Origin of the sequence: Psychrobacter cryohalolentis K5 (genome assembly GCF_000013905.1) — a bacterium.
GTDB lineage: Bacteria > Pseudomonadota > Gammaproteobacteria > Pseudomonadales > Moraxellaceae > Psychrobacter > Psychrobacter cryohalolentis.
This window is the reverse complement of the sequence record NC_007968.1, coordinates 1-41,221: the sequence shown is the minus strand read 5'-3', so window position 1 is coordinate 41,221 and position 41,221 is coordinate 1. Positions and strand designations below refer to the sequence as shown.

Sequence of the window (41,221 nt, the reverse complement as noted above, 5' to 3'; positions counted from 1 at the left end):
TTTATAGTGCCATGTGAAGAATTGGAAATGGCTTTCCCATATCACCCAATGGCGATTGTACTATGACTTTAAATCTTAGGTGTTCATAAGAACCATATGTTCTTTAAAAAAATATATGGCACACAAGCTAACAAACTCTTACCTTTCACCACGTGAAAACATTAAATTTGTCTGTTAGGTTTAACTTGTTAGTTGAGAGTTATTTTGGTTTCATAAAAGAATGACAGCAATAAATAATAAAAAGAGTAAATGGTCTGCGTTAGTACTTAAATTGGCTCAGCTCAATGACTGTATGATGGTTTCCTAGAGTTTTTTTAAATATTTCGATCTTAATTATAATAAGGATATTAAAATGAAAACATCAGTACCTACTAAGTCGCTTCAAAATAAATTATGGATAGTGTTTTTAGTGAGTTTCTTTGGTCTCAGCGCTTGCAGCAGTGAAACAGAAGAGCCAGCTCCTAATACAGAATCTAGCGAAATGACACCTGTGCAAACAGCAACCGAGGCTGAAGATCAAATCCCTGCTTCCACAGAGGATGTAGAAGGTGCGGGAGGTACAGCGTACTATTCTAGTAATGGCAGTGTAGAAAATGACCAAAAGGCTGATGATACGGTTACTGTCAATGAAAATAACTCGAACTTAGATCAAACACCAGCAGATGGAGTGCAGTAAGTATCAGAAAGCGCGCAATCCATTAAAGATTAAAGGGTTTCTGTAAGGTTGTGATCAGCTTGAATCGCTCTGACTATATCGGTGGTTGATTTACTTGAGACAGACAGCTATGCCTAATAGGTTAAGATCATCATATCTTTACAACTAGATCACTTCATTGTTGAGTGTAGCATCACTCAATATCGTTTACTAACTAAGACTTAGTGACTTAAACAGAAGTTCTATCCAGAGCTTTAACTAGAAAGTGATTACTCAGGGTTCAGAACACTCTCAGAAAAGGTTCAATAATGATATCTTTAATATCAGAAAATCAGCCATTGTTCGCCTTAGGTTTTCTGATTTTTCTGGTGGTCACTGTTTTATTGATATTGCAGTACGCGGTTATTCGTTATGGTCAGCAGCTTTTCACTCAAGCAATCCGCTGTTGGGTGAGGACAAAACGGAGTCTTGCAAAAAACAAACGTATCATTCTATTCAGAGGTAAGTATCCCAAGCTGGATGTGATAATGTCTCGGCGGTTTGATTTACGGGATTTTTATGGGCTGTCACTGACATTTCTATGGGTAGTGATAGGTTGCATGCTGGTGTTATTCATTGCATTGGCTGAAGCTGTGGCTACGTTGAATTCTATTGTTTCCATCGATTATTTTATATCGGCACAGATGAGCTTACTACGTGATTCCGACGTTGTTGGTTTTTTCGTCCTGATAACCAGCTTTGCGTCTACGCCTATTGCCGTTTTGGTGGTTTTGTTTGTTGCTGTGAATTGCTGGGTAAAGCAGCAACGCTATATAATAGTAGGGTTACTGATTGCTACTTTAGGCAGCACTGCATTTACTTCTTTGTTGAAATATTTATTTCAGCGTGAAAGGCCTGCTAATAGCTTATTAGTTGTGCAAACTTATTCGTTTCCAAGTGGTCATGCGACGACCGCTATGGCGTTATATGGATTTATCGCTTACCTACTGATTCGATTCAACCAAGATTTTGCTCAAAAAATTCGTATATTTACAATAGCGATTCTTTTTATCCTCTTGATCGGATTGAGCAGAGTTGTATTGAACCAGCATTATCTAAGCGATGTACTGGGCGGTTATCTAGTAGGTGCATTTTGGTTGACACTTGGCATTAGTATTACAAAGTGGCTAAGCGTAAAAAGTAAAATCATATGGAAAGTCGAGTGGTCAACTTCTCATGCATACATGATCTGGCTGAGCGGGTTAGGCGTATTTATTAGCACGTTGATTTACGCAAAAATCTATCAATTTCCAATGTTATCCTAAGCATCGCAGTAAGCCACTACGAAGTATCAATAGTAAACAGCTAAAGGATCAAGTCCTAACTAAACTGACTAAAAAAGCCCGTGACCATAGTTACGGGCTTTTTACATTTTCAGGGTATGATTATTGAAGATATAATAATCAATATTTATTTTGATTACGCCACTCATCTACATCTCGTTCAGCATCTTCTTGTGAATGACCATATCGCTCTTGGATACGGCCAACCAATTTGTCACGGTCACCTTCGATATGGGTTAGATCGTCATCTGTTAAATCTGCCCACTTTTGTTTTACTGAACCTTTGAGTTGGTTCCATTCGCCTTTTAGTGTTTGGTTATTCATATCATTATCCATTTTTTGATTGTTTTTATACTGTTCATCCATACTTTTTTCGTTCACATTTTGATTGTCCATTATGGCTTTCCTTTTCCATTTATGAGTTTTTGAGGCAACGCATCTATACCAATACCAAGCTCATTCATCTTTTATTTTTTTTATTGATGAATGGGCTATCAGCAGTTATTAAGCTTCAAGCTGACATATCTAATATAGAGAGACACAATTGGGCTGTCTGTACAACGAATGTTTAAAGTGTTGCTGAGCTATTGTTAAGTCCGCTGATTTGTTACGACGGTATAAGTTATGATTTGAATTAGACCGTTAATCATAAGAAAAGTCTTTAGGGACTGTATAGAATTCAAATCAGCGGCATCTAAATAAAAACACAAGCTAGTATGATCGCAGCCCCGTAACTGTCTTTAAGCTTATCATAACCTGAATTCGGGACTAGCGCTTAAGTTGTTGATACTATTTGCATAATTATTATCTGACCTTATAAAGTTATGCTTTTGACAGTAGTTTATATAGAAGCCTGTCTTCAAAGACTTAGCTGGTCTTCAAGAGTAATAGAAAATATCAATACTATCAGCAGCTTAATGAATCACTTATTCCGAACTGGGGTTATAACTATCATTTTGACTCCTCTTTTACCATCGCTCTAAATCTATCGGAAAAGCCAGGTAAAACGGAACGCACTGTAATCCACGGAGAGAGGGATGCAACACCCATTGGATCCTCACAAAATTCAGCTGCAGCTTCTTTGATAGCCTCTTCAAAAGCTTCGACTACACTTATCTCATTTTGGCGGTTATACTCAAGGGCATTTATCTTACTGAGTGCACTGTACTTTGAAATCTCAATACGCGACTGCTGGTAATATGAAGCAAGGAGTGTTTTAAAAGAGGCTTCTGAAAAAACCACTCCCTCTTGAGCTAAAATTCTAAAAAGAGTTTTAGCTATATCGTTTGCCATCTTGTAAATGCCATCACCTTCACTTTTTGAGCCTAAGTCTTGATGTTTATGCTCATAAGTCTTCATGATTTCTGTTTGACAGATGCGACGGCTTGAGGTGTTGTTATAAACTTCTGAGAGTGTTGAAACCTCAAGCCCCCAAGTAGGAGAAATCGCAATACCACGACCAAGAGAGCGGATAAATGCGAACTCTCCAGAGAGGGCATAACGAAAATTCTGCATATACTCCAAGTAGTGGTTTGAGCCAAAAGTAATCTTGAGTGCTTTTATGAGTGGTGTATAAAAAAGACGGGTCACACGACCGTGGAGCTTGTTTGTAACGCGAGAGTAATAGCCTTTATTAAACTCAAAATCAAGTCCTGGGTGTACTATGGGGTAAAAAAGCCGTGCAACAAGCGCTCGTGAGTAGTTTACTATGTCACAATCATGCAAGGCAAAAGCATAGTTATCTTGATCTGTGAGACCATAACCTATCATCGTCCAGACATTACGACCTTTTCCTGGAGTGTCTAAACCAGGAAAACCCTCATCTATAAGCTCTTTATATATCTTTTTCATGTTTGGAGCATCATTCCAAAGTACCTCAACACTACACTCCAAAATGCTCATACGCTTCTTTACTTCTAAAAACTGCTCCTCAGTTGCACAGTCGAGTCCAAGTATAATTTTATAGAGATACTTCACGTTTTTAAGCTCATCAATAATAGTCTGCATCGCTGGCGTTTCAAACTCTGAGTAGAGAGCGGGAAGCAAAAGCACCATATTTCTGCGTTTTGAAAAGTGCAATAATTCTTCTTCTATGCTTTCTAAGGAGCGATTTCCCACATTTTGTAGTGTTGTTATAACGCCGTTTTGAAAAAAATCTGACATCTTATTCTCCCTTTTGATGTTATCTCATATAACTAGACTGCCATGATTTTTCAAAACCTCGCAGTGACAGCAAGTGTCATTGCGAGCGAAGCGCGGCACTCTAACCTTCACGGTTACCTTTTATTATTATCGCTACATCTATCATATTTGTGCCACTACAGTCTTATGTTTAGAGGGGTTACCATATTTCTTGCTATCTACACTTAAAATATTTTCTTTAAGCTAGCCATATTTTGAGACGAATTTTTTTAGCAAAGACGCCTCAAGTGCATCGGCAAATATCTCTCTTGCAAGCACTTTAGAGTCCATCAAATATCTCCAGTATAGAGCTATTCCAACCTTTTGGTCCTGGGTAGTCTGCTCTTTTTATATCTGCGTTTCCTATGGCACTAAAAGAGCCATCATAGAGGGGAACTAAAACACCAATATCTGCTTTTTTTATCATAGTAAAGTCATTTGCACTATCACCAAGGGCTATCTTGGTGCACTTTTGGTTGTAATACTCTTCATACATGTGAGCAAGTGTCAGCATGGCATTTGCTTTGTCTTGTAGGAGTGAGACAAGGTGATAAAATCTTCCCCCTTTTACTATATCAAAGCCCTCTTCATTTGCCTCTTTTTTAAGAGCCTCAAGCTCTCTTTCGTCTTGCATCAAAAAAGGCTCACTAAAGTCACGTTTCATGGCATTTAGGCTCTCTTCTCTTGGCAAACCTGTATGCTGTATTACTTCATCAACACTCATATCTCCAAAACCTTTTATAGAGTAGCTCCGTTTCATGTGTGTGAAAAAAAGTCTCAGTTCTGTGTAGGAGTGCGCCTTAGAGAATTTTATCCACTCCTCTTTAAATGCCATCTCTCTTGCAAGTACACTCTCTGAGGGCACAAATATCCCAGCACCATTCTCAACAATAAAAGGCTGCCGCATGCCTAACTCTTTTTGAAGCACTACTACTTCACTAAAGGTTTTGCTCGTAGCAATAATGAGAGGAATTGAGCGATATTTTAAAAGTGCTAAGGCCTCTTTTGCAGGAGCGAAACTATAATCCTGGTGATTGAGTAGTGTTCCATCTAAATCGGTAAATACAAGATATCTCTTCTTCATAGCAGTAGAATACAAAACAATTATTTGTTATGGTCAACTTATTTCAGACCACTTCTTAGCGGTTTTTATTGAAATAAACGCAGTCGAAAATGCCATGGAATCTCTCATGACATTCAGCACTTTAGAACAACCCCTTGAGCAATTACTTTATGGACTAATAACTTGGGTTTATTACAACTTAGATTGGGGGCAATATAGAATTCAAATCAAAGGCAACCAAATAAAAACACAAGCTAGTATGATCGCAGCCCCGTAACTGTCTTTAAGCTTATCATAACAAGTGGCGATGCCTCTAAAATGCTTCAACCTAGCAAAAGCATTTTCTACCAAATAGCGGCAGCGATATAAATATCAATCCAAGGTATCGTTATTGCTTTTAAAGTTAGACTTAACCGGTATGACCGACTCAGCACACTGCTTAAAGTCACACGCTCTAATGTCGCTACTATCATAGCCTCTGCCTGCTACTACCGTCTGAGTCTGTTTCTTAGTCGTGCTTTTAATTAATATATTGACTACCTTAGAGTCATGTACCTGTTCGCCTGTCAGCTGAACATAGATAGGGTTACCGCAAACATCAACCACTAAGTGCAGCTTGCTGCTATGATCGGCCACGCTCCTACTATAGCTTCATCACGACAACTGGCTGCACCTGTACTATGCTGATAGGCTTTGACCATACTGCCACCTATAAATAACCATTCGCTATCATAGTCTACTGTTACGATTGCCATAAGTTTTTGCCACTTACCTGTTTTACGTCAATAGCGGTATTGGTGATAAACGCTAGACCAATTGCCAAAACAGGGCAGTAAGTCACGCCATGGACAGCTCAATCGTATGCGATATAACATCGCTTCAACGGTGAGTCTTAGATTGGGCTTGGTATATATGTTGATTTGTCGCAATATATTAGACAGCTTGTGCCAGTACTCATTAGTGAGCGTAGGGCGAGCCATAAGTGACGCCTTTTTTCTTTGCTGTGGTAAACAAGAGGGTAAGGCGTTGCTTATTTTTTTCAATTAGTGAATTCTATACAGTCCCTAATTAAAAAAGACTATAAAACATGCTGAGTGACATTAATTTGAATTGAATTATAACTATAGTTGTTAGTCCAATAATTAAAATAAAGACTGCTACTGCCCGTATGATGAGTCTTTTATCTCTCATAGATTACCCCTCATGCTTTCATATAACTATAACCTTAAAATCCTTCTTTTATTAGCCTTTACTTCTTTTTATCGTTTGTCATTAAGTTATAAAAATAGATGAAGGCACTTACTATTTAATATCGCAAACATATAATCAATTTAGTGAACACTAGTTTATCAAGAGAAATCTACTTTTGGGGCTTAGATAACTCTAAACGTCTTTATACTGAAGGTATCACCATTTTATGTTCAAAATTACACTTCTATAGACCTCTTGCAAAAGTAGCAGAGGATTTTACAATAACTAATACATTCACAACTGGCTAAGAACTATGCCAAACATAGATAAGCTACTCGAACAAAATAACGCAGGCTTCAAACGCTATACAGGTATTCATAAAGCGACTTTTTATGAAATGCTTGAGGCCATGCAGCAGCAGCATGAAACCCAAAAGACCAAACCAGGTAGACCAAGCGTGCTTAGTCTTGAGGCGCAAATATTACTGGCCCTTACTTATTGGCGTGAATACCGGACGCTGTACCACATCAGTATGGACTTTGGTATTCATGAGTCTTCTGCTAGCCGTATTATTCGTAAAGTAGAATATGTTCTTATCAATTCAGGCAAGTTTGAATTACCTAAAAAGCTGCCTAGTAGAGTCGATGACGACATCAATTGGTCAGTCGTCATTGTCGATGCAACCGAAACCCCTATTGAGCGTCCAAAAAAAACCAAAGAGACTACTATAGCGGCAAGAAGAAACAACACACCTTAAAAGCGCAAGTGATCGTCCACTGGAAAACAGGCTTAATATTAGATGTTCAAATGTCCAAAGGCTCTATTCACGATTTTAAGCTGTATAAAGACACTTGTCCTTATTGGCTTCCTGACAATGCTAAATTACTAGCAGATAGTGGCTATCAGGGCATTGCAAAGTTACATGAACAGAGCTTCACCCCCTTTAAAAAGCCACATGGGGGTCAATTGTTAGAGCTCTGCAAACAAGCCAATCAGTATCTCGCTAAGTTTCGCATTATGGTTGAACACAAAATAGGCTTAATCAAACGGTTCAAAATCGTGGCTCATAAATATCGTAACCGTCGTCAGCGCTACGATCTTAGAATGAAGCTATTCGCCAGTATTGTTAATTTCGAGCTTGGCTTATGACTTTTGCAAGAGGTCTTATGTACACTGAGCTGCTATAAATAATTTTGGCTACTAACACCAATAGCATACAGCCTAATGTTCAAGTCCTCACTAGGGAGCTATACTTACTGTCATAAGAGATGCTATGTTAAATCATTTTAGACCGGTTTTATCCCAGTGAATTCACGAAGAAAAAGCCCCCAGCTGGGGGCTTTTTTTGTCTTAATTTCAGGCAAATGAAGTCACTTCACTATCTAGAACACCTCATACGAGCCTATTTTTTTAGCATTCATAATGGTGGTAGGTATATCAGAGTAGTTTTGTATAGAAAGGTGAGCTGTTTTAGTAACATCTAAAACGTTAATAGCAAAAAATACGATGAATAGTGCGTATGCATCTGAATTGACGATGTAGAGTTTACAGCAAATTTCGATAGCACCTCTACCTGAACAGTATCATCTAACCCGCGCTGTATCTGATGGTCATAATGTTAGCAAGATATCAAGAGAAAGCTTAAAACTGAGTTTTTGATTTTGTTAAATACATATGAACCTGACAACTATAAGAAGAGAAGAATGACATTATATGATCTTGCTATGCTACTAATAAACTTCAGCATGCTAATATTGACCTTCTGTATATTCTTGCATACGATCTGATCAACTATGCTAAATAGGACTGCACCGTCTGCGAACGGTGCTAAGCTCCATTTTGTCCTAGTTGTTTCAGCTTTTCACGTTGTTTACGTACTACTTTACGCTGTTTACGTTTTTTCCATTCAGGATTGCCTTTTTGATAAACCTTAAGGTCATCCACGTAGCTTATTTTGTTCAGCCATATTAGCTCTATAGTATAAGTTGGTAGCATTCCTATCATAAATAACCAGAGCGGATACTTTAAGAAACCACTCCCCAGCAAAAAGACAAAATTTACTACAGCTACTACTATTAAAGCAATAAACCAGTTTTGAGCTATTTGTAGCTCATACAGATAATGACGCATATCAAGACGGTACTTCTTAATCCTGATAAGTTCCTTCAGTCTAGATCCCTTTTGATATTTTCCAAAAAGCGTGAACACCTCCTGCACAGGTAGTTTTTCATACAGTTTACCAATAATAAGGGCTACGACAGCGCTAAGTATCATCGGATATAGTTGGTTTAGGTTAATATCCATATTCCTCCATAGTAAAACTTACATAAAGGTGTAATTATTTCATAATCTTACGTAATATTTCTACTTTGAGTATTGGTGGGGGTTTTGAAAATTCTAAATGTAACTGATACAGCTTATATAACCAATATTTTATAACTACTAGGGGTAGAGGCTTTCCAGCTTCAACCCCTAGTAATTATAGAAGAACTGTCGAAAAGTGTTAGTATACCTGCCTATTATAAATTATACGTAAGGCTATGCCTGCGTATCACCTGATGATCAGTAAATGGATCTAATATGCTCCAACAGTTAGACACTGCAGATAGTGTGCGCCTTAAATTAGCGCGTCGTACCACGCAAAAACATAAAGCTGAGCTGGGGCAGTTTATGACGCCTTCAAGTGTAGCTCGATTTATGGCATCTCTTTTTCCACCTAGCAATATTAAAACCTGTCGCTTATTAGACGCAGGCGCAGGAATAGGTACTTTAACCTGCGCGTTCCTTGATCGTTGGAAGGCCAATGGGTTTGGGTTTAATGATGTTGATGTAACCGCTTTCGAAATCGATAAGAAACTGACGAACTATCTTAGTCAGCATCTAAACTCATACGATCATGTGACAACTCGTATTTTCTCTGACGATTACATCAAACTGGCAACAGACAAAGGTCTGCAGGATCAAGGTTACACTCACGTAATTCTGAATCCACCTTATAAAAAAATCAATAGTAAATCAGCGCACCGATTAGCTTTAAGTAGTGTTGGTATTGAAACAGTTAATTTATATTCCGCTTTTATAGCATTAGCGCTGGGAGAGATGGCTCCAGGTGGCCAAATGGTAGCTATTATTCCACGCAGTTTCTGCAATGGCCCTTATTATCGCCCTTTCCGCGACTTCATTCTTGAACGGGCAGCGATACATCAGATGCATTTGTTTGAATCGCGCAGCAAAGCTTTTAGCGATGATCAGGTACTACAAGAGAATATCATTATTTGCTTAGAACGTGATGGAAAGCAAGGACCTGTTACTATCTCAACCTCTACTGACGATAGTTTTTCTGACCTAACTAACTGTGAAATTCCTTTTGAGCGCATAGTATTTCCAGATGATCCAGAACGGTTTATTCACGTGCAGACTACGACCGAGAAAAGTGCCATCGAATTATCATCTGCTGTGCGTTATTCAATGGCTGACATTGGTATAAAGCTATCAACTGGCCCAGTAGTTGATTTCCGATTGAAAGAGTATTTACGAGATAGGCCTGAAGAAGGGGCTGTGCCATTGATTTATCCAGCCCACTTAAAGGCATATAAAACCACTTGGCCTATACCTAACTTTAAAAAATCTAATGCAATCGTAGCCAATAACGATACAGAGAAATGGCTTTACCCTAACGGATTTTACTGTGTAGTGAAACGTTTTTCGTCGAAGGAGGAAAAACGTCGTATGGTTGCAAACTTGATAAACCCTACTGATTTTAGCGAATACACGATGCTGGGGTTTGAAAACCACTTAAACGTATTCCACGACAATAAAAACGGCTTGCCTGAGGCATTAGCAAGTGGACTTATGGTATACCTGAACACTACCGCAGTAGATGAGCATTTTAGGCGGTTTAGTGGTCATACTCAGGTCAATGCAACAGATCTTAAGCAGATGAAGTACCCTAGCCGTGAAAATTTATTTAAGCTTGGTGAGTGGGCTTTAGAACAAAAAAATATCACACAAGAGAGCATTGATGCTCAATTTAGAGATTTAATTTAATGAATACACAAGATGATCACATTGAGGCAGCTCTACAAATTATAGCTTGCTTAGGTCTACCTACTGCACAATATAATGAACGCTCAGCCTTAACTTTATTAGCTCTTCTAGACCTTTCTCCAGGTAAGAGCTGGACACAAGTAAAAAGCCCGTTAATGGGAATTACACCTATCATGAATTGGGCCCGTGAGCATTACAGTAAAGATTATGCTCCTAACACACGGGAAACAGTTCGTCGCCAAACAATGCATCAGTTTTGTGATGCAGGTATAGCTCTTTATAATCCAGATAAGCCAGACCGACCCGTCAATAGTCCAAAGGCCGTTTATCAAATCGAACCTCACGTATTGACCCTGCTTCGCACTTATGGGACTACATCATGGCACAGCCACCTAGAACGCTATTTAGCTGATCGTACATCGCTTGTTGAGCGTTATGCTAAAGAGCGAGAGCAAAATCGTATTCCTGTAAGAATTGCAGATGGTAAAGAAATTACATTGAGTCCTGGTATTCATAGCGAGCTTATCAAAGATATTATTGAAGATTTTGCAGAACGTTTTGCACCAAATAGTATCTTGATTTATGCCGGTGACACAGAGAAAAAGTGGGGGTATTTTGACAAAGAGCTACTGAAAGAACTGAATGTGGATGTAGGTTCACACGGTAAAATGCCTGACGTCGTATTGCACTACACTGAAAAAAACTGGCTGTTATTAGTTGAGTCTGTCACTAGCCATGGACCTGTTGACGGAAAAAGATATGAAGAGCTTTCTAAGTTGTTTTCAGAATCAACTGCTGGGCTAGTTTATGTGACAGCTTTTCCGAATAGAGCTCTAATGGGTCGTTATCTTAGTGAAATTGCATGGGAAACAGAAGTTTGGGTAGCGGATGCTCCTTCTCATCTCATTCATTTTAATGGAGTAAGGTTTCTTGGTCCTTACTCCCCATAGATTTGAAAAGATAGCTACTGTTTTAGATAGAGACCATTAGCTGCCGCACTGTTAACAAGATTATGGAATGTTTCGATCAAATACAATAAATCATCTTCTATTTCATTATATGTATTTCTCAAGCCATCAGCATTCAACATCTCTCCATGAACCACAGCATTTCTATTTTTTAGCAAAACTGTGTCTATCAACGTACTCTTCAACTCAAATTCATTACTCGGAAGGCCCAATTGCGAGAGTATATTTAAAAGAACCTCAGAGTTTAAATTCGACTTAGTGTCTATTGTTTTATTCTCTACAACTTTGAACGTAACATCAGACAAACGAGAAAAGTAATCATGGATGGCCTTTTGATTCTTTGTAGATTTCATTGAAAGATTTACATCAAAATAAGAGCTTAGATTTAGTTGTATAAAGTTATCTGCTATCTGATCACAGTGAAGACCCAAGCTATTTAGATAACTCAAATAAACTAAAGAGCAATGTTTAACATGTCCTTCCCAATGTGAATACAATAAGGCTATAGCAGCTCTGTGTAATATATTTTTCTTATGGATAGCGCTATTTTCCTGAATCATGAACTTCAATGTAGTCAGCTCTCGTCTACGCCAAGTTAAGTCGCTAACCATCGATTTTTCCAGTTGTTCAAGATTTCTAATCCTCACAAAACAAACTCCGACCTATACCAATCATTATCTTAGTTCTGTCTATAGGTCTAATCCGAGTAGCATAAGAGTTTGTAAAATCATTATTATCTATAAGCTCTTTTGTCTTAGCTGCTATAACTACAACTATAGCATCCTCATTATAATCATCGCTTTCTACTAGGAACGATATGCCTGTAGATATAGCCTCAAACACAGGTAAGCTAAAAGCCCCCTCATATCTATCTTTTTGAGGGTTGTATTTTTTAAACGCATCATCTCCTAGGGCAAGAGCTATACGCTCAAAAGTATTTTTGAACACCTCTCTTTCTTTGTTGTATTCAAAATCTGAGTTAATATCAAATAATCGGATTGTTTCATTGTTAAGATAAGGATGTACATCACTATGCTTTGATCGTATTTCATCAGATGCATGTCTGTTAATAAAGAACCTCAATACGAGTTCATAATAATATGCTTGATCTTCCTTCGCCTCTGTAACAAGGACTGTTTTTTGAAATGATTCATCTTTAGTTAAAGCCTGAATAAAATCAAAAGCCTGATTGTTTAACATTATCAATAAACAGTTTCTGACCTCTTGTGGAGATAAAGCAGATCCTCCCGTGTTTAACCGCTGAAATAGCTCGAACTTAGCATCATCGTCACTTTCACGTTCTATAATATTTACAGCTATCTTTTGTCTTTTGAACAAGAGTTTGAGATTGTTCGATAGTAAGTCGGCAGAGTCTAAATCTTCTGTTCCCCACTTTCTTCCTTTAAGAGATGGTAGATACTTAGTTGCCTCAGGAGTGAATGGGTCTCTAATACTTCCTTCTTCATCCTTCAGTTTATTCATAAAAGAGAAAATGGTTGATAATCTTTGAAGGCCGTCCACTAAATCCCAAACGCCATCTTGGCGCTGAGAAACAAATATAGAAGGGATTGGAATACCTAAGAATATAGATTCTATAAAATTACTCTTTTGCTCATCACTCCATCGAAAAACTCTTTGAAAAGCCGGATGTATTTCTAGTTCATTATCTTCGTACATACTAGCGAGTTCGCCTATAGACATAGAATAGCTATCTGTTCGAACATTGTGTCTTGCTTTATCAATTTCTTTATTTAAGTCTGTCATTAGAGGTCCTTTATAGCGATCTTAGTTGCCAAATAATTAAATCTAGAGTTCTGTTTCCTTGTTAGTTCTACCTATTCTTACCTCTTGCAATTTTTGGCGTTGCTGCTCTCTCATTATTGCAGCTTCCTCTTAACCATACACTTTTTCATCATTTAAGACTTAGTATTCAAGATACTCTCTAATTGGACGTTTCTTAAATTGAGAAATGTCTTTCTTAAGGCGATTAATCATCTCTAATTCCCACATATTCATATCTTGACCAGCTGGGCTAGTCGAACTAACTAAATCATTATAGTCTGCTATAAAACTAGGATTGCGAGCAATACGCCCTAACTGCTTATCGTTTAGCCCTTCAATGGTAGACCTGTCGACGTTATCAGCTTCAACTTTGGCAGCAATTTTCACTTTGTTTTTCTTCACTTTAAATTTAAATGTAAAGCCTGCAATTGCACGTCCATCTTTATACTGATCATACTCAGCTTGAATATCTGTATGTTCATTTATTTGATTAATAGCATGGTCTAGAACTCGTGCCTTGAAGTTATTCATTTTCTTATATTGCTTGGGCTCAACACCTAATTTCCTACGTAGATCGTCAACTGATATCTTGTTAGTTTTACCAACTGCCTTCCATTGCATCATTAACTCATAAAGCCTGATTGAGTATTCGCTTTGCAATTCGCTAACCTGTTTTAACTCATATTCTGTGTATTGCTCGCTAAGTCTTGTTATTAGCGGAATAACTGCATCTGTAAATTGCAGCTCAACCATACCAGCGTCATCAATGTAGCTTATTTTTTGTACCCATCTAATGACATGGCGAGCCTGTTTTCCTGTTTTTTCATGAATATCTTCATACTCAAAATGAGCATCAAATAAACCACTTGTAGCACTTTTCAATGCATCGTATGAAGTATGTTTTTCTACCTTAAATTGTTCTTGATAGCTCTTTGCTCTAATGTTCAGAACACCTTTAGCATCAATCAATTGTTTTTGTTCTCTTGCTTCAATAATTGCTAAGAAAATAAGACGCTGTTCGGGTATACCAAGAGAGTAGCTAGCACCGATTAACTTATTGTCTTTAGCAATTAACTGCTTATTACTCATTTTATACTCTCTATAGTAAACAATATAAGTACTATACTCTATAAAGCTACACAAATAAAATAATTGTAGCTTTATGGGTCGATAGACGTAGCTTTATGGGTCGATAGACGTAGCTTTATGGGTCGATAGACGTAGCTTTATGGGTCGATAGACGTAGCTTTATGGGTCGATAGACGTAGCTTTATCAACATTAAAGGCCTTTCATACCAATTGATTCAGAGCACCTAAAAGCTTTTAAAAGTATTTAAAAACATTAAAAACCTTTTTGGTTATTAATAATTAGAGTGACAAAAAAAGGCCAGTAAAAATAATAATGAATCCAATATCAGTAATTTCAAATAATTTAAAAAGAGAGATCAAAGCACTAGTCAAAGATAGCTAATAACATCGTATTAAGCTCCCTATAAGGTTCTAAGTATCGTTTGGTAAGTTACTAGGTAAAAAAATTTTAACCTCCTTAGACGGCTTATATGAGCTTGCACAGTTCCATGATTGTTTATATCAACTAAAATCTTCGGAAGATCGTTAGAATTCCAGTGATTCTTATGACTACGCTATCAAGGATCAATCTCTTATTATCAAATAGCTTTTCAAAAAAAGCCCTTGTATCAGCTGATACAAGGGCAATATACATTTAATTGTTAATCCAAACTATTGTATGCTTTTATTCCTGCTTTATCGACCAATCTTTGAGCATTGGAAACCTTATTAGGGGCTGCTACCTCTCTTAATATCAATAACGATTCTAGCACTATCGGCATCAAAGCCTTCATCATCTCATTCTGATTTGATGTGCTCTCTACTGCCTTTGATCCTTTATCGTCTGACTGCAATAAGTGCAGAATCTCACTAATATCTCCTTTCATAAACTGAAGATCTTCAAGAAAGTTATTGGTATCTGACTCCAATTTTTTCTTCAAGTAGCCACCAGGCGTTTGCCCTGCTTCTGCGGCTATCGCTTCTAGTTTTAGGTAGATTTCTGGCTTTAATCTAAATGATACGATAGGGGTGCTCATGATTATCCTTGTTTACAGATTGTAGACAGAAATATATCATAAAAATCAGTTACTTAAGTCTATTTTGTAAACATTTTGTGTACAGAAAAGAGCGTCTTAAATCAGGTAAGTTGCTGATTTAAGACGATTTTTTTCATCCCGAGAGGGTGCGTAAGGTGTAGTCATTAAATTGGATAATTTAATGACCAAAAATCAGGTAGAAAAATCGGTTATTTTCTACCTGTGGTAAGCCTTTTTGGCTAAAAAGGCTTATAAGAGCGTTACACAAGCAAAAACTAAGCAAACTACGAGCATTTCACTAGCAAATTATGAGCAAATATAATAAGAAAGCTGTATTATGAGCAAAATACAAGCAAAAACTAAGCAAACTGCGAGCATTTCGCTAGCAAATTATGAGCAAACTATAAATAGCACCTTGTACTCATATTAGTGACCGCTAAAAACCAAATAGAGAGTAATTTATGGCTAAGAGAACAAAGTTTTCCAAATTTCGTGATCTTTATGAGGTGATCGAAGAGCTGGCTGTTTCATATACCTATGAAGGTGTGGTTGAGATATTAGCTGAGCGCCATGACCTCATTCTAACGACTGGCACACTGACCAATTATCTTTACCGCTATAGAAAAGAATCAAAGGATTTATCTGTAGCAACAGATAATTCTAGTAGTGATATTGAGGTTAAGCCTGAGGTGAGAAAACAAGTTTTTGTTGACTTATATTCTAATGACCCAATCCAAGACAGTAATACAGAACCTAATGATGAGTCCTATGTACAGCCCACACATGAAGAATTAGATACGGCTATGAAGAGATTCGAAGCGAAGCTAGCAAATAAAAGAAATAGATCTCTTCTTGATAGGTAAGTTATTGATAATAGATAAATAAAAATTTCATAAAGGGACATTTTCCTAGTGTAAAAAGGAGCAATCTATGAGTATTCGAGGTGTATCAGTAGCAAGTAACCATTTCATGATGTTTGAAGAGGCACAACGAGAATACTACCGTCAAATGGGGCGTCTTAACACCTTTGGTTTAGAAAACGAAGCCCATAGCGATAGCATACGTAAAAAGATGTTTGAGCTAAAAGATGAGGAAAGTATGCTAAGAGAATGTAGCGCGAGCGAACTCTACGTCATACAAAAACAGCTAAAACAGAGAATTGATAATTTTCTGCATGAATTGAATGAGTAGCATATTATTATTGTTCGTAAAAAACCAAAGCCCTAAAATTATTGAATTGACGTTACTTATCGCTTATATTGACGGTACATAAATAAGCGATAAGTAATGCTATGAGCACAACCAATTATAATATCCGTCTCGATCAAGAATTAAAAGACAAGGCGTTTTCGGTGCTTGAAGGCTATGGTTTAACGCCTTCTCAGGCGATTAAGTTATTTTTGCATCAGGTAGCAGAAACCAATAGCATACCGCTGTCTTTTGATTACCAGACAATGCCTAGTACCAATACGCTTGAAGACGGTGATCAATGATTGAATTTGAATGGGATGAACAGAAAAATAGCAGTAATCAACGCAAACATGGCTTATGCTTTGAAGAAGCAGCTCGGGTATTTTTTGATCCTTTGTGTTTGCGTCAACAAGACCGATATGAAAACGGTGAAGAGCGGTAGCAAGCGCTTAGTGCGGTGAAATAATTATTAAAAGTCCCTAAAACAATATTTTTTTGAGGACTGTTTTCTCGCTTCATTTGCTGTTTTCTCGCTTCATTTACTGTTTTCTCGCTTCATTTACTGTTTTTTCAAGCACTTTGTTGCTCATACTCAAAGAGATGGTGAGGGTGGTGAGGTTATTCGTATCATATCAGCACGACCTGCCACTAAGGTTGAAAGGAGGTTTTATGAACAAGGTTAGCTATAAAGCAAATGAGTTACCGTCTTTAAGCGCTGCGCAAGAAGCAAACTTGCAACGATTGGCGGTACTTTTAGATCATGATATTGATTTGTCTGATATGCCTGAAGTGACGGACTGGTCGAGTGCGACCCGTGGCAGCGTAGTGCCAAGTGATTCTATGGTCGGTGCCAGTAGCGTGAGTCCTAGTATCATTGCTAGATTCCAGGATAGGGCTAAAAAGACCGGCGGAAACTACCAAGATATGATTAACGATGCGCTAGAAGAGTATTTGTTAGATCATTAGTCAAATATGAATAGTCGATAGTATCCTGAAATCCATGTAGGTGTACACTCAGCCTAGACACTCACTTATAAAATGCTTAGGAAGCTCCCAAAAAGACGCCTCAAAGTTCAAAAAACGTCCTATCAAAGACTATTTACAGTATGAGTAACTTGATACTTATCATTTAATATTTTTAATGGCTGAGAGTATGAACTTATGGACTTCATCTTCAAGATCTACTTGACGCATATGACAGTAAGTATCAAAGCTAAAGGAGTCATTAAACCGAGTCTTTACTTGATTAACCCTGTCTTTTATTTCATTTCCAGTTACATTCTTATTGATATTCTTTATCTCGTGTTTCATTAGCTGAGATAAATTTATTTTATGTATTTTTTTGATTAAGTCAAAAAGAACATGACCTGATATAAACCTATAAGCATTATCCCTATTAATTCCTATATCATTTAAGAAATATTCTGATTTTATTATATCGTCTTCGTAGATGCATTTATCATCGAAGAATAAGTCCATTTTCTTCTCTATTTTTTCAATACCGGATTTGCTGATTAGTAAGTTCTCATCAACCATGTTTTCATCAAGAAGATGGAAACATGAATTGAATTCGCTATCATATATATTGCTGTAATCAATTCTATTGAGAATAACAATATATTTAGCCAGTCCTTTAAAAGCTATTTCAGAGAAATCATTTAAGAAGCTTGATAAGTTAACGGTGTTAGGGATAGTTAACCTACATAGCTTGAAAAAATGATCTAAACTATCTTTTTCAATCTGGACACTCTCTCTACTAAATCCATGAGTATGGATAACATATTTATTATGATTGAATATGTGGTCTTCTTGTACCTTAGAAGCAATGTAGTCATAGTCACTATCAACTGCGATTATTATCTTTTCATTAGCATCTTTATATATTTTCTCTAAAAACCTCTTGCCAGTTACTGTTTTACCTTCTTTTGAAGAAGGGCGGCACATATATTCATTTGGGTAATGATAGCCAATAAACCCTTCCCAAAATGAGTAATCAGAGGCATCTTCAACATAAATAATCCCTTTATTTTTATCTTTAATATCTCCAGATGAAAAAACGTTATAAGCGCCAATAAAATTTTTACTAGTAAAGAAGTCATGAAACTCTGACATGTCGCTCACCACACTTCTTCTGTTATGGTTTTTATGTCTATGAAGTTGTCTAGCCAACCGTCCATAACTAGAGCTGGGCTATGAGTTACTATTATCATCTGGCTTGAGCTATTAGCATTTGTGATCTCTGTTAATAGTTTTTCTTGCCATGAAAGATGTAATGATATTTCTGGTTCATCCATTAATATCAATGAGTTATCAACGCCGCCATTTATTATTTTTAGGAATATAAATATTAACTGCCTTTCTCCAGAAGATAAGTTGCGATAGTCTATTCTCTTTCCACTAATTAGTAGTATTTCTATCTTATCGTCTACAAACTCTACTTTTTTGTTGGTTTCTTCAAAAAAATTGTTTAACGAACTCATAAACTTTTCTTGTAGTTCATCTTTGTTTCTATGATCCTTATTTAGTCTTTCTACTTCCTTATCAATCTCTACGTCTAAAAAAGTTGTCTTATTTCCGTCACTCTCAATAACGTTATTTACTGAGTTCGCACTCATATTTATCGTAGATATAAACTCTACAGGCATCTTTTTTTTAGGTTTAAAAACTTGATTATCTCTTTTGATATTTAATTTCTTATCATTATCCTCTATTTCATAGTTAGTTGCATTTTTATTTATTTTTTTGAACAAATCTGTCGTTAATTCTTTTAGTTCATCATTGCTTAATCTTTTATATTTTACATAATGGCTATCTGAATTTTTATCTTTCCTAGAATTTTTTTCAAACCTTGATAGCTCCTCTATAACTAATTTTAACATCTCAATATCTATTAAATTATTTTTTTTCGAAGTGTATTTTTCTTCATCTTTCATTACTACGCTTACTTCTTCACATAAATTTAAGTCTTCAACTTGTTTTAAAGTGACGGCAGCATTTATCAACCTAAGAATAGTAGATTTACCCAATCCATTCTTACCAACTAAGACATTAATTTTTTTTAGTTCCCAACTAACGTCTTTTTCATCAAACAATCTTTTTATTCTAATACTTTTTATTAAATTGCTCATAAATACTCTAATCTAGTCAAAGATGTATATTAGGTATGTCGACATACATGGATATAATAAGAAACATGATTCTAACAGGTAAAAATAATGATTAAATTTCTATATCTTTATCAGATATATCAATTTTTACTGCTAGCCGTTGTAACGTCAACTGCTCTTGGCGCTGCTCTCTTAGAGAAACCATCCTGAACTCTGTGTAACTGCCATTTAGATAAATACATACACAAAATCAAACAGTGGCTCGCGACATATTTTATTCATCGTTCAACTATTTTTTCATCGATCATATCAGTTAATAGCTGAGTCACTGTCTTACGGTTATTGAGTGCATATTGTTTTAACAATATGTACTTTTCTTCATCTAGATTGAAGTTAACTCTTACTGTCTTTTTCGGAGCATTAGTCACATCTGATAAATCTAAGGTGTTTTTGGCGTCTCTACTTGGTCTACCTGCTTTCATGTCTATACCTCATTATTCATCGAAAAATGTTTTAACTTCATTGACCAAAGCCGTCATTTCTTGTACAGCATTGCTATTAGCTGACTCTGTATCGAATACCGTTTTACCTAATGAGGCACTATTTGGGTAACTCACACGCTGCATTATCCGAGTGTCCAGAACAGGCAAACCATAATCTAATAAAACAGTTGCCACTTCTTTGCCGATATTGGTATTTTGGATTGCCCTAGATACCACAAAAGCGGCCTTCAATTTACCATCAGTCATCTCGATGCGCTGTTTAACTAGATCTACTAGATCGCTAGTAGCCCAGACATCATAAGGACTTGGTTGTACTGGTATCAGTATAAAATCAGCAGCCTTAATTGCAGATATAGCAAGAGTGGTTGCTTGCGGAGAACCGTCAATAACTACAAATTCTTTATCAGATACGTTTTTTAAATCTTTATCCAAAGTTGGTCTATCTAATCCAATAACTGGCACAGGGTTATCTTCATCAACTGCTCTCCAATCACGCGCACTACCTTGTTGGTCGCTATCAACTAACAACACACTATGCCCTTGCAGCTGTAGACCTCGGGCTAATTGAGTAGCGATTGTCGTTTTGCCGCTTCCGCCCTTTTGATTTAATACCGCTATTACTTTCATGAAAATGATTCCGTATTTGAGTATATACTCATATAAGTTTTTACTCAAATGAGTATATACTCATATGTTCACATGAGTAAATGAGTAATTGCATAGATGGTAACATTTGCTTTGATGCTAGCAATTATTATTCTTTAGAAGATAGAAATACCCTTTGTGATCCTGGCCTGAATAAGAAGTTCACCTACGAATTTTAATGGGCAGTTAGTCTAACAACTTTCAGCCATATCAGACTCTGGATAATTTTGAAATAAGATTTCAAACACTTCATCATGTTCTGATTTATAGGCAAGGGCAGCTCTTTGAACCAGCACAACTTGAGCATAGAATGCTTTTGCGGCCTTCTGAGTATCCGTTAATCTATGGATTTTACCTTTCTCTTTTATTTTCTTTAAGTGTGCCTTAGCGTCTATTAAATTATGTTCTGTGAGATCTTCGAAAGAAAGGTTTAGTGCTTCTAGTTTTTCGTAAAAGTCATAACATTGAAACTGAGCGTTCAGATCATAAGGTATTTTAAGCTCATCAAGAGTATCTGTCAGTTCTTCAAAATAGTCATAGGCAGAGTGTCTACTAGGGTCTCTGTTAAACAGTATTCTGATTTTATGAGGCGGTACGCCCATGTTGACTAATATTTTGATCGTTCCAATACTATCTGCGATTAATTTGGGTGATGAATCAACCACTGGCACCAGGAAAAAATCATAATCTTCATGACATCCCATCATTTGATCCATCCGATCAATAGTACGCTCAAATTCAGATATCTCCACTTCAACAATAACGGATGTACCCATCATTAGCTCAACATGTACATCTCTAAGTTTGTCTACAGTCGCAAAAATCTCATCTCCACTAATGTTTCTATCATTGAATCCAATTCTATAATATTTTGGATCTTGGAGGCGCGGTTTAACTAACCATCTGCCACTAATAGTCTTACCGGAATTTCCGGACGAATTGATAATGCATACTGTTAACTGAGGTTTAGCGTTAGGTGTTTGATAGGTAGCTTGAGTCATTTGATCACATCCTTGTAATCTTATTAGTGTTGAGGGTTACTGTACGTCAAATAAGACCTAATATACATGATTATGTGAACAAGATTTCCCAGATCCTTGGAGACTGTTGCGACTAGCTAATGCTAAAACTGAGCAATTTTTTGAACGTCTGAGTAACTGTAGATTGATTTTGAAAGTCTGGCGCTAGAACCAATGCTAATGAAACCGAATCCTTCTATCCAACGTCATTTTTTATAACGTCTGTTATGGAAGCAACGAGGGTTTCCTTATACGGAACCATCATAATTACTTACAGTAATTAACCCGACTCTCAACTTCGAAAGTGATTGAAAAAAGAAGAGCACCTCACTAATCTATTGTTTTCGACCAAGAATACAATGGAGTTGTGAGATGCCCATAGACGAATTTATCATCAATATCTATTTAATGGTAGAGCAATATTACAAAATAGTCGTCACCAAACCCTTGCGAAGTGCAGGTTACGCGCCAAAGCTAAGTGATCCTGAGGTTATTTGCATGGAGATGGTCGGTGAATTTTTACACCTAGATCAAGAAAAACAAATTTGGCAATACTTTACCCAGCATTGGCAAGACTGGTTTCCAGCCATCGGCTCATACCCTAACTTCGCAAAGCACTGCGCCAATCTGTGGCAAGTCAAACAGCAGATACAAGATAAAGTCAGTCAAATTGAAGGCCGTGACAACATTCATTTTATGGATGGCTTTCCGATACCCGTCTGTCATTATGGACGCGCTTATCGGCATAAGAATTATCAAGACTTAGCAGCTTTTAGCTACTGTGCCGCTAAGCAAGAGAGGTACTATGGCTTTGAAGGCCATTTGCTTGTTAACTTATCGGGCATGATTAAAGGCTTTACCTTTGCTCCTGCCAATGTTGATGAAAGAGCGGTTGCCCCAGAAATCACCACTCATATTCATGGGCTGCTTGGCGCTGATAAAGGGTATATCAGCCCTAGTCTGACATCGTACTACGACGCTCAAGGCGTGGATTTACAAACGCCACTCAGAGCCAACATGAAAGAGGATAGACCCAAACCTGTGGTAAGGCGGCTAATGAAAGCCCGCCGTATCGTTGAAACAGTCATTGGTCAGCTATCAGAACGATTTAATATACAAAGGGTACGAGCAAGAGATTTATGGCATTTGTCTCATCGATTGATTCGTAAGATTCTTTCACACAATCTGTGCTTTGTACTCAACAAAAAACTTGGTAATCCGCCTCTTCAGTTTGATTTGCTTATTTCAAGTTGAGAGTGGGGTAGTAATTAACAAAAAAGAGCCCCGACTAAAGGGCTCTTTTTTAGATCAGCGTATATAAAAACTAACGCTCCAGACAGTCTTATTAAAGCCCAATTATGCCATGTAATATAACGTAGGTATAACTTTTGCGCCCCTTAAGTGGCGTGGCTTTACGAGGATTTTACAATTGACGAAAGTGCGATGAGAGCGTAAACTCATGTGCTAGAAACGACTAACCCCCAGAGACGGCAATCTCTGGGGGTTAGATGAATTTTAATCTGTGTCAGCAGATATAAAACCCATTTTTCGATACGGACATTTTATATCAGCAGGCGCACCAATACAAGTGTGCGTGATGTTATTACTACCGGAAATATACGAAACACTCCCCTACAAGCCCTATTGCACCGATGGTTTAGGTAATCTTGTCATTCGTCCTAGGCAAACTGCCGTCAAAATGCGGTACATCCAGCACAACCCCCCTTGCATGACTCATTTTATCTGCTTAGACATTGATCATGAGCATGGCGCTATGCGATGGGCAGAAGAATACCTACCACCGCCACGGTGGACAAGCCAAAACCCCTCAAACGGACACGCCCATATCGTCTATGAGCTAAAAACGCCTGTTTGTACCAGTGAGCATGGCAGTCGTAAAGCCTTAGATTATCTCGCTAAGATACAAGCAGGGCTTGTCAGAGCAAGTCGCGCAGACGTTGGTTATACCAATTTCATCACCAAAAACCCCCTGCACGAACATTGGCGTACCGAAGTATGGACGAAAGAAGCCTATGAGCTAAATTATCTTGCGGAGTTCGTAGATCTCAGACCTTTAACGTCTAACGAGAAAGAATATGGGCTTGGAAGGAACTGCTCCCTGTTCGATACCGTTCGCCATTGGGCTTATTCTGCCATTAGAGAGCATCGAGGCAAGACTTGGGATCAATGGTACAGTTCAGTACTTAAGCACGCTCAAAGCGTGAATATGATGTTTTCAGAGCCGTTACCGTACTCAGAAATCAAGGCTACTGCAAAAAGCATTGCTAAATACTGTTGGAAGCGTGATGCTTATCACTATAATGAGTTTATTTATCGGCAGGCACTTAAGGGTAGTAAAGGCGGTAAGGTATCTAAACGTAAGCCTATAGCTACGTCAGAGCAATCTATGAAGCCTTGGGAAGACTTAGGTATTTCGAGAAGAACTTATTATAATCATAAGAAACTAGGTAAGCTTTAAAAAGTTGCACTGGATAAGCCTAAATCAGATAACAGCCGTTTGGGGTATTCTTCCGGCATCTTTTTATTAGAGCCTTTCCTAAATTTCGTGTAAGTACTTCTACAATCTAAATGATAGTTACACACTTTTTAGGAAAGGCTCTATACCCCCCCTTATTACGTCAAGTAGTAGGGGGGCATTTTTTATATGTTCTAAATTCCCTAGAGAAACAATAGTTTTTTAATGAGATTATGAAGCTTTCATTGTAGACGAGCAGAGTGACGGATTCATTTACTGATTTAATATAACTAAGCTGTTGATTCAAAAATGATCTGTATTTAAAGCCTTCTCGATATCTTCTTTAGACTCAGCACCGACCTCTCTAAAAATATCAACCATATCATTGAGTGAAAACTGACCACCTGACACAAGCTGCCATAATTCGTCACCTACTAACAGATCTTGGCGGTCATAAAAGTTGCCCCAACGCTTATAATTATTATCCGTTCTCGACTCAGGTTTATAAGGAATGGCGATGTAGGTTTGAATTTTATTAGTGTCCTAAATTAGTTGACCACTACAATTTTTTACTTACAACACGCAACCTTTTTAACACACGTTGATTATAAATCTTGTTTTTCAAGGTGCTAATATAATTGAGTAATACTTAACTTAGATAACATAAACCACTGATTCTAATAACTTTCATCTTGTATTATCACAGATTATTGTTTATCGAGATTTTGCAATCTTTGCTTAATTGGAGAAATTATGCGTGCTTTAACTTACCACGGTGCTAAAGATGTGCGAGTGGACAATGTCCCAGAGCCTAAACTGCAAGAAAAAGATGATGTTATTTTACGTGTGACTGCGACTGCAATTTGTGGCTCAGATTTACACCTGTATCGTGGCAAAATGCCTGCAACCGAGGAAGGCGATATCTTCGGTCATGAGTTTATGGGCGTGGTTGAAGAAGTAGGCTCTGAAGTCACTGCTGTTAAAAAAGGCGATAGAGTTGTTATTCCTTTTGTTATTGCATGTGGTAACTGCTTTTTCTGTCAGCATGACCTAATGTCCGCTTGTGAGACTACAAATACAGGCCCAGGCGCTGCTATTAATAAAAAAATAATTCCGCCACCGGCTGCTTTATTTGGTTTTAGCCATTTATATGGTGGGATTCCTGGTGGACAAGCAGAATTTGTACGGGTTCCTAAAGGTAATTTTAATCCGTTCAAAGTAAATGGCTCACTGTCAGATGAGAAGGTTTTATTTTTATCAGATATTTTACCGACTGCTTGGCAGGCGGTGACTAATGCCAATATTACTAAAGGTTCAACCGTAGCTATTTATGGTGCGGGTCCTGTGGGGTTGTTATCAGCAGCTTGTGCCAAAATGTTAGGCGCTGAGCAGATCTTCGTGGTAGATCATAATGACTACCGTTTGCAGTACGCGAAAGATACCTACGGTGCTATTCCGGTTAATTTCGATAAGGTAGATGCTGCTGAATTTATTATTGAACAGACCAAAGGGCATCGCGGCGTTGACAGCGTTATCGATGCGATTGGCTTTGAAGCCAAAGGCAGCATGCTAGAAACAATAATGACCAATTTAAAAATTGAAGGGTCAAGTGGTGCAGCTTTACGTCAATGTATTGCAGCTGTGCGTCGTGGCGGGGTCGTTAGTGTTCCGGGTGTGTATGCAGGACCCATTCATGGTTTCTTATTTGGTGATGCTTTTGATAAAGGGCTTACTTTCAAAATGGGCCAAACCCATGTACACAAGTATCTACCACAATTATTAGAGTATATTGAAAATGGTGATTTATCACCTGAAGCTATTATTACTCACCGTATGAATTTGTCTGACGCTGCTAAAGGTTATGAAATTTTCGAAAAGCGTGAAGAAGAATGTCGTAAAGTCATTTTAACTCCTTAATTTTTCAAATTTACCCTTAACTTTTAACATTTAAAGGTTAGGTCATAGCTGCTTTAACGAGATTATCTTAAATAATGGTTATCGCTAAAGCAGCTAGTAAAAAAAATCTTTGACTTGCTTTTCTCTGCACACGGCAAAAAAATCACCCCCCAACCGATTTTCATGGGTTTAGGGATTAAAAAACTAACTAACTGTCTTAGATGGTCTTAAAGCTTAGAAGTGTAAAGCACAATAAATTTTCTTATATTTATCAGGATCATCTTTATTAGCTACAAACCCTTTGCTAACCAACTTTACCGAGTTAAATGTTTCACCTTCATCATTAGTTATCATAACAATCAAGTTTTGATCCTCAAAACTTTGGAGTTCTTTAATCAGCTCTTTAATTGTCTTAGTTCTATCTTCCCATTGCACTATAATCTATTGTAAGTATGCCTATGACAAACCAATTTCACTGGTTCGGTTCCCTAGTGAGGACTTGAATCTTCGGCTGTAAGCTAATGGTATCAATGGTTTTGCGCACTTAAATAGTCACAGTGTACTTCGTAGTGTACCTAACATATTCTGTTTGTGATCGGTGCGCTATACAGGTATCGAATTGCTAGTGTTAGATATGAGTTTAATAACTATAAAATCTCTAGATGAGGTATTTTTCCATCTTACCTTCTGCTCTACTCGTTTCTGTTGTTTGTACAGAAAAAATCTTGAAGAACAAGACTGCACTTATCGAAAAAATAAGCTTAGACTACCTGCCCTTCATCTAGTACGGATAGTCCAGTGCCTAAACTTCTTAAAAAAATAGGTATCATTCTCAGCATAGTCATCGTTATTGGTGGCACACTCACTTTTGTCATGACCTGGAAAAGTATAGAGTTTAATGAGAGGTTTTTAGCGTCTTGGATAAGCTCTTTTGCGCTATGCGTGGTTTTCATTGCACCCATTGGTGGCATTATTGCCATGCTGATTCATAAAGCTTTAGCGGCAATATTGCCCAATATCTCAAAAGTTAAAATGAACGTTATTTTTGGCTTATGTATGGCAGTGACAATGGAATCCATTATGGCAGTGATTACTACCATTAACACCAATGGTTTCTCTGATTGGAACTCTCTTGCTGCTGTTTGGGCTACCACTTTACTGGCAGCCTTACCGATCGGCATCGTGTTTTCAGTTATTGTGTCACTTATTATTAAACCCAAGCTAGAAGTAATGTTAGCTGAATAATTTATCTATAGTGCTTCTACATAGGTCATAAGAGTAAAAGCTAAATGAAGTTCATTTTTGGGAGGTTATGCTATGCCGTCACACTCATCTTTTTTATTAATAGGGGCGTTAGCAGCGCAAGCTAACACCACCAAAGATACGGTTCGCCATTACTATGAAATGGGATTATTGAAATCTCGCAAATGCCAAGCAGGCTCAAGACTGTACACTGAATTTCATCCAGAATGTGTTGAGCGTATTGAAATGATTAAGAGTGCGCAAGCCATCGGGTTTAATCTGAATGAATTTAAAGAATTCCTGAATGATTATTACGATGGCACGATTGATGTTGATAAACAATTGAGTGTTATTACCCAAAAGCTCGCTGAAACAAAGCGTCAGCAAAATAATATTATCAATATGATTAACCACCTTGATGCTCATCATAAGGTTTTAAAAGATATAAAGATGCAAAATACAGGTCGTCTTTCTAAAACTGAATGGGAAGAAAGAATAGCGGAGCAACTGCTAAAAAATGATAAATCTTAGTCAGTTCTTAAAAGTATACCCCAAGGGAACCAGTTATTTCGGCCTTCAAACCTATTAACAGACCACTTAAAACAGACTGGTATAATGGAACCACTTATAACAGACTATTTTAGGTGTTTATGTTTATCAGAGCGTATCTACGAGCGTCTACCAAAGAACAAGATGCTAAACGTGCCAAAAGCGAACTCATAGCATTTGCCAACGATCATGGCCACAAAATTGCTGCCTTCTATGTCTAAAACGAATCAGGCGCTACCTTGGTGCGACCCACGCTTATGCAGCTGATTGAAGATGCTCATAAGGCCGATGTTATCTTGGTTGAGCAGATTGATCGCTTGGCGCGTTTGAACCAAGCTGATTGGGATACGCTCAAAAGAATGCTATCAGAAAAAAAGCTCTCTATCGTATCAAAAGAGCTGCCGATCTCTTGTATGACGCCTCAATCTGAGAGTAGCATTGAATTTATGATCAGCATATTACAGACCATTAATTCGATTATGCTTGATATGCTCGCTGCTATTGTTAAAAAGGACTATGAGGATGGACTTAACCGTCAGATGCAATGTATTGCTTGTACTAAGGTAAATACTCAAATACTCAAATACTCAAATACTCAAATACTCAAATACTCAAATACTCAAATACTCAAATACTCAAATACTCAAATACTCAAATACTCAAAATTATTTTAATTATATATATTCATGCTTGTCAAATCAAAATAGCCTCCTATCAGTATTTCATTAAATTAAATAGGCTCAAGAAAAATACTAATTACGCTTTAGGCTACGGTATGTTAGCCGAATCTTTTATAAACGAATCATTATTGCAACGATGATACTGATACTAGCTTGAGCTTGATTATCAAGGCAGACTTTCCTGCGTATAGCAGGGTTTGTTCTAACTATTCAAACCATCTGCTTCATCTTTAAAAGTTTCTACAACGACAGAGAAAATATCGTCCCAAACCTCATTATTTGCCAAAAACGGATAATCCTTCAGTAGCTTATTACTTTTAACACCCTTATTTTGTAGCATGCTGCGAATGATTCTATCGGCATAGCTGTTGGGCATCTCAACAATCTCTTTTATCGCCAGTCGTGCATGGTCATGCTTTCTTAGGTACTGCGACTCGTTATGCATCTCTTTTTCAATAACATGAGCAATCAATCCTGATAAGTACTGAACGTGAGGCGTTAAGTCCATAAAGCGCCATGCCGGTTGAATAAGGTGAGTGTTTTCAAAATTTAAGTTTGAGCGAATACCATCAGGGTAAGTAATCACCTGTTTATTAAAGCTGTAATGATCACGGATTTGCTCCATAAGTGGCACGGATACACGGTCTAAAATTTTATCATAGGCATGACGGTCTGAGGGATGCTCAGCAATGGCTTGTGATATAGGTAGGATAATCGGCTCATGAATGACCTGGTCTCGCCTGAGGACGTCATTAATTAAGAAGCGATGTACACGGCCATTGCCATCCGCCAGCGGATGAATATATACAAAAGCAAAGGAAGCAACCGCACTACGTATCAGTGCCGATTGCCCCTCGGTCTTTTCCATAAATGCCTGTAACCCTTTGAGCTTTTCAGCAATGTCATCAGCAGGTGGCGCGATATAGTGCACAATCTCTTTAAAGCCATTGACCTGAGTATGCGACACAAAAACTGGTGATTGACGGATGCCGTACTGCTGAATAATAGTTTTACTACCCAATATCTCTTGTTGCAACTCTGCTAGCGACTCAGGATCAAGCGGAATATCGCCCTTGCCTGTGCGCCGTGCCATTACATCGGCGAAACGTTCAATACGTTTTAACTCTTTCCCTTCACCTTCTATGGTAAAGCTGGCTTTACTCTCTCGTAATGTCATCCATACGGAGGCACGCATCAGTAAGTCTTGCCCAAATTCATCGTTAAGTTTGTCAACCATCATGGCAATATCGAGTGCAGCTGCTTGCGTAAAGGCCTCTGTTTTCACCAGTATCGGACAGAAATGACGGGTTCCTGCTAGATTGTCATTGATACGCCAACGAGCATTCTTGATGACATGCGCAGGGCTTGAAGTAACCTGCTTCTTAGCATCTAAAGCGTCCACATAGTTACCGCCTAAATTACTCGGTACTGCTAACTGCTGACCCATGAGCCATTCATACAAGAAAGCCATTCTACGGGCATAGCTGCCTGTGGGCTCAGCGTTTACCCATGCTTGTACATCATCAGCCCCTATCTGCTCAAACAGACGAGTCAGTAACTCTAAACTCAGTACTTCATGACGCATGTGAAATTGTAAGTGCGCAATGATTGTGTCCAGTGGACGCGCGGTTTCCTGATAAGCGTTATGAATGACGTCACCGTCTTTATAGGTTTGTCTGCGCCCACCGATACTGCTGCTGACATATAAAGGGGAAACCAGCTCGATGCTTGCATGACGGATAAGCCATGCTGCGCCAATAGGGTCTGAGGTAGGGGTATTCATTATGAGTGGCTCAAGCGATTATAGATAAGCCATTTTGCGTAAAAACAATTATGAATGCAATATAATGATTATAATGAAGCATTATTGCATTAAATCGATTTTTATATGACGTTGTGATGCCTTTAGATAAAGCCCAAAGATCACGTTGAGTCGATATTTAAAACACCTCAGCTATTAACCTGCTTTAAGACACGATAAACGGTAGCTACGCCAACACCAACCGCCTTAGCGATCTCTTCTTTTGTCATATTGTTTTGACTGGCCAATGCTCTAATACGATTGTGTTTCACTGTATTGGCTTTCTTACCAGTGGGTTTATAGCCACTGTTGGCCAATCCTTGTTTAATGCGCTCTCTACGCTTGTCATTATCAAGCTTTGCCATGGTCGCTAATAAATCGATCAGCATATCGTTAATCACTTTTAGGATCTCACCTGTCATACCGTCACTCATCGTATGTGTGGTTGGTAGATCAGCCACCACCAATCGTAAGCCCTTATCTTTAATACGCTGCTTTAGAATCGAAAAATCATCTTGAGATAATCGGCTTAATCTATCCACGCTTTCAACCAGCAGAATATCGCCTTCTTCAGCGTCACTGAGTAATAGAGTAAGTGCGGGTCTATCAAGTTTCGTACCACTGAAATGTTCAACGTACTCCACATGGTTATCATCATAGCTTTGGCTAAAGTTAATCAAGTCAGACAAGGCTCTCTTAGCGTCTTGATCCTTAGTGCTTGCTCTCACATAAATACGAACGGTCATAACGCTACCTCTATTACTTAGACTCAATAATTAATGTTCATTGATAATAGCAAGATATTACTATCGTTTAATTACTAATATAAGTCAAATGATAGCTAAATTATCGTTTAGAGGTTTTATGTTTTGGGTATAGGTTAACGATAGAAAATATGGTCGCCACTAAGCATAGGCTGTTAAGAGCTGCTCACTATAATTGCAGACTGTCTCGATTAGCTGTATAATATAGACTATAATCTATATATTGGTTTTTATATGTGGACTGTCATCACAACAGAGCTGTTCAACCAATGGTTTGATCAGCAAGACGAATCAACGCAAGAAAAAGTACTGGCAGCTTTGGTGGTTTTAGAACAGCAAGGTCCAAGCTTGGGTCGCCCTTTAGTAGATACGGTGTATGATTCAAAGTTTACCAACATGAAAGAGTTGCGTATTCAGCACAGAGGCAAGCCACTCAGAGCCTTTTTTGCCTTTGACCCAAAGCGGCAAGCGATTGTGCTTTGTATTGGTGATAAGGGTAATAGAAAGCGTTTTTATAAAGAAATGCTAGCCACTGCAGACCAACAGTATGAGTGTCACCTCAGAACTTTAGGAGATCCATAACATGACTAAGACATTACAAGAGATGTTAGCTGAGCGCTCTTTGGATAGCCAAGCGCGTATTAAACAACTGGCAGAGCAACTGCTTTTAGAAAACCAGCTGTCTCGTATCCGTGAAGAGTTAGAGATCTCTCAAAAAGAGCTGGCTCAAACCATGGGTATTAAACAGCCTTCATTGTCTGCTATAGAAAATCGCGGCAATGATCTTAAAATATCGACCATGAAAAAATATGTTGAAGCTATGGGTGGTAAGCTTCGTATCGATGTTGAGCTGCCAACAGGGAAGCACATAGGCTTTAATGTGTAATAATGAATTCGAGTGATTCAAACGCTAATAAGCCACCCTCTTATGGTTGGCTTTTTTTTATTAAAAATATGCTAATAATAGTACGCTTGAAGTGGTTTTACTGCTTTAGTCCATTTTAAATGGTCTATCAATGGGTTTGAAGGGTGAGTTAGCCGGTTCCGCTCGGGTATACCCCAACTGAACCAGTAATTTAATTCCAGATTGAAAAGCTTTTCCTAAAAATTGTGCAACTGCTTATAATTCAATAACAGGAGAATAAGCAATGACTACTCAATCTGATATTAAAAAACTGGCTGAGCAAATGGCCAGCATCATGAGCAGCTTAAAAAATTTTAGAAAAAGGTGTGTTATTTAAAGTCTTATCTACTACAGCTCCATAGCTATACTGGAAGTTATTTAACCTGCCCTGTTTCTAATAAACTGCCATCTTTATCGAATAAGCAGTCGACGATAATGAGCGGGGCCGCATCCAAGCTATCTTCAGCGTAGTAATGTGTTATGACTTCAAAGTTACCATTATTTAATCGTCTGTAGTCTGTGTTTTTTCGTTTAATGTCCATAGATTTAAAACCTTTAAGCATGGGCTGTACTGCTTTCTGGCACTTCGTTAGCAATGCAATCTTTGATGTTTTTTGAGCTTGTTCGAGTTCAGTGTTTCTTTTTTTATCAGATGGGTTACTGCCATTTTGAATCCAAATATAAAATGCTGCAAATGTAATAATAGACAGTCCTGTCAGTGTCTCTTTTTTCATAATATGACTCATTTAGCGAAAATATAATAAGATATTTACCAACATACAAGCATAGCTCAGTTATTCTTAAGGAGTATGTTAAAACAATAATTAACCGTTGAAAGCAATGGGTAAATGTTACTCCCGTTCTGGTTAAAACAGCTTAGTATTATAAAATAGGGCTTAATGAAACATGGATACCTTAAATATCGTGTATCTCGTAGGAGCAGTATTAATTTTCGCCAGTATCATGGCAAGTACGTTATCGGCGCGTTTGGGTGTTCCACTTTTGCTATTGTTTTTAGTCGTCGGGATGCTCGCTGGTGAAGAAGGTATCTTGGGTATTGAATTTTCTCAATATGCGATAGCCAATTTTGTCGGACAAGCAGCCCTAGCCTGTATTTTGTTAGATGGTGGGTTGCGCACCTCTGTTAAATCATTCCGAGTTGGCTTAAAACCAGCCATCACACTGGCCACTTGGGGCGTACTTGCGACAGTCATGATACTGGGTGTATTCGTCACATGGCTGCTGGATGTCGATTGGCGCTTTGGGCTATTGCTAGCGGCAATCGTTGGCTCTACCGATGCGGCAGCGGTATTTTCACTGCTGCGTAATGGCGGTGTTAAGCTTAACGACCGCGTCCAAGCAACTTTGGAGCTTGAGTCTGGCGCCAACGACCCTTTAGCGATTTTGTTAGTCACAGGATTAATTGCTTTAAATGTTGATCCTGCCGGACAGACAGCGCTAGGCTTCTTAGGCCTACTATTACAACAGCTTAGTTTTGGTTTAGGAATGGGCTTGTTCTTTGGTTATTTCCTATCTCGATTATTACCCAAGATACATTTGGCAGAAGGTATGTATGCCATTTTAATAATGTCGGCGGGTTTAGCAGTGTTTTCTGCCACTAACTTACTGGGCGGTAGTGGGTTTCTCGCGGTCTTTATCGCTGGTATTATGATTGGCAACCATAAGGTACGCTCAACTGAGCATGTCATGCGCGTGATGGACAGCTTTGCGTGGTTGTCGCAAGCGGTGTTATTCGTGGTATTGGGCCTATTGGTCACGCCATCGAACGTTCTTGAAGTTTGGCCTTATTCAGTGGCCATTGCTGCCTTTATGATTTTAGTGGCTCGTCCTATTGCAGTCTATACCAGTGTTTTACCGTTTAAATTTAAAAACAAAGAGATCGGCTTTATCTCTTGGGTTGGCTTACGCGGTGCGGTACCCATCACCCTTGCCATGTTGCCAGTGATTGCAGGGGTAGATAATGCCTTTATGCTATTTGATATTGCTTTTGGTGTGGTAGTTTTATCATTAGTATTACAAGGGACGACCATTCCTTTTATGGCCAATCTGTTTAAGGTGCGTATTCCTAACAATAAGGGCCCAAAAGAAGAGCATGAAGTGTGGGTGTCAGATAGAGCAAGCATTACGTTGTATGAATTTGAAGTAAAGTTAGGTGCGTTTGCAATTGGTCGTCATCCGAGGGATATATCTGCGCGAATCAGCCCTGAAGGAATCCATGTTTTTGCCTTAGTGCGTGGTCAGCAAATCTTGGCAATTAATGAAGAGACTAAGCTCAAATTTGGCGATAGCGTTTGGTATGCCATGAGTGGCGATTATGCCGATCAGATTGCGAATGTTTTTAATGACACGACGTTAGACCGTAGAGCCATCGATGATTTTTATGGCGATTGGATGCTATCGCCGAGTGTCAAACTTAAAGATGTGCCTTTCTTTACCGATAGGATGAAATTCGAATCTCTAGAAGATACCCTGAACACGAAAAATATGTGGGAACAAACGGTTGCTGAATACATTAAGGATAGCTTAAAGATGGCACCCGTAGCAGGCGATACGGTTGCGATTAATGAGGAATGGTTGTTGGTCATTAAAGAAGTTGATGACCAAGGAAGACTGAGAACGATTGGCCTAAAACAACTAGAGGGGCCAGCGGTGGCATAGTTTCTATCATTATTAGACATAACATGGGCTAGTAGCCAAAAGGCAACCATTTAAGATAATTAATAGTCCTGTTAACATTGTTCATTCTAGGTAACTCATTAGCTCAAATTATGGTTTGTTTTACTGGTATCGCTAGGGTATACCCAAAATAGCAAAATTTTATTTGTGAGTGGAATTCGCATTTTTCTAAGTAATGCTAATACAGAAGCTAAACTACGCAGCATAACTCTATTTGATCAGTATCTTATACTTAGAATTATTATTAAAATATAAGGTGTTTTTAATCGCCAAAGCATAAAAAATACAGTGACAATTCTGCATAGAATATTTTAAAAAAATACTTTATATTCTATTAAAAATCACATAGGGAAGTGGCTCACGATAGCCACTTTTTTTATGCCTCATACTTTTAGTAGATACACTTAGCTTTACGCAACCAGACAGGATGTGTCATGAGACATTTTTATTTAGACTTCATCTTTACCGCCATTGCATTAGCGATCGCGGCATGGTGGGGATATTCACATGGCGGGATGGGTGGTTTGATCGCAACCTTATCTATTACCGCGATTTTGGCCGTCATGGAAATCTCATTATCATTCGATAATGCGGTGGTCAATGCCTCAGTTCTTAAAGGCTGGGATGAGTTTTGGAAAAAGATATTTTTAACCGTCGGTATTTTAATCGCCGTCTTCGGTATGCGTTTGGTATTCCCTATTGTCATCGTCGCGGTTACCGCTGATCTTGGTATGATGCAAGTTATAGATTTGGCATTGAACGATCCTAAAGAATACTCGGCAAGACTAATGGCACACCATGCTGAAATCTCAGCCTTTGGTGGTATCTTCTTACTATTGGTGTTCTTGAACTTTATCTTTGATGATAAAGAAGTACATTGGTTTGATTGGCTCGAGAGCCGCTTGGCAAAACTGGGTAAAGTCGATGCCATGAGCGTGTTTGTGGCGCTTATCGTGTTGATGATTGCGGTATCATTTGCTAACCCTGAGCAGTCAGCAGCGGTATTGATTGCGGGTATTTGGGGTATCTTGGTATACCTTGGCGTACAAGTGGTTTCTGGTATGCTTGAAGGTGATCTTGAAGAAGAACTAGACGCTCAAGGTAATAGTACTGGTGCTGCAACTAGCGCCATTATGAAAGGCGGTATTATCGGTTTCTTATACTTAGAAGTCCTTGATGCTTCATTCAGTTTCGATGGCGTGATTGGCGCATTTGCGATTACCAATGACGTTATCGTGATTATGCTGGGTCTTGCAATCGGTGCGATGTTTGTGCGTTCGATGACTATCTTCTTAGTTGATAAAGGCACGCTTGATGAGTTTGTCTATCTTGAACACGGCGCGCATTATGCCATCGGCGCTTTAGCCATCATCATGTTGTTATCGGTGAAATTCCATGTGCCAGAGCTTATTACGGGACTGATCGGTATTGCCTTTATTGGTTGGGCACTGCTTGCTTCACTGAAACATCGTAAGCAACAGGCAAAACTCACTGCTTAGAGTGTAGAGAATGTAAAGCAAAAAATTATTATCTTAGAATATCGTTAATAACAGGTTATACCAAATAATTGGTATAACCTGTTATTAACATGCATTGCTTTTTATTACCTAATAATAGACATCATATTTAAACATTTATATTACCCACAACAAGAGACACAAATGCTGAAGAAAGCTGAACAAAGATTAGAAAAAACCATATTTAATAGTCGTTGGCTGCTAGCACCGTTCTATTTGGGATTGGTGCTCGGTATCATTTTATTATTTATTAAGTTTTTTCAAGAGCTGTGGCATATGACGACTCATGTGTTCAGTGCATCTGAAGCCGATGTCATCGTTGGTACGTTGGCGCTTATCGACATGTCATTAGTCGCAAGTTTATTGCTTATCATCATATTTAGTGGTTATGAGATTTTTGTCTCAAAAATTGATACCGGAGATCATGAGGACCGCCCTGAATGGATGGGGAAAATCAATTTCTCTGGGCTAAAACTCAAAGTGATTGGTGCCATCGTTGCCATTTCTGCGATTGATCTTCTTAAATCATTTATGGATATACCTAAAGAGATGAGCGAAGGTGATGCTGATAGATTGATGTGGAAAGTGATTATCCATATGACGTTTGTACTGTCAGGCCTGTTATTTGCTTTGATGGATAAGATTGTCGGTGACACCAAAAAACATTAGAAAGACTTTAATAAAAAACCTATCAATTAATTTATATAAATAGACGCAAAGGAGCACACATGGCAGGAGCCAGTTTATTAACCTTGCTTGATGACATCAGTGTGATATTAGATGATGTGTCACTTATGACCAAGGTTGCCGTTAAAAAAACGGCGGGTGTATTGGGCGATGATCTAGCCCTTAATGCAGAGCAAGTTTCAGGTGTTAAAGCAGACCGTGAGCTGCCAGTAGTTTGGGCCGTTGCCAAAGGCTCATTCGTTAACAAGCTTATATTAGTGCCGTTAGCGTTGCTGATTAGTGCCATCTACCCGCCATTAGTCACGTTTTTATTGATGTGCGGAGGTGTCTATTTGGCTTATGAGGGTGCTGAAAAAATCATTCATAAGTTCTGGCCACATATCTTACCTCACGATGAAGAACAAATAGCCCGTCTACGTGCCAATGCTGATGAGACGATTGATTTGGTTGCTTTTGAAAAGGACAAAATCAAAGGTGCGGTGCGCACCGACTTTATTCTATCGGCTGAAATTATCGTAATTGCACTCGGCTCAGCAGTTGGAGCGACGCTTTTAGAGAAGAGCGTGATGCTGTCTATTATTGCTATTGGCATTACAGTAGGCGTTTATGGCTTAGTAGCGGGTATCGTTAAAATGGATGATTTAGGTCTTTACCTAATGAAACAGACGAACGGTGCAAAGCAGAAAATAGGTGGGATTTTATTGTCTGCGGCACCAAAGCTGATGAAGTTTCTATCGATTGCTGGGACATTAGCTATGTTTCTAGTGGGCGGCGGTATCTTAGTGCACGGGATCAGTTTTTTGCATCATGAAGTGGAAGACTTAGCGCACCTAACTGGCATATTTGGAAGTGTGACAACCATGCTCTTAAATGCGTTGGTAGGTTTAGCCGTCGGTGTTATTGTCGTGGCTATTGTCACCATGATTGGTAAATTACGCAGTAATAAGTCATCTTCGACGCATTAAAAATAACGATAATCACCCCTGTTCATTTAACCTTCTTTTAAAGAGTGCAATAAACCATGTTTGAATTTGATTTAAACTTAAAATTAATGGTATATCACCTAATTCAATTAGCAATTGCCTTCGTGCTTTCCCTACCGATTGCGCTTAATCGTGAGATGAAAGATAAGGGTGCAGGACTCAGAACTTTCCCATTAGTCAGTATTGCATCCTGTGCTTTCATGCTAGTGGCTGTCGATATCTATCATGGAGGTGCAGCAGAACCCGAAGCGAGAATCATGTACGCAATTATTACGGGCATGGGCTTTATCGGTGGTGGGGCTATTTTTAAAGGTGATAATACGGTAAAAGGCACTGCGACAGCTGCAAGTTTATGGAATACCGCTGCTATCGGCATCTCTGTTGCTTATGGACGTTATGAGATAGCGATTATATTATCAGTTGTTAATTTCTTAATTCTACAATTCTCAGAACCTTTCAAAGTAAAAGATAATCTTGAATAATTATTATTCGTCCCGGTTTGTATACTCAACCTTACATTTTGAAAGTTACATTGCTATGTACACTGATTTTATCTAAATAGATTTAGAGTACTAATAGCAATATCTCACAGCCTAAGGTTCAAGTCCTCACTAGGGTACCGGAGCAGTGAAAGCGCCTGATTGGTTATCTTGGGGTATACATATAAGGAATCGACCCGAGTAGTTTTGCCTCCGATACATTTGGGGTAGTTCAATATTGAACAATCCGCTAAGCCAATAAGCTAGTTCTTAAAATAATCTTCATCTGACTTGTCGTATAAAATGGCTTATCTAAATTATTTTATGATATATATCCAAAATACAACTCTTGTGTAGTGCAGTGACTATAGTAGCTGTACTGACAATGTGACTAATATAGTAACGTTTACTAGCAAGTAACTATCATCATTAATGTGATAAGTGACTCGTAAACGAGTAAAACTATCTCTTACCATACAAACAAAAAACGGCCAACAATCCACAAATATGAACCCACACTAGATACCAACAATTGTTTATTTAGACTTGCTATTAAATCAGAGTGGCCATTAAAAAGCCCCAAGCCACTTGAGAAAGTAGCTTAGGGCTTTTTAATATTTGAGGCTATATGCAATACAAGGTATCAGTAATTAATCATCACGATCAACGTCGCTTACCTGACTGCGCGTAATCTTACCAGTCATGCTGTCGACAACAACTTTATGAATCTGATTGCCTTTACCAATTTCAACTTTGTAGACAGGCTTGCCAAAATCCATATCGAATCCTACTTCCAGTACTTTCCCTTTCAGCGTTTGGTTTGCTTTTTTTATGGCTTGAGACAAACTTACTTTTGATTGTTTCATAGCCTTATATTCTGCCAAGTCTTCTTTGTCTAAACGCTCTGTGTCCCCTTTCGTGACCTTGCCTGTATTGGCATTCACGCTGACTTCTTGTTCATTATTGTTGGTAACGATGTTGATATCGTAATGGCTATTTGCGTTACGATATTCTTGATCAAAGTCTGCACTGATGATATCGCCTTTTACCGCTTTATTAGCAAGGACCAGCGCTTGCTCTAGGCTAATCTTACTCTGTGACGCTGCCGTTACCTCATTCACAGCAGGGGCTGCTTGACTGGCTGAAACAGAGGCAATGCTAAAGCTTGCGACACTCAGTGCCATTACAAGAGGTTTCTTCAATGTTGATAGTTTTTTCATAATAAAACCCTAAAATGCGTCAGTTTTTCTGCCGACTATTTATTAATTAGAATAAGAGATTGATTTCAAGATGAATAATGACATACAGTTAATCGCTATGTCTAAGTGATTTATGCTGAAAAACGTAACGGGCGTTATGACAAATGACGTTGGATAGAAAGATTCGGTTTCATTGGTTCTCTTGGGTATACTCTAATCTAATCAGATTACAGAACCTAAACTATTACCTATTCTACCTTTGCTAGTGCAAACCTAATTAAAAAAGACTGTTACGCAAATTCATCACGATATGAATTGAGTTTTTAATAGGAAAGGACTGTAATAGCCTTGATTGTTCTAATGTTGATATGGAGGGCGTTGTGACTAATAGCTGTGCAAAGTTGTTGGCAGATAAGCAATTAACCATAGTTTTTATTGAAAGTGCGACCGCGGGCTATCTAGCGCATCGCTTTTCTATGAGTCCTTATTCAGGCGACATATTAATGGGTGGCTTGGTATGTTACGACGTTGCGATAAAAAAGAACGTGTTAAATATATCAAGCCAATTAATTGCTGAGTGTACGCCTGAGTCACTAGAGGTAACAAAAGAACTGGTTAATAAGTCTAAGACAATGTTTGATGCCGACTTGCATGTCGCTTGTACAGGTTTATTAAAGCCTGGAGGCTCTGAAACGGAGGAGAAGCCTGTCGGAACGTTTTTTTATTGCATTGGTTATAAAGATGAGCTTTATGATTTTCGCAGCATCTGTCAAGGCGTGCCTGAGCAAAAGCTACGCAGCATCAATAGTCTTATTTGTAAGAGCATTATTGAGGTGGTAAACCGCCATACTGACTAATTTACAATCTTATTATTTAAAGCTTTAGCCCATCTTCTTGAATGATGGCAACGATTGCATTCTTCATTTGGCGCTGAAATACATTCGACATAACCGCAATGCATACAAGCATAGAGCTGACCATCCTTTAAGGTTTTCGTAGCCTGAAACTCTTTAGGAAAAATGGGTAGTCCATACTGTGTGTCCTCGTGTGGAAATAACAATACACTAAACTCACCATCTGTTTCGAGCAATCCTACTTCCACTTGTCCTAGGTGACGCACGCCTTGTTGGCGCATTTCAGCAAAGAACTCATCGTGCGACATTTTACCTTTCTTGACATCTTCCATTATTAACATGCCATTTTCTACGATATAAGTAGGTTTGCCTTCTAATAACAGCTCAAAAAGCTTATGTTTTGTGCTGAACCACGTAAAAAGTCTATAGAGAAAAAGGACAAGGCTCATGATGAGCACCGCTTGGATAAGTGGCAGATCCTCTGTAAACATTGGATCACCAGCAATAGAACCAAGTGCCAAAATTATAGTTAATTCGAAAATTGAAAGTTGGCGGATACCGCGCTTGCCTGTACTTCGTAATAACAAAATAATCAAGCAAAACATAATGGTGGTACGTATAACTATTTCTGCCGCAAAAGCCCATGTAGTGTCATAAATAAAAATACTTATCCAATCCATTTTGTTTTTCCTTGGTATATACCGTATAGCTAAA

41 protein-coding genes and 5 pseudogenes are annotated in these 41,221 nt (G+C 38.3%); 25 read left to right on the top strand and 21 right to left on the bottom strand.

The annotated features are described in order from the left end of the window. Position 1: 1 nt before the first annotated feature. Positions 2–94 (bottom strand): annotated as a pseudogene (locus tag PCRYO_RS13465) (GNAT family N-acetyltransferase); the annotation flags it as partial. 258 nt (positions 95–352) lie between these two features. Here PCRYO_RS13465 and PCRYO_RS12970 point away from each other — a divergent pair. After that, a complete protein-coding gene (locus PCRYO_RS12970) occupies positions 353–676 on the top strand; it encodes a hypothetical protein (RefSeq protein WP_011512364.1) in 324 nt (107 codons plus the stop codon). A gap of 287 nt (positions 677–963) precedes the next feature. Next, entirely contained in the window at positions 964–1,959 is a 996-nt protein-coding gene (locus tag PCRYO_RS12965; protein ID WP_011512363.1) for a phosphatase PAP2 family protein, read from the top strand. A gap of 138 nt (positions 1,960–2,097) precedes the next feature. On the opposite strand, the gene PCRYO_RS12960 is transcribed toward PCRYO_RS12965, so the two are convergent. From PCRYO_RS12960 to PCRYO_RS13020, 4 genes and pseudogenes are all read right to left on the bottom strand, one after another. Further along, positions 2,098–2,301, bottom strand: a complete 204-nt coding sequence (locus PCRYO_RS12960; protein WP_041753802.1) for a CsbD family protein — start codon at positions 2,299–2,301, stop codon at positions 2,098–2,100. A gap of 627 nt (positions 2,302–2,928) precedes the next feature. Beyond that, on the bottom strand, positions 2,929–4,140 hold the full coding sequence (locus tag PCRYO_RS12955) for a glycosyl transferase (RefSeq protein ID WP_011512361.1): 1,212 nt from the start codon (positions 4,138–4,140) through the stop codon (positions 2,929–2,931). 298 nt (positions 4,141–4,438) lie between these two features. After that, positions 4,439–5,242, bottom strand: coding sequence for an HAD-IIB family hydrolase (locus PCRYO_RS12950; RefSeq protein WP_011512360.1), 804 nt, complete (start codon positions 5,240–5,242; stop codon positions 4,439–4,441). A 201-nt stretch (positions 5,243–5,443) separates the two neighbouring features. Continuing rightward, a pseudogene (locus PCRYO_RS13020) lies at positions 5,444–6,201 on the bottom strand (IS5 family transposase). Between the two features lie 524 nt (positions 6,202–6,725). On the opposite strand from PCRYO_RS13020, the gene PCRYO_RS12935 reads away from it, so the two are divergent. Both PCRYO_RS12935 and PCRYO_RS12930 read left to right on the top strand, forming a co-directional pair. Next, positions 6,726–7,169 (top strand): transposase family protein, encoded by a 444-nt coding sequence (locus PCRYO_RS12935; RefSeq protein WP_011512358.1) that lies wholly within the window; start codon positions 6,726–6,728, stop codon positions 7,167–7,169. A gap of 8 nt (positions 7,170–7,177) precedes the next feature. Next, on the top strand, positions 7,178–7,561 hold the full coding sequence (locus PCRYO_RS12930; RefSeq protein WP_105575659.1) for a transposase family protein: 384 nt from the start codon (positions 7,178–7,180) through the stop codon (positions 7,559–7,561). A 678-nt stretch (positions 7,562–8,239) separates the two neighbouring features. On the opposite strand, the gene PCRYO_RS12925 is transcribed toward PCRYO_RS12930, so the two are convergent. Next, the gene (locus tag PCRYO_RS12925) at positions 8,240–8,716 is read right to left on the bottom strand and encodes a hypothetical protein (protein ID WP_011512372.1); all 477 of its coding nucleotides are present in this window, start codon (positions 8,714–8,716) and stop codon (positions 8,240–8,242) included. A 276-nt stretch (positions 8,717–8,992) separates the two neighbouring features. Here PCRYO_RS12925 and PCRYO_RS12920 point away from each other — a divergent pair, with 276 nt between their 5' ends. Together PCRYO_RS12920 and PCRYO_RS12915 are read left to right on the top strand one after the other, a co-directional pair. Then, complete coding sequence (locus PCRYO_RS12920) at positions 8,993–10,459, top strand: Eco57I restriction-modification methylase domain-containing protein (RefSeq protein WP_011512355.1); 1,467 nt, start codon at positions 8,993–8,995, stop codon at positions 10,457–10,459. Continuing rightward, a complete protein-coding gene (locus tag PCRYO_RS12915) occupies positions 10,459–11,409 on the top strand; it encodes a BsuBI/PstI family type II restriction endonuclease (RefSeq protein ID WP_011512354.1) in 951 nt (316 codons plus the stop codon). Before PCRYO_RS12920 ends, PCRYO_RS12915 begins: the two co-directional genes overlap by 1 nt. 14 nt (positions 11,410–11,423) lie before the next feature. Here the strand turns inward: PCRYO_RS12915 and PCRYO_RS12910 are convergent, their stop codons facing one another. The 4 genes from PCRYO_RS12910 to PCRYO_RS12895 form a co-directional block, all read right to left on the bottom strand. After that, on the bottom strand, positions 11,424–12,038 hold the full coding sequence (locus PCRYO_RS12910) for an MAE_28990/MAE_18760 family HEPN-like nuclease (RefSeq protein WP_041753797.1): 615 nt from the start codon (positions 12,036–12,038) through the stop codon (positions 11,424–11,426). 25 nt (positions 12,039–12,063) lie between these two features. Then, positions 12,064–13,191, bottom strand: coding sequence for a GmrSD restriction endonuclease domain-containing protein (locus PCRYO_RS12905; protein WP_011512353.1), 1,128 nt, complete (start codon positions 13,189–13,191; stop codon positions 12,064–12,066). A 159-nt stretch (positions 13,192–13,350) separates the two neighbouring features. Further along, complete coding sequence (gene repM / locus PCRYO_RS12900) at positions 13,351–14,298, bottom strand: replication initiation protein RepM (protein ID WP_011512352.1); 948 nt, start codon at positions 14,296–14,298, stop codon at positions 13,351–13,353. Between the two features lie 641 nt (positions 14,299–14,939). Beyond that, positions 14,940–15,314 (bottom strand): hypothetical protein, encoded by a 375-nt coding sequence (locus PCRYO_RS12895; RefSeq protein ID WP_011512351.1) that lies wholly within the window; start codon positions 15,312–15,314, stop codon positions 14,940–14,942. 461 nt (positions 15,315–15,775) lie between these two features. Here PCRYO_RS12895 and PCRYO_RS12890 point away from each other — a divergent pair, with 461 nt between their 5' ends. From PCRYO_RS12890 to PCRYO_RS12870, 5 genes and pseudogenes are all read left to right on the top strand, one after another. Continuing rightward, complete coding sequence (locus tag PCRYO_RS12890; protein ID WP_011512350.1) at positions 15,776–16,177, top strand: hypothetical protein; 402 nt, start codon at positions 15,776–15,778, stop codon at positions 16,175–16,177. A gap of 67 nt (positions 16,178–16,244) precedes the next feature. After that, positions 16,245–16,505 (top strand): hypothetical protein, encoded by a 261-nt coding sequence (locus tag PCRYO_RS12885; RefSeq protein WP_011512370.1) that lies wholly within the window; start codon positions 16,245–16,247, stop codon positions 16,503–16,505. A 101-nt stretch (positions 16,506–16,606) separates the two neighbouring features. Continuing rightward, positions 16,607–16,762: pseudogene (locus PCRYO_RS12880) on the top strand (type II toxin-antitoxin system RelB/DinJ family antitoxin); the annotation flags it as partial. A 41-nt stretch (positions 16,763–16,803) separates the two neighbouring features. Beyond that, positions 16,804–16,944: pseudogene (locus PCRYO_RS13125) on the top strand (BrnT family toxin); the annotation flags it as partial. A 230-nt stretch (positions 16,945–17,174) separates the two neighbouring features. Further along, on the top strand, positions 17,175–17,471 hold the full coding sequence (locus PCRYO_RS12870) for a hypothetical protein (RefSeq protein ID WP_041753794.1): 297 nt from the start codon (positions 17,175–17,177) through the stop codon (positions 17,469–17,471). Between the two features lie 159 nt (positions 17,472–17,630). On the opposite strand, the gene PCRYO_RS12865 is transcribed toward PCRYO_RS12870, so the two are convergent. The 5 genes from PCRYO_RS12865 to PCRYO_RS12845 all read right to left on the bottom strand — a co-directional run bounded on the left by PCRYO_RS12865 (position 17,631) and on the right by PCRYO_RS12845 (position 21,761). Next, a complete protein-coding gene (locus PCRYO_RS12865; protein ID WP_011512347.1) occupies positions 17,631–18,617 on the bottom strand; it encodes a DUF4435 domain-containing protein in 987 nt (328 codons plus the stop codon). A 5-nt stretch (positions 18,618–18,622) separates the two neighbouring features. Beyond that, the gene (locus PCRYO_RS12860) at positions 18,623–19,633 is read right to left on the bottom strand and encodes an AAA family ATPase (RefSeq protein ID WP_011512346.1); all 1,011 of its coding nucleotides are present in this window, start codon (positions 19,631–19,633) and stop codon (positions 18,623–18,625) included. A 257-nt stretch (positions 19,634–19,890) separates the two neighbouring features. Next, a complete protein-coding gene (locus tag PCRYO_RS12855) occupies positions 19,891–20,094 on the bottom strand; it encodes a plasmid partition protein ParG (RefSeq protein WP_041753792.1) in 204 nt (67 codons plus the stop codon). Positions 20,095–20,106: 12 nt separating this feature from the next. Continuing rightward, entirely contained in the window at positions 20,107–20,742 is a 636-nt protein-coding gene (gene parA, locus PCRYO_RS12850; RefSeq protein WP_011512344.1) for a ParA family partition ATPase, read from the bottom strand. 209 nt (positions 20,743–20,951) lie between these two features. Then, positions 20,952–21,761: a hypothetical protein gene (locus PCRYO_RS12845; protein WP_011512343.1), complete on the bottom strand. Its 810-nt coding sequence runs from the start codon at positions 21,759–21,761 to the stop codon at positions 20,952–20,954. 390 nt (positions 21,762–22,151) lie between these two features. On the opposite strand from PCRYO_RS12845, the gene PCRYO_RS12840 reads away from it, so the two are divergent. Together PCRYO_RS12840 and PCRYO_RS12835 are read left to right on the top strand one after the other, a co-directional pair. Then, the gene (locus PCRYO_RS12840) at positions 22,152–23,033 is read left to right on the top strand and encodes an IS982 family transposase (protein ID WP_011512342.1); all 882 of its coding nucleotides are present in this window, start codon (positions 22,152–22,154) and stop codon (positions 23,031–23,033) included. A gap of 343 nt (positions 23,034–23,376) precedes the next feature. Further along, positions 23,377–24,258, top strand: a complete 882-nt coding sequence (locus PCRYO_RS12835) for a replication initiation protein (protein ID WP_011512341.1) — start codon at positions 23,377–23,379, stop codon at positions 24,256–24,258. Between the two features lie 300 nt (positions 24,259–24,558). On the opposite strand, the gene PCRYO_RS13525 is transcribed toward PCRYO_RS12835, so the two are convergent. Beyond that, entirely contained in the window at positions 24,559–24,786 is a 228-nt protein-coding gene (locus tag PCRYO_RS13525) for a TdeIII family type II restriction endonuclease (RefSeq protein ID WP_083759477.1), read from the bottom strand. Between the two features lie 222 nt (positions 24,787–25,008). Between PCRYO_RS13525 and PCRYO_RS12830 the strand changes: the two genes are divergently transcribed. The 4 genes and pseudogenes from PCRYO_RS12830 to PCRYO_RS12810 all read left to right on the top strand — a co-directional run. Further along, on the top strand, positions 25,009–26,172 hold the full coding sequence (locus PCRYO_RS12830; RefSeq protein WP_011512340.1) for a zinc-dependent alcohol dehydrogenase: 1,164 nt from the start codon (positions 25,009–25,011) through the stop codon (positions 26,170–26,172). Positions 26,173–27,024: 852 nt separating this feature from the next. Next, positions 27,025–27,396, top strand: coding sequence for a hypothetical protein (locus tag PCRYO_RS12820; RefSeq protein ID WP_226939312.1), 372 nt, complete (start codon positions 27,025–27,027; stop codon positions 27,394–27,396). Between the two features lie 72 nt (positions 27,397–27,468). Then, the gene (locus PCRYO_RS12815) at positions 27,469–27,924 is read left to right on the top strand and encodes a MerR family transcriptional regulator (protein ID WP_011512339.1); all 456 of its coding nucleotides are present in this window, start codon (positions 27,469–27,471) and stop codon (positions 27,922–27,924) included. A 119-nt stretch (positions 27,925–28,043) separates the two neighbouring features. Then, a pseudogene (locus tag PCRYO_RS12810) lies at positions 28,044–28,505 on the top strand (recombinase family protein); the annotation flags it as partial. A 319-nt stretch (positions 28,506–28,824) separates the two neighbouring features. Here PCRYO_RS12810 and PCRYO_RS12805 read toward each other — a convergent pair. Next, entirely contained in the window at positions 28,825–30,405 is a 1,581-nt protein-coding gene (locus tag PCRYO_RS12805; RefSeq protein WP_011512337.1) for a Fic family protein, read from the bottom strand. 167 nt (positions 30,406–30,572) lie between these two features. Further along, positions 30,573–31,169, bottom strand: a complete 597-nt coding sequence (locus PCRYO_RS12800) for a recombinase family protein (protein WP_011512336.1) — start codon at positions 31,167–31,169, stop codon at positions 30,573–30,575. Between the two features lie 252 nt (positions 31,170–31,421). Here PCRYO_RS12800 and PCRYO_RS12795 point away from each other — a divergent pair, with 252 nt between their 5' ends. Further along, positions 31,422–31,769 carry a type II toxin-antitoxin system RelE/ParE family toxin gene (locus PCRYO_RS12795; RefSeq protein WP_011512335.1) on the top strand — a complete coding sequence of 116 codons (348 nt, stop codon included), beginning with the start codon at positions 31,422–31,424 and terminating at the stop codon, positions 31,767–31,769. A 1-nt stretch (position 31,770) separates the two neighbouring features. After that, positions 31,771–32,073 carry a helix-turn-helix domain-containing protein gene (locus tag PCRYO_RS12790; RefSeq protein ID WP_011512377.1) on the top strand — a complete coding sequence of 101 codons (303 nt, stop codon included), beginning with the start codon at positions 31,771–31,773 and terminating at the stop codon, positions 32,071–32,073. Positions 32,074–32,465: 392 nt separating this feature from the next. Here PCRYO_RS12790 and PCRYO_RS12785 read toward each other — a convergent pair whose 3' ends face one another. Then, positions 32,466–32,825, bottom strand: a complete 360-nt coding sequence (locus PCRYO_RS12785; RefSeq protein WP_041753786.1) for a hypothetical protein — start codon at positions 32,823–32,825, stop codon at positions 32,466–32,468. Positions 32,826–32,997: 172 nt separating this feature from the next. Here PCRYO_RS12785 and PCRYO_RS12780 point away from each other — a divergent pair, with 172 nt between their 5' ends. The 5 genes from PCRYO_RS12780 (at position 32,998) to PCRYO_RS12760 (ending at position 38,457) form a co-directional block, all read left to right on the top strand. After that, entirely contained in the window at positions 32,998–34,770 is a 1,773-nt protein-coding gene (locus PCRYO_RS12780; RefSeq protein ID WP_011512376.1) for a potassium/proton antiporter, read from the top strand. 452 nt (positions 34,771–35,222) lie between these two features. Then, complete coding sequence (locus PCRYO_RS12775) at positions 35,223–36,287, top strand: DUF475 domain-containing protein (RefSeq protein WP_011512375.1); 1,065 nt, start codon at positions 35,223–35,225, stop codon at positions 36,285–36,287. Positions 36,288–36,449: 162 nt separating this feature from the next. Beyond that, the gene (locus PCRYO_RS12770; RefSeq protein WP_011512374.1) at positions 36,450–36,974 is read left to right on the top strand and encodes a TIGR00645 family protein; all 525 of its coding nucleotides are present in this window, start codon (positions 36,450–36,452) and stop codon (positions 36,972–36,974) included. Positions 36,975–37,033: 59 nt separating this feature from the next. Next, positions 37,034–37,957 carry a DUF808 domain-containing protein gene (locus PCRYO_RS12765; RefSeq protein WP_011512373.1) on the top strand — a complete coding sequence of 308 codons (924 nt, stop codon included), beginning with the start codon at positions 37,034–37,036 and terminating at the stop codon, positions 37,955–37,957. Between the two features lie 56 nt (positions 37,958–38,013). Then, the gene (locus tag PCRYO_RS12760; RefSeq protein ID WP_011512367.1) at positions 38,014–38,457 is read left to right on the top strand and encodes an MgtC/SapB family protein; all 444 of its coding nucleotides are present in this window, start codon (positions 38,014–38,016) and stop codon (positions 38,455–38,457) included. Positions 38,458–39,104: 647 nt separating this feature from the next. On the opposite strand, the gene PCRYO_RS12755 is transcribed toward PCRYO_RS12760, so the two are convergent. Continuing rightward, positions 39,105–39,674 carry a PepSY domain-containing protein gene (locus tag PCRYO_RS12755; RefSeq protein ID WP_011512356.1) on the bottom strand — a complete coding sequence of 190 codons (570 nt, stop codon included), beginning with the start codon at positions 39,672–39,674 and terminating at the stop codon, positions 39,105–39,107. A gap of 359 nt (positions 39,675–40,033) precedes the next feature. Here PCRYO_RS12755 and PCRYO_RS12750 point away from each other — a divergent pair, with 359 nt between their 5' ends. Next, the gene (locus PCRYO_RS12750; RefSeq protein WP_105575660.1) at positions 40,034–40,510 is read left to right on the top strand and encodes a CinA family protein; all 477 of its coding nucleotides are present in this window, start codon (positions 40,034–40,036) and stop codon (positions 40,508–40,510) included. Here PCRYO_RS12750 and PCRYO_RS12745 read toward each other — a convergent pair. Then, positions 40,507–41,187, bottom strand: a complete 681-nt coding sequence (locus tag PCRYO_RS12745; protein WP_041753800.1) for a DUF421 domain-containing protein — start codon at positions 41,185–41,187, stop codon at positions 40,507–40,509. The genes PCRYO_RS12750 and PCRYO_RS12745 overlap by 4 nt on opposite strands. Positions 41,188–41,221 lie beyond the last annotated feature (34 nt).

Excerpts from the sequence above, each read along its gene's own strand:
- PCRYO_RS12970 (WP_011512364.1), top strand. The coding sequence starts at position 353 with ATGAAAACATCAGTACCTACTAAGTCGCTTCAAAATAAATTATGGATA.
- PCRYO_RS12965 (WP_011512363.1), top strand. The coding sequence starts at position 964 with ATGATATCTTTAATATCAGAAAATCAGCCATTGTTCGCCTTAGGTTTT.
- PCRYO_RS12960 (WP_041753802.1), bottom strand. The coding sequence starts at position 2,301 with ATGAATAACCAAACACTAAAAGGCGAATGGAACCAACTCAAAGGTTCA.
- PCRYO_RS12955 (WP_011512361.1), bottom strand. The coding sequence starts at position 4,140 with ATGTCAGATTTTTTTCAAAACGGCGTTATAACAACACTACAAAATGTG.
- PCRYO_RS12950 (WP_011512360.1), bottom strand. The coding sequence starts at position 5,242 with ATGAAGAAGAGATATCTTGTATTTACCGATTTAGATGGAACACTACTC.
- PCRYO_RS12935 (WP_011512358.1), top strand. The coding sequence starts at position 6,726 with ATGCCAAACATAGATAAGCTACTCGAACAAAATAACGCAGGCTTCAAA.
- PCRYO_RS12925 (WP_011512372.1), bottom strand. The coding sequence starts at position 8,716 with ATGGATATTAACCTAAACCAACTATATCCGATGATACTTAGCGCTGTC.
- PCRYO_RS12920 (WP_011512355.1), top strand. The coding sequence starts at position 8,993 with ATGCTCCAACAGTTAGACACTGCAGATAGTGTGCGCCTTAAATTAGCG.
- PCRYO_RS12915 (WP_011512354.1), top strand. The coding sequence starts at position 10,459 with ATGAATACACAAGATGATCACATTGAGGCAGCTCTACAAATTATAGCT.
- PCRYO_RS12910 (WP_041753797.1), bottom strand. The coding sequence starts at position 12,038 with ATGGTTAGCGACTTAACTTGGCGTAGACGAGAGCTGACTACATTGAAG.
- PCRYO_RS12905 (WP_011512353.1), bottom strand. The coding sequence starts at position 13,191 with ATGACAGACTTAAATAAAGAAATTGATAAAGCAAGACACAATGTTCGA.
- repM (WP_011512352.1), bottom strand. The coding sequence starts at position 14,298 with ATGAGTAATAAGCAGTTAATTGCTAAAGACAATAAGTTAATCGGTGCT.
- PCRYO_RS12895 (WP_011512351.1), bottom strand. The coding sequence starts at position 15,314 with ATGAGCACCCCTATCGTATCATTTAGATTAAAGCCAGAAATCTACCTA.
- PCRYO_RS12890 (WP_011512350.1), top strand. The coding sequence starts at position 15,776 with ATGGCTAAGAGAACAAAGTTTTCCAAATTTCGTGATCTTTATGAGGTG.
- PCRYO_RS12885 (WP_011512370.1), top strand. The coding sequence starts at position 16,245 with ATGAGTATTCGAGGTGTATCAGTAGCAAGTAACCATTTCATGATGTTT.
- PCRYO_RS12870 (WP_041753794.1), top strand. The coding sequence starts at position 17,175 with ATGAACAAGGTTAGCTATAAAGCAAATGAGTTACCGTCTTTAAGCGCT.
- PCRYO_RS12865 (WP_011512347.1), bottom strand. The coding sequence starts at position 18,617 with ATGTCAGAGTTTCATGACTTCTTTACTAGTAAAAATTTTATTGGCGCT.
- PCRYO_RS12860 (WP_011512346.1), bottom strand. The coding sequence starts at position 19,633 with ATGAGCAATTTAATAAAAAGTATTAGAATAAAAAGATTGTTTGATGAA.
- PCRYO_RS12855 (WP_041753792.1), bottom strand. The coding sequence starts at position 20,094 with ATGAAAGCAGGTAGACCAAGTAGAGACGCCAAAAACACCTTAGATTTA.
- parA (WP_011512344.1), bottom strand. The coding sequence starts at position 20,742 with ATGAAAGTAATAGCGGTATTAAATCAAAAGGGCGGAAGCGGCAAAACG.
- PCRYO_RS12845 (WP_011512343.1), bottom strand. The coding sequence starts at position 21,761 with ATGACTCAAGCTACCTATCAAACACCTAACGCTAAACCTCAGTTAACA.
- PCRYO_RS12840 (WP_011512342.1), top strand. The coding sequence starts at position 22,152 with ATGCCCATAGACGAATTTATCATCAATATCTATTTAATGGTAGAGCAA.
- PCRYO_RS12835 (WP_011512341.1), top strand. The coding sequence starts at position 23,377 with ATGTTATTACTACCGGAAATATACGAAACACTCCCCTACAAGCCCTAT.
- PCRYO_RS12830 (WP_011512340.1), top strand. The coding sequence starts at position 25,009 with ATGCGTGCTTTAACTTACCACGGTGCTAAAGATGTGCGAGTGGACAAT.
- PCRYO_RS12820 (WP_226939312.1), top strand. The coding sequence starts at position 27,025 with ATGACCTGGAAAAGTATAGAGTTTAATGAGAGGTTTTTAGCGTCTTGG.
- PCRYO_RS12815 (WP_011512339.1), top strand. The coding sequence starts at position 27,469 with ATGCCGTCACACTCATCTTTTTTATTAATAGGGGCGTTAGCAGCGCAA.
- PCRYO_RS12805 (WP_011512337.1), bottom strand. The coding sequence starts at position 30,405 with ATGAATACCCCTACCTCAGACCCTATTGGCGCAGCATGGCTTATCCGT.
- PCRYO_RS12800 (WP_011512336.1), bottom strand. The coding sequence starts at position 31,169 with ATGACCGTTCGTATTTATGTGAGAGCAAGCACTAAGGATCAAGACGCT.
- PCRYO_RS12795 (WP_011512335.1), top strand. The coding sequence starts at position 31,422 with ATGTGGACTGTCATCACAACAGAGCTGTTCAACCAATGGTTTGATCAG.
- PCRYO_RS12790 (WP_011512377.1), top strand. The coding sequence starts at position 31,771 with ATGACTAAGACATTACAAGAGATGTTAGCTGAGCGCTCTTTGGATAGC.
- PCRYO_RS12785 (WP_041753786.1), bottom strand. The coding sequence starts at position 32,825 with ATGAAAAAAGAGACACTGACAGGACTGTCTATTATTACATTTGCAGCA.
- PCRYO_RS12780 (WP_011512376.1), top strand. The coding sequence starts at position 32,998 with ATGGATACCTTAAATATCGTGTATCTCGTAGGAGCAGTATTAATTTTC.
- PCRYO_RS12775 (WP_011512375.1), top strand. The coding sequence starts at position 35,223 with ATGAGACATTTTTATTTAGACTTCATCTTTACCGCCATTGCATTAGCG.
- PCRYO_RS12770 (WP_011512374.1), top strand. The coding sequence starts at position 36,450 with ATGCTGAAGAAAGCTGAACAAAGATTAGAAAAAACCATATTTAATAGT.
- PCRYO_RS12765 (WP_011512373.1), top strand. The coding sequence starts at position 37,034 with ATGGCAGGAGCCAGTTTATTAACCTTGCTTGATGACATCAGTGTGATA.
- PCRYO_RS12760 (WP_011512367.1), top strand. The coding sequence starts at position 38,014 with ATGTTTGAATTTGATTTAAACTTAAAATTAATGGTATATCACCTAATT.
- PCRYO_RS12755 (WP_011512356.1), bottom strand. The coding sequence starts at position 39,674 with ATGAAAAAACTATCAACATTGAAGAAACCTCTTGTAATGGCACTGAGT.
- PCRYO_RS12745 (WP_041753800.1), bottom strand. The coding sequence starts at position 41,187 with ATGGATTGGATAAGTATTTTTATTTATGACACTACATGGGCTTTTGCG.